Below are 56,070 nucleotides of genomic sequence, written 5' to 3'. Positions count from 1 at the left end.
CCGCCATGCCGGCATTTTATCACGGACCCCAAACGCTCGACGATCTCGTCGGCTTTCTGGTCGGCAAAGTGATGGACAACATGGGGATCGCCCACAACTTGTACAACAGATGGGGAGAATGACATGACAGACGGTCTGGCACGGCCGCTCCGTATCGGGCGGATCGATTACACGAACGTGTGGCCCGTATTCCACCATTTTCGACCGGAGAGCCTCCGGTTTCCTGCCGAGCAGGTATCGGAAATGCCCGCGGCGCTGAACCGGAAGCTGAAAGAGGGGGACATCGACGCGGCGGCGATTTCGTCGTTCGCGTACGGGGCGTCCTCCGATTCTTATTATTTGCTTCCGAACTTGTCGGTCAGCGCTCTCGGCAAGGTGCAATCGATATTATTGTTCCTGAAATCCCCGCTGGAGAAAGTGATCCATGGCAAAATCGCGCTCACGACAACGTCGGCGACCTCCGTCAACCTGCTCAAGATCATCATGACGAAATTTTACGGGGGAGATCCCGTTTACGAGGACGCGGAACCGTCCTTGGAAAGGATGATGCGGGACGCGGACGCCGCGCTTCTGATCGGAGACCATGCGATCCGGGCTTCCTGGCAAAACCACGGGTATCGGGTGCTTGATCTTGGTGAAGTATGGAATTTATGGACCGGGCATTGGATGACGTTCGCCTTGTGGGCCGTCCGGCGCGAAGCCGCGGACCGGCAGCCCGAGGCCGTCCGAAGCATCTACGAGGGCTTGATGGAAAGCAAACGCCGGGCATCCCGCGACCTGGGACCGATCGTGTCCAAGGCGCTCCGCCAAATCGGCGGAACCCCGTCCTATTGGCGCGGATATTTCTCCCGCCTGCATCACGATTTCGGCCCCGAACAGCAGGCCGGTCTGATGCTGTATTTCCGGTATGCCCGCGAGCTTGGCCTGATGGAGGGCAAAGTGAGCCTGACCGAATGGCCGGCCGTCGCCCTTGCCGGCAACCTATCCCAGCCGCAGGTGAAATCATGAAATTGATCCAGCTGTACGCAGCCATGAAATCCGAATTGCAAGCGATCGAAGAGGAAATGACACGCGAGGTCACGACCGATTTGCCGCTGCTCAGCGAAACATCCCTCCACCTGCTTAAAGCAGGGGGCAAGCGGATCCGCCCCGTGCTCGTGCTGCTTTCGGGCAAATTCGGAAACTATTCTCTCGAAACCTTGAAAAAAGTAGCCGTTTCGCTCGAGTTGATCCACATGGCGAGCCTCGTCCATGACGACGTAATCGACGACGCCGAAACGAGACGGGGCCAATTGACCGTGAAGTCCAAATGGGACAACCGCATCGCCATGTATACGGGGGATTTTATTTACGCCAAGGCGCTGACCGTCATCACGCGGCTGGAAAACCCCCGGATCCACCAGATTTTGTCAGGCGCAATGGTGCAAATGTGCATCGGCGAAATGGAGCAAATCCGCGATTTCTTCAACGTGGACCAGAACGTCCGGCGTTATCTTCTCCGCATCCGCCGCAAAACGGCGCTGCTCATCGCGATCAGCTGCCAGCTGGGCGCGCTGGCCACGAAGGCGCATCCCGCCGCGAGCGCCGCGCTGTACCGGTTTGGCTACAACGTCGGGATGGCGTACCAAATCACGGATGACCTGCTCGACTTATGCGGAACGGAGAAAGTGATCGGCAAACCGCCGGGCAGCGACCTGCGGCAAGGCAATATCACGCTTCCGGTCCTGTACGCCCTGGAGGATGAAATGATTCGCGAACCTTTGCTTCGCGAAATCGAGGCCATCCGCAGGAGCGACGGGAACGGGGATTCTTCCGCTGCCGTGAGGCTGGTGCGTTCGAGCCGCGGCATCGCGGCCGCGGAAAGGCTGGCGAACCGGTATTTCGCCAAGGCGCTGCAGGCGTTGGACGGATTGCCCGAGTTGCCCGCGAAGAAGAATTTGGCGGATATTACGCGTTTTTTGGCGCAGCGGAGTTATTAAGCACGACGAAGTCGTTTTTACTTGTGGTAAAATGTTGAAAGCAGCTTGTGCATGCCGAATCCCATTTTACCGCCCGCTAAAGCGGAGAGAGGAGAGAGATGATGGAACGGACCTATTTGATGATCAAACCAGACGGCGTTCAGCGGGGCCTGATCGGAGAAATCGTCGGCCGATTCGAACGCAAGGGCTTGAAGCTGATCGGCGCCAAGCTCATGAACGTGACCCTGGAGACGGCGGAGCGCCATTACGCGGAACATAAGGGCAAAGATTTCTACGAGCCGCTGCTCAAATTCATCACGTCCTCCCCGGTGTTCGCCATGGTCTGGGAAGGCGATAACGCGGTGGCCCAGGCTCGCCTGCTCATCGGAAAGACGAATTCCCTCGAAGCGGATCCGGGGACGATCCGCAGCGACTTCGCCATACATACGAATTTCAACCTGATTCACGGTTCGGATTCGATCCAGAACGCCGAACGGGAAATCGCCATTTTCTTCAAGGAAGAAGAGTTGGTATCCTACGACAAAGCGATCCAGGCCTGGATCTGAACAAGGGGAACGGGAGACATGGGAGACCCGGGGACGATGCTTTCGGGAAACAGGGCGGAGGACGAGGATTTCGCGCGATTCGTCGCGAACATCAAGAAATCCACTTCCATCGATCTGTCGCAGTACAAGGAAAACCAAATGCGCAGGAGGCTGACCACGCTTCGCCTGAAGCACGGATACAGCTCATTTTCCGCTTATTACGCGGCTTTGATGGCGGACGCGAAGCTCCTGAACGAGTTTCTGGACCGGATGACGATCAACGTGTCCGAATTTTGGCGGAATCCGAACCGTTGGCAGGTGCTCCGGGAGCGTTTCCTCTTGCCGCTGGCGCAGAAGCAGCAGAGGATGCACGTATGGAGCGCGGCCTGCTCGACCGGGGAAGAGCCGTATACGCTGGCGATGCTGCTCGACTCGCTGGGCGCCCTTGAGCGCACGTCCATTCTGGCGTCCGACATCGACGATCTCGTGCTGGCGAAAGCCAAGGAAGGGCTGTATTCGGATCGCTCCCTGCGGGAAGTCCCCCCGGATTACAAGCAGCGTTACTTCCACCCGGAAGACGGAAGTTTCCGCGTCGCGGACAAGCTGAAGAAAGCCGTGAAGTTCCAGAAGCAGAACCTGCTTTTGGATCCTTTCCCGAGTGAGCAATACGATCTCATCGTTTGCCGTAACGTCATGATTTATTTCACGGAAGAAGCGAAAGCCGGCCTGTACCGCAAATTCTCCCAGGCTCTGAAGCCAAGCGGCATTCTGTTCGTGGGCAGCACGGAGCAGATTTTCAATCCGGGGCAACACGGGCTGGAGACGGCGGACACGTTTTTTTACCGGCGTTCGGACGGAGGCGTATGAGACGGCGGTTCCCCCGCGATACTAGGGATAACCATTCCAAGCGGAGGGAACCATGGATAAGCGCAAAGTGATCGCTGCGTACCGGAACGGTTTGATTTCCGTGCAGGAATGCGCGCAAATTTTGGGAATCGACAACGTCGGGCTCATCGGAATGATCCGGGAGAGCGGCGATGGGAGCCGAAGAATCGCGGCCAAGCAGTCCGTCCGATCGTGACGGGCTGTTTTCTTGTCAAACGCTTTAACGCTGTACTATAATGAACAAAACGCGTTTACGGGTTTTGGACAGGACATGGGGGAGGAACCGGAGTGAGTTTACGGTATTTGACAGCGGGGGAGACGCACGGACCGCAGCTGACGGCCATCATCGAAGGGTTGCCCAGCAATTTGGAGCTGGATTTCGAAGCTTTGAACTTCCAGCTCCAGCGGAGGCAGAAGGGCCACGGACGCGGCCGTCGTATGCAGATCGAGACCGACACCGCCCAGATCGTCGGGGGCGTTCGCCACGGCCGCACGACGGGAGCTCCGGTGGCGCTGGTCGTGGAGAACAAGGACTGGAAACATTGGACGACCGTGATGAACGTAGAGCCGATCGAGGGCGGCGACGAAGCCAAGAGACGCGTTCACCGTCCCCGCCCCGGACATGCGGACTTGAACGGCGGACTGAAATACAACCTGAAGGATCTGCGAAACGTCCTCGAGCGCTCCAGCGCCCGGGAAACGGCTGCCCGCGTGGCTGTCGGGGCGATCGCGCGGCAGTTCCTCGAGAAGTTCGGCATCAAGGTTGCGGGTCACGTCGTGTCGATTTGCGACGTCGTCGCGGAGAAGCCGGATTTGCCGATCGACGAATTGATCCGCGTCACCGAGGAATCGCCGGTACGGGTCGCGGACAAAACGGCCGAACAGCAAATGATCGAATTGATCGACCGCACCAAGGCGGAAGGCGATACGATCGGAGGCGTCGTGGAATGCATCGTGGAGGGCGCCCCGGTCGGTTTGGGCAGCCATGTCCAATGGGACCGCAAGCTGGACGGACGGATCGCCCAGGCGGTCATGTCGATCAACGCGTTCAAAGGAGTGGAGATCGGAATCGGCTTCGAAGCCGGACGGCGTCCGGGCTCGCAAGTCCACGATCCGATTCTCTACAGCGAAGAGAAAGGGTACCACAGGGCCTCGAATAACGCAGGAGGATTCGAGGGGGGCATGACGAACGGCGAGCCGATCGTCGTGCGCGGCGTCATGAAGCCGATTCCGACGTTGTACAAGCCGTTAGCCAGCGTTGATATCGACACGAAGGAGCCGTTCACCGCCCAGGTGGAACGCTCCGACGCGTGCGCGGTGCCGGCGGCCAGCGTCGTGCTTGAGCACGTGGTGGCCTGGGAAGTGGCCCGAGCGTTCCTGGAGAAGTTCGGCGGAGATTCGATGGAAGAAATCCGGGCGAACCTGGACCATTATCTCCGGCAGGTGGCGGAATACTGATGGCGGGCGCGAAGAGAGAGCTGACGGTTGAGCTCGGCGAGCGGTCGTACCCGATCCTCATCGGGACGGATCTGCTCGCCGGCGTCGGCGGTTTGTTTGCCGAACGGGGATTTCCCGTGAAATCGCCGATTTTGCTCGTGACGGACGCTTCCGTCGAGGAGCTGTACGCGCCGAAGGTCGAGCGGTCGCTGCGGGATGCCGGTTATTCGGTCAGCCGTGCGGTCGTTCCTTCCGGGGAGTCGTCCAAATCGCTTGCGGTATTCGACGATCTGATTACGGCCGCCCTCGAAGCAGGTTTGGACCGCAAGTCGACGATTATCGCGCTGGGCGGAGGGGTCGTCGGCGATTTGGCCGGATTCGCGGCCGCGAGTTACATGCGCGGCGTCCGCTTCGTGCAGATGCCGACTACGATTCTCGCCCATGACAGCAGCGTCGGGGGCAAGGTCGCCGTCAATCACCGGCTGGCCAAAAACATCATCGGCGCTTTCTACCAACCCGAATTCGTGCTATATGACTTGGATACGCTGCAGACCCTCCCTATCCGGGAAGTGAGATCGGGCATGTCGGAAGTGATCAAGCATGGGTTGATTTGGAATGCGGATTTCGTGCGGTGGTATGACGAGAACGCGGAACGGCTGCTCGCGCTGGATCCCGACGCTCTTGGGCATGCGCTTTACGAAGGCTGCAAAGTCAAAGCGGCCGTCGTCGCGAAGGACGAGCGGGAGAACGATCTCCGCGCCATCCTGAATCTGGGCCACACGATCGGTCACGCCCTGGAAGCGGTGGCCGGTTACGGAGAGCTGCTTCACGGGGAAGCCATCGCCATCGGCATGGTCGGTGCCGCGCGGTTGGCCGCCCGATTCGGCTACGATCCGGGCATCGCGAAGGAGACGGAACGGATTTTCCGCAAATTCGGGCTGCCGGTCCGGATTCCGTCCGGCATCGATCCGGACGCGGTCATGAAAGCGATGCAGCATGACAAGAAATTCACCGAAGGCCATATGGTGTTCGTCGTGCCGACTTCGATCGGCAGCGTGGAAATCCGCAAAGACGTGCCGGCCGTTTGGGTGAGGGAGATCGTGGAGCAACTGCGGGAGGAGAACGGGGAAGCATGAGCACGAGAGGAATCCGCGGCGCCATTACGGTGGATGCCAACGAAGAGAAGCAGATTTTGGACGCGACGGTCGTCTTGTTGAACGAAATCGTCGCGGCCAACCGGTTTCATCCTGAAGATATTGCTTGCGTATGGGTGACCGTCACGCAGGATTTGGACGCTACGTTTCCGGCGCGGGCCATCCGCCAAATGGCGGGCTGGGAGCTCGTGCCGCTCATGTGCTCGCTGGAAATCCCGGTCAAGGGAAGCCTGGAGCGATGCATTCGCTTGATGGTGCTCGTCAACACCGACAAATCGCAAGCCGAGATTCGCCATGTCTACCTGGGCGGAGCCCAGACGCTGCGTCCGGACTTGTCGGCGAAATAAGTTGACGCGGCGGTTTGTAATATCACTTGCATGAAGCGCAAAATAGCGGAACCTAGGTCCGCTATTTTGCGTATAGGGGCGGAAGCAAGCGGAATAGCGGGAGCTGAGTTCCGTTATTTTGTACGCTTGAGTGGAAATTGCGAGAATAACGGAACCGAGTTTCGTTACGATATGCGGAACAGAAAAGCAGCGGTTGACGATTCCAAAGCCGAATGCTATAGTTAATGCATTACGCAGCGCGGAACGGTCGGCCGGAGGGACGATCACTTACGCGAGAGGCGAGCAGAGCCAAGTCGAGTGGAGTAGAGATTCCGCATCCGGACGGTTGGATTCGTTCTGGACAGGCGGCGTTGTTCCGGATTGCCGCTACGGGCTCCGGTATGCGAACTCTATCGTAACCACGGCATCTCTGCCTCGCAGAGGTGCTTTTTTATTTGGCGATGATCGAAAAAATCGAATAACTCCCTGCGAAAGGCCCCTTAGAGGCAGAGTAAATCGAAAAGATCGAGCAGCTCCGCGCACGAGCTTGTCCGCTTGAATCGAAATTTCTTGAGGCAACGATGAAAAGGAGTGGGATCAATGGAGCAGCAGGAGCTTCAGCAAATCATCCGGCTGGCGGGTACTTACAACGTGATTCCGATCGTGCGGAGGCTGATGGCCGATACGGAAACCCCGATCCGCGTATTCCGGCAATTCAGCCGAGACCAAAGGGCGTTCCTGCTGGAAAGCGTCGAAGGCGGGGTCAAATGGGCGCGTTATTCGTTCATCGGCACGGATCCGTTTCTGGTCATGCGGCTGAAGCGAGGCGAAGTAACGTTCGACCAAGAAGGCAAAGTCGTAACGCTGAGGACCGACGATCCGCTCCAGCTCATCCGGGAGAAGCTTCGCGCGTACCGCAGTCCTGCCTTGCCGGAGCTTCCGCCCTTTACCGGGGGAGCGATCGGGTTTTTCGGCTACGATCTGCTCCGCTATTACGAGAGGAAGCTGCCGGCGCACCGCACGGACGATCTGAACATGGACGACATGCACTTCATGTTCTGCGACAAGGTCATCGTGTTCGACCATCTGAAGCAGCAGGTGCTTGTCATCGGCAATGTTCACGTCCCGGACGGCGCTTCGGACCGCGAGATCGAATCGGCATACCGGGCGGCGGTCCAAGGGATCGACGGCACGATCGCCCGTCTCCGGCAGCCGGTTCCGCAAGACATTTCCCGGGGCGCGCCGCCGCAGGATCCCGAGCTCGGAACGATCCGCTCCAACCTGACGAAGGAGCAATTCATCGCGAACGTAGAGCAGGCGAAGGAATATATCCGCGCCGGCGACATTTTCCAGGTCGTGCTGTCCCAACGGTTCCACGTCGAAACCGACGTGGATCCGCTTCAGGTGTACCGCGTTCTCCGGACGATGAATCCGTCGCCGTACATGTATTGCCTGAAGCTCGGTGACGAGATGATCGTCGGCACCTCCCCGGAAGCGCTGGTGAAGGTGAACGGCGGCAAGCTGGAAACGCGGCCGATCGCCGGGACGCGACCCCGAGGCGCGACGCCGGAAGAAGACGAGTCGCTGGAGCGGGAGCTGCTCGCGGACGAGAAGGAGCGCGCCGAGCACGTGATGCTGGTGGACCTGGGGCGCAACGATCTCGGCAGGGTTTCGGAATTCGGTTCCGTCAAATGCGACAGCTACATGCAGATCGAGCGGTATTCGCATGTCATGCACATCGTCTCGAACGTGACGGGCGTTCTCCGGAAGGACAAGGACTTCTTCGACGCCTTCCTCTCTTGCCTGCCGGCCGGAACGGTGTCCGGAGCCCCGAAGCTGAGGGCGATGGAGATCATCGCCGAACTGGAAAACGAGGCGAGGGGCGCGTACGCCGGTGCGATCGGGTATTTGGGCTTCTCGGGCAGCCTCGACACGTGCATCACGATCCGGACGATCATTTTCAAAAACGGCAAAGCTTACGTGCAGGCGGGGGCGGGCATCGTTTGGGATTCCGTCCCGGAGAAGGAGTACGAGGAAACGGTTAACAAAGCCAAAGCGATGCTCAAGGCGATCCGCGCGGCGGAGGCCGCGTTTCCCCCGCTCGCGGCGGCGGGAGAACGGCGCACGAATCTGGATTACGATTAAGAATCGGAACGGAGGAGAAGCGAGATGGATTTGACGGCAGGACGGGAAACCGCCTCGTTCGGCGTGCCGCAAGGACTGGCCGCGATTACCGGCGGCCGGGATTTAACGAGGGATGAAGCGTACGGCATCATGACCTCCATCATGCGGGGGGAAGCGACGTCCGCCCAAATCGGCGCGATTCTGATCGCGCTTCGGATGAAAGGCGAGACGGTGGACGAAATCACCGGTTTCGCGGAAGCGATGCGTTCGTTCTCCGGCCGCGTGCGCACGGAAAACGAAGACTTGCTCGACACATGCGGCACCGGCGGTTCCGGCATCCATAAATTCAATATCTCCACCGCTTCGGCGATCATCGCCGCGGCGGCGGGAGCCCGTGTGGCCAAACACGGCAACCGGGCAATGTCCGGCAAGGCCGGCAGCGCGGACGTGCTTGAGGCGCTCGGAATCAATATCCAGCTGACCGCGGAGCAAGCGGCGGAGTGCCTGTTACGCGAAAACATCTGCTTCATGTTCGCCCAGCTGTACCATCCCGCGCTGAAGCACGCGGCAGCGCCGAGGAAAGAGCTAGGCGTACGCACGGTCTTCAACTTGCTCGGACCGCTCGCGAATCCCGCGAACGCCGACCGCCAGCTGCTCGGCTTGTACGACCGCACTCGGACGTCAACCGTCGCAGCCGTGCTCGCGCGGCTTGGACTGAAGCGGGCCATGGTCGTGGGCAGCCACGACGGATTGGACGAAATCAGCCTGTCCGCCCCGACGCAAGTCTCGGAACTCATCGATGGAGACGTACGGACTTACGACATTACGCCGGAAGAGCTCGGCCTTGCCACGATGCCGCTGAACGCCGTGCAGGGAGGGGACGCGTCCGCGAACGCCGTGATCATCCGCCGAGTGCTCGGCGGGGAGAGAAGCGCTTACCGCGACGTCGTGCTGGCGAATGCAGGGGCCTGCATCTACGTCGCCGGTCGCGCCGCGACGCTGCGCGAAGGCGTTGAGCTTGCCGCCGAAACGATCGATTCCGGCAAAGCGGAGCGCAAATTGAGGCAATGGATCGCCACGACAGGAGAGTTGAGCCATGTTTCTTGACCGGATCGTCGCCACCAAGCGTCTGGAGGTAACGGAACTGCACCTTCGGTTGTCCGTCGCCGAAGCCGAGAAGCGGATCTCCGCGCTGCCGGCATGCCGGGGATTCGAGAATGCCCTCAGTCGGCGCCGCCGTCCGGTGGGCCTGATCGCGGAAGTGAAGAAGGCCAGCCCGTCGAAAGGGCTGATCCGTCCGGACTTCCATCCCGTGACGCTCGCCAAGTCCTATGAAGCGGCGGGAACGGATTGCATCTCCGTCTTGACGGACACGGACTATTTCCAAGGCAGCAACGAGTATTTGACGCAAATCCGAGAGGCCGTATCGGTACCGCTGCTCCGCAAAGATTTCACGATCGACGAGCGCCAGATTTATGAAGCCAGGCTGATCGGAGCGGACGCGATCCTGCTCATCGCCGCCATCCTGACGCCTTCGCAGCTCGCCTCGTTTCACGATCTCGCGCGGGATCTCGGACTGGACGTACTCGTCGAAGTGCATGACCGGGCCGAGCTCGAAACGGTACTGGATTTCGGCAAAGCGACTTTGATCGGCGTGAACAACCGCAATCTGAGCACGTTCGAGACGGATTTGCGGGTGACGGAGCAGCTCATCGGGCTCATGCCCGCCGGGGTCGTCGCGGTCAGCGAAAGCGCCATCTCTACCCCGGACGACATCGCCTTCGTTCGCGCGGCGGGGGCACAGGCCGTGCTGGTAGGCGAGCATTTCATGCGCCAGCCCGACCCGGGCGCGGCGGTGAACGACCTGCTGGGCCCGGTTGCGGACAGGGAAGAAGGCGTGCCGCGATGACGGAAAGCACTTCCAAACCGATGGTGAAAATATGCGGTCTTCGCCAGGAGAGCACGCTTCAAGGCATGGACGGGCTGCCCGTCGATTACGTCGGTTATGTGTTCGCGCCGAGCAAACGCCAGGTGACGGCGGAACAGGCGGCCAACCTGCGCGCGGCGGCATCTGGCGTTCGCATGCGGGAGGGCAAACCTCCGCGTTCGGTCGGCGTTTTCGTCAATCCGACGATGGAACGTTTGACGGAAGTGCTGGATGTCGTGCCGCTGGACGTCATCCAGCTCCACGGTCAGGAAACGCCGGCGTTCTGCCGCGAAGTCGCAGGCAGGTTCGGCGTCGAAGTATGGCGCGCCCTCTCCGCCGGCGATGGCGAAGACAACGATCCGGCCTTGACAGGCGCGGACCGATTGGCCGATTATGGAGGAGCCGTCTCGACGGTCTTGATCGACACGGCAGGCGGAGGAACGGGGCGAACGTTCCGTTGGGAAACGATTCCCGCCTACCTGGAACAGGCCCGGCGTCACGGCTTGCGGTTATTCGTCGCCGGAGGGCTTTCGCCGGACAACGTGACGGAACTGCTGGCCGCCTACCGGCCGGACGGCGTCGACATCTCCAGCGGGGTGGAGACCGAAGGGGTTAAAGATATCCGCAAAATCGCGGCATTCGCGGAAAGGGTGAACCGATCATGATCCAAGTGCCGGACCAGCACGGGCGTTTCGGCCCGTTCGGCGGAAAGTACGTGCCGGAAACGCTGATGAACGCGCTTATCGAACTGGAAGAAGCCTACAACCGGTATAAGGACGATCCGGATTTTGTCGCCGAGGTCCGCTATTTGCTCGCGCAATACTCGGGCCGTCCGACGCCGTTGTACTATGCAGAGAGGCTGACCCGGCATGCCGGAGGCGCCAAGATTTACCTGAAACGCGAAGACCTGAACCATACGGGCGCGCACAAAATCAACAACACGATCGGGCAAGCCGTACTGGCCAAGCGGATGGGCAAAAAGAAGGTCATCGCCGAAACGGGAGCCGGGCAGCACGGCGTCGCGTCGGCGACGGTCGCGGCCCTGATGGGGCTCGAGTGCAAGGTGTTCATGGGCGAGGAGGACACGAAGCGCCAGCAGCTGAACGTCTTCCGGATGAAGCTGCTCGGCGCCGAGGTGATCCCGGTCATGTCCGGCACCCGGACGCTGAAGGACGCCTGCAACGAGACGCTCCGGTATTGGGTCAGCAACGTGAACGATACTTACTACATTCTCGGATCGGCGACGGGACCGCACCCGTACCCGATGATGGTCCGCGACTTCCAGCGGGTCATCGGACTGGAGACGCGGGACCAGATCTTGGAGGCGGAAGGGCGTCTGCCGGACGCGGTCGTCGCGGCGGTCGGGGGCGGCAGCAACGCCATCGGCATGTTCCATCCGTTCGTCGGCGATGAGGGCGTCCGGTTAATCGGCGTCGAAGCGGCGGGACGCGGCATCGATACCGAGGAGCACGCGGCGACGATGACCAAAGGCCGGCCCGGCGTGTTCCAAGGCTCCATGAGCTACGTCCTGCAGGACGAGGGCGGCCAGGTGCTGCCGGCCCATTCGATCTCGGCCGGCCTCGATTATCCCGGCATCGGGCCCGAGCATTCGTATCTGAAGGACGTCAAACGTGCCGAATACGTGCCGATCACCGACGCCGAAGCGCTCGAAGCGCTGAAGCTGCTGTCGCGCACCGAAGGCATCATCCCGGCCCTCGAATCGGCGCATGCGGTCGCGCAAGCGCTCAAGACGGCGAAAGCGATGAAGCCGGACGAGATTCTGGTCATCAATCTATCCGGACGGGGCGACAAAGACGTCGAATCGATCATGAAATACGAAGCGGAAGGAGGCGCGCACGCATGAGTACCGTTGCCCAAACGAATGCCATCGATGCGGTTTTCGCCCGGCTTAAGGAATCGGGGGAAACGGCGCTTATCCCGTTCTTGACGATGGGCGATCCCGATTTGGAAACGTCGGTCGCGCTCGTGCAAGCCGCCGAACAGGCAGGCGCTCATATGATCGAGCTGGGCGTGCCGTATTCCGACCCGCTCGCCGACGGCCCCGTCATTCAGCGCGCATCCGAGCGGGCGCTTCGAAATCGCGTTTCGCTGCTGGACTGCATCGAGGTTGCGTCTAAAGCGCGCAGCAGAGGCGTCCGAATGCCGTTCATCCTTTTCACGTATTTCAATCCCGCCCTTCAGCTTGGTTTGGATCGGTTTTTCGGTTTGCTGAAGGAGCACGGATTCAGCGGAGTCATCATTCCGGATTTGCCGATGGAAGAGGACGGGGAAACGAGGGAGATCGCCGGGAAAGCCGGGATCCATCTCATTCCCCTCGTGGCGCCGACATCCGAAGCCAGGGTGGAGCGGATCGCCTCCCGCGCGAGCGGATTCGTCTATTGCGTATCTTCGCTCGGGGTGACGGGCGTGCGCACGTCCTTCCACGAAGGGATCGAGGAATTCCTCGCGACCGTCCGCAAGGCTGCCCGGGTTCCGATCTGCGTCGGCTTCGGCATCTCCTCCCGCGAGCAGGCGGAGAAATTCGCCGGATCCTGCGACGGGGTCATCGTCGGCAGCGCCATCGTGCGCAAAATCGAGGAAACGCTGCCGCTTTTGTCGTCCGCAGAGCAGGACCGAATGGATGAAGGGATCGCGGCGGTGCGCTCGTTTATCGCGGAGTTGAAGCCCCGCGTTCGCGGATGAGCCGACATTTTCATCTGTACATGGCTATACGGTTATGTCAAAATTATAAAGTCATGATCCATACGGAGCCGTTGCGCTCCGTTTTCCATTGATGCTACAGGAGGTCCGCCATGCAACCGAAACCGAATGTCGTCCACTTGCCGGTGTATCAGCCGGGCAAACCCGTCGAAGACGTGAAGCGGGAATTGGGACTTGCCGAAGTCATCAAGCTCGCGTCCAACGAAAATCCGTTCGGAGCCTCGCCGAAAGCGAAGGAAGCGATCGCACGCGAGGTTCAGAACATCAGCATTTATCCGGACGGGGCCGCCGTCGAGCTGACTGCGGCCGTCGCCCGCCGCTATGGGGTAAACCCGGATCAGATTATTTTCGGCGCCGGTTCGGACGAAATCATCCTCATGATCGCGCGCGCTTACCTGCGTCCGGGAGACGAAACCGTGATGGCCGCTTCGACTTTCCCGCAGTACAAGCACAACGCGGAAATCGAGAACGCCGTCATCATCGAAGTGCCGCTCAAGGAAGGCACGCACGATTTGTACGGCATGCTTGCCAAGGTCACGGACAAGACGAGAATCGTCTGGGTATGCAACCCGAACAATCCGACCGGCACGATCGTGACCAAGGACGAGCTGGAATGGTTCCTCTCCAAGGTGCCATCCTCCGTCATGGTTGTTCTCGACGAGGCTTACTGCGAATACATCGACGACCCTGCCTACCCGGATGGTCTGGAGGTTCTGAATAAATATCCGAACGTCGTCGTTCTGCGCACGTTCTCGAAGATTTACGGACTCGCGTCCCTGCGCATCGGCTACGGCATCGGCCGGGCGGACGTCATCCGCGCGATCAATCAGGTGCGGGAGCCGTTCAACACGTCGCGGTTCGGCCAGGCTGCCGCTTTGGCCGCGCTGGAGGATCAGGCTTTCGTGGAGGAATGCCGCAGAATCAACCGGGAAGGGCTGCTTACGCTGAAGGCGGCGTTCGACCGGCTCGGTTTGGACGCTTTCCCGGCTTACGGCAACTTCATCATGGTGGACGTGGGCCGTCCCGGGGCCGAAGTGTTCGACGCGATGCTCCGCAAAGGCATCATCGTCAGAGCCGGCCATAAAGGCTATCCGAATCATATTCGCATTACGGTCGGCAGCCCGGAGCAGAATCTCAAAGTGATCGCCGCGCTGGAAGCCGTTCTGCAGGAAGCCAAGGTGTAAAAGCATGCAGGATGAATTTGGCGGCTTTCCCCAAGGCGGAACGATCCGGATCGCGATTTACGGCGTCGGCCTGATCGGCGGATCGCTCGCGCTGTGCTTCAAAGGCAAGCCGGGCATCACGGTGGTCGGACACTCCGTGAACGCGGCTTCGGTGAAGAAATACGTGGACCGGGGGGTTGTCGACGAAGCGACGGTATCGATCGCGGACGCTGCCGCGGGTGCCGATTACTTGTTTCTCTGCGTGCCGGTCGGCCGACTGGAGGAATACGTGGACGAGCTGGCCCGGCTGCCGCTTAAGCCGGGCTGCATCGTGACGGACGTCGGCAGCACCAAATCTTCCGTCGTTCGCCACGCGGACAAGCTGAACCGAAGCGGCGCCGTATTCATCGGCGGCCACCCGATGGCGGGCTCGGAGCGTTCCGGCGTCGAAGCGGCCAGCTCGCATCTGTTCGAGAACGCGTATTACGTGCTCACGCCGACGATCGAGACGCCGCCGGACGCGCTGGAGCGCCTGGAAGGGCTGCTGCGCTGGACCAAGGCGCACATCGTCCGGACGGATGCCGTGCTGCACGACGACATCGTCGGGGCGATCAGCCATTTGCCCCACATGATCGCGGTCGGCCTGGTCAATCAGATCGCCGGTTACAACGAAACGAACGGGCTTTATGCCAGTCTGGCCGCAGGCGGGTTCCGGGACATTACCCGCATCGCGAGCGGAGATCCGCTCATTTGGCGTGACATCCTGTTGAACAACCGCTTTGTCCTCCTCAAGCTTCTGGATGATTGGCAGGCGGAGATGGACAAGTTCCGCCGCTTGCTCGAAACCGATGATGGGGAAGGGGTCGCGGAGGCGTTCCGGCGCGCCGGGAAATTCCGCGGTTCGCTGCCCGAACGGCGCAAAGGCATGATCACTTCGATCTACGAATGCTACGTCGACGTGCCCGACCATCCGGGCATCATCGGGAAAATCGCGACGGAGCTCGGACAGGCCCGCATCAATCTCAGCAACCTGCAAATCATCGAAAGCAGGGAAGACGTGCCCGGCGTCCTTCGGCTCTCTTTCCGCGAGGAAGCCGACCGGGACCGCGCGGTGGCGCTTCTCAAAGCGCTTGAATACGCGGTGCAGCTATAAGCAGGAGCGGGATCGGTTCACGCCGGTCCCCGTTTCCGAATAAAAATGTAAACGCTTATTGACAAAATGAAAACGGATACATATAATAAAAGTACAGTATGGTTTCTCTCCACTCCTATCCAATACTGGCACTCTGTGCAACCACCCCTAGCGGGTGGATTTTTTTTTGCTTTTCAGTCCATAAGGCGCCAAGCGGTGCTTTATGAGAAAGATTCCACTATTTTTCTCGATCTCCAGCATGTAAAATAGGGCATGATCCCCTGCAATTTGAGAAAGATTTAAGGTCCATCCCGCCGCAGTTGTGTTACAATAACAGGTGGGTTCTGTAAATATCTGGTTTCCACTGAAGCAACTGTGCGCGCGGAGCGCAACTTTTTCGTTTTTGGCCGGTATAATGGTGAGAAAGCCGGCTGCGAACGTTCACCCTGAATGGGGGGAGGGTCGCGGGGATGATGACCGATTCCCAGTTAATCCGGGAAATCAAGGACGGCAACGTCGAGATGTATTCCGTCTTGATGAGCCGGTACCAGAAGAAAATATTGGCTTTCATTTATCATATGTTGAAGAGCGCGAAGCTCGAATTGATGGCGGAGGACCTCTGTTCCGAGTCCTTCTACAAAGCCTACCGGAGCCTGCATTCGTTCCGGGAGGTCGACGCTTCCTTCTCTACGTGGCTATATACGATCGCTAGGAATACGGTGCTCAGCGAGCTGCGGAAGCAGAAGTCGGCCTACGTTTCTTTGGACGATTCCACTTACATACCGGCGGCGCCTGCCGAAGCGGGACCTGAAATGAGTCTGCTTCGCAGCGAGAAAACGCTGAAGGTCCGCGAAGCGATCAACAGCCTGCCGGAGAAGCAGCGCTCCGCGTTGATCCTCCGGGAATACGAAGGGTTGGATTACCAGGAAATCGCGAATATCCTGGATCAGACGGTCAGCTCCGTCAAATCGTTGTTGTTTCGGGCCAGAGCCAGCGTGAAGGCGCAGTTGGAATCGTACTTCAACGAACCGGCCATGATGAAGGAGTACGAGGAGATGAAACTTCGATGAATTGTGAAGAAATCTCGGAATGGTTTGGCATTTACCGCGACTTCCCGGAATTCGCCCCGGAACGGCTGGCGGTCGACAGCCATGTGGCGGGTTGCCCGGATTGCGCCGAGCAATTCCGCCTGTGGCAAGAGAGCGCGGAGCTGATCCGGGAGCTGCCTTTCGCGGAAGAAGCGGAAGAGAGCATCTGGGTCTCTGACGGCCTGAACCGGCAAGTGATGGACCGAATTTACGCCGAGCAGGCCTGGTATATGCCCGCGGTACGCAAGACGTACGCCTTCACGAACGGGTTCCGAAAGAAAGTCGCCGTCCTGATGGCCGCTTTGCTGGCCGTGTTCGGATGCGCGTTTCTGTATACGGCATGGAACCGGCTCTCGGGAGAGGAAGGCCGTCCGACGGGCGTCATGGAAACGGCCAGCGTCATGTCGTCCGGCGTCGGCGACGGGATTCAGACCGTTGACGTTCCCGTTGCGAGCCTGAGCGATCCGATCGTGCTGCACGTCTCGCCGGTGATGCCGGAATACTGGGTCGCACTTTCGCTGCTCGGCATGATCATGATGCTGCTGATCCTGAACTGGTTTTCCCGCGTTCGTTCATGACCTCTGCCCTTACGCGGATCGGATGGATCCGGCATGGCGTGACCGAATGGAACCGGCAAGGCAAGATCCAGGGCGTGACGGATATCCCCCTCAGCCTGGAGGGCACCCGGCAGGCGCGGAAGCTTGCCGACCGGTTGGAACGCGAACAGGGAGGCTGGCAGGGCATCGCGTGCAGCGATCTGGCGAGGGCTTCGAAAACGGCGGAGATCATCGCGGAGCGGCTCGGCATCCCCGTCGTCCGCGACAGCCGCTTGAGAGAACGGTCCTTCGGCGAGGCGGAAGGCACGACGCACGAGGAGCGGATCGCGCGCTGGGGACAAGACTGGCGGCGGCTCGTGCCGGATCAGGAAAGCGACGAGCGGGTAACGGCCAGGGGGCTCTCGTTCCTGGAGGAATTCGTGAAGCGGCACCCCGGAGAGGCGTGGCTCGTCGTCACGCACGGCAGTTTCCTCGCGCGGATGCTGCATGCGTTGTGCCGGGATTTGGAAGACGCTCATTTGCTTAACGTATCGCTCACCGTCATGGAGAAGCGCGGAGACGGCTGGGTTTCCCTTTTGCATAACTGCACCGCGCATTTGAACGACGATACGCCATGACGCCACCTGATCGCCAACCGAGCCGCCGCAGGCACCTGCGGCGGTTTTTTATGCGTTCCGCCGGACCGGGAAGGAGCACCGCGTTTGATGGACGGACAAGCATCGATAGGTTTAAACCGCCGGGGAGGGGCCGATACTGGAAAGTAAATCCTCCCGAAGCGGGGAATGCCGATGAATTTGGCGGATATGCTGTGCTACGCCGACATTGACCAATTGACCCGGATTGCCCAAACCTACGATTGCGATTGCGGAAGCCATTCGAAGAACGAGCTGATCCAGTCGATTTTGAGCGTCATCCATCGCCGGGAATCGCTCGAGAGACAAGTGGAGCAAATGAGCGGGGACGATTTGCGCTTCCTGAATTCCTTGCTGTTCGAAAACCGGATGGCGTACAGCTTGGAAGAGCTGAAAGCCCGTGCTCTGGGAACCGCGGCAGCCTCTCTGACCGGTCGTTCGGAACCGTCCGCCGAACCGGTCGCCGCCGCAGGGACGCCGGATCAGCCGGGAAAACGGAGCGCGGCCAAAAGCTCGCGATCCCGGAAGAAAGCCGCGGAATCGGCGCCCGAACCCGCAAGTCCGGACGAAACGGCAAGGCAGACGATCACCCGGTTCAAAAGGAACGGTTGGCTGTTCAACGGTTTTTCCCAGCAAACCCGGTATCTCTACCAGGTCCCGGACGACGTCAAGCAGAATTTGAGCGACGCGTTGGAGCGCAAATTCCGGCTTCTGCTGGAAGTGCGGGAGGAACCGCCGGTATACCGCGACGAGAGAAGCCTGATGGCCGAAGATTTGGTCGTCTTCCTCCGTTACGTGCGGGACAACGACGTCCCGCTCACGACCGACGGGGTGCTCTACAAGCGGCAGCTCGGCCAAGTGCTGGAGCTGATGGCGGTTTACGAGGAGATCCCGGGAAGGGCCGGCTGGCGGTTCGGCTACGGGAGAAAATTCCGCGACTATCCGGATAGGTTTTCCCTCCTCTACGATTATGCGTATTACGAGGGCTTGATATCGGAAAACCCGGACCGGCTGATCGCGACCGAAGAAGGGTTGAACGCGGCGGACGGGCAGACGCGGATCGACCCGGCCCGTCTCTATCGATTCTGGCTGCGGCTGTACAAAGGGCCGATCGCGAATTTGACGGCTCTCGTGCAATGGGTATCCCGGCTCGCCGACGCTTGGACGACAACCTCTTCCTTGTTCGGGATTTTAAAGCCGTTCATCCGTTCCTATTATTACGATCAAGAAAAAGACGTGATGGACCGCCGGGTATTGGCCATGATGATGCATCTTGGGCTGCTTCGGTGGGGGGAAACGGCGGCGGGCGAGGCGGTCGTCAGGATGACGCCGCAGGGAAAGGCGGTCGTCTCCGGGCTCGCGCTCCCTTTCGAAGATACGCTGAGGCTGGAAGGCAAACCGATTCGTTAGCGGGAAGGTAGGCAAACGTACATTGATCGGCATGGGGGCCATAGTACGGGGCGGCTTCAGCACAGGTGAATATGCTTTTATAGAGAAGAAGCGGCGGACTGTCAGGCTTTAGAAGGATACGGAAGGCGGAAACGGAATCCCCAATCGCCGGAATTTCGGAGGTGCAACGAATGGACAATATGAAAGTCGCCTACGAGACGATGCTGGGCTTGGCGGCCGAAATGGTCCTGGACGAAGCGCTGCGCAAATACCGGACAGAATATATCTACAAAGCCATTGACGAAGCGCTCGCCCAGGGGGACGCAAGCAAGTTCAAGCAATTGACCGACGAGCTCAAATCGTTCGGTGCTTGACCGATGGAACGAACGCGTTCCGGATATCGGTGACAGCGGCATCGCCGTCCGTTCAAGCGGACGGCTCTTTTGTTTTTACCGGGGGCTCCCCCAAAAGTAATCGGAATACGCTACAGAGCTTTGCGTCACTTTTGGGGGAACTTTTTACCGGGGGCTCCCCCTGACTCTATCCCCAAAAAGTGAAGATAAGCTCCGATGCGTATGCCGAATACTTTTTGGGGACCCCGCGAAGAAGCTGCGTCACTTTTGGGGGATTCTTTTCCTTTTCATGGCCGTTGAATTGAAGTAGGATGGAGGAGGATAAAACGATAATCGGGCACGAAAGGAAAAGGGACTGTCATGAAATTCAGCGAATTGGACGAAGCGGGATGGCCGAATCTGCAACCGTACCTCGACACTTGCCTGCTTCCCGTCTCGGGGCTGACGGGGAGCGAAGCCCCGCATGAGATGGCCGACCGAGCGGCGGACGCCGGCGCTTGGCTCGCCCCGCTGGAGCAAGCGTTCAGAGGCCGGACCGTGACGCTTCCGGCGCTTCATTATTACGACGGAGGCGCGGAAGCAGCAGAGAAGCTGAATGCGCTGTGCCGTTCTTTCCGAGCGGCCGGGTTCCGCCATGTCGTCCTGGTCGGGGGCCGGCCCGGTCTGATCGGCGAGGACGCCGGAGCCGATCTGGTCTTGGAGCCGCAGGCGGAAGGCGGCGTTCCCGATCCGGATGCGGTACGTCAGGCGTTGGTCGAGCTGTGGCGGAACGCGGACAAGGCCCGGATGACGGCCGATCCGGCCGGACGAGCTTGACCGCGAATAGGTAAGGCGGGTTAGGGAGAACAATAGGCAGAACGGGCCCGGTCAAATGTGACAATTTGTGAACATTTTAGCTTCCGCCTTCGCGGCAAGCGAGGAAACGGGACTTGCCCATTCTTGACGCTCCCAAGGGCGTGGGCTATTATAGTTATGTCCTTGTAAACAGAGGGAAAAGTCCGTGTGGGACGCGAGTTTGGTTGGCGAAGGGGGTTGAAGAATGGGACACAACGAGCAGCAAGAAACCGTGCACAAGCCGGTCAAGCGCAAAGAGATGACGCGCCGTCAATTTTTATCGTACACCCTCGGGGGAGCCGGTGCCTTCATGGCCGGCGGAGCCATCCTGCCGATGATCCGCTTTGCCGTCGATCCTCTTTTGCAGCCGAAACAAACGGGAAGCTTCGTGAAAGTCATCGAAGAAAGCAAAGTGACGAGCGAACCGCAGCAGGTCGACTTCAAAGTCCATCAGGTTGACGGCTGGTACGAGAGCGATCCGAAAATGCAGGCTTGGATTGCCAAAGACGACAACAACAGGGTTTTCGCCTTGTCTCCGGTCTGCAAGCACTTGGGCTGCACGATCGGCAAATTCGGCAAGGAAATTCCGAATCACTATCTCTGCCCCTGCCACGGCGCGGAGTACGACAAATTCGGCAAAAACCTGAAGGTCGCGCCGAAACCGCTCGACGAATACGAAGTCAAGGTCGAGAACGGCTGGGTATATCTCGGACCGCTTGGAGCGAACCAGCACGTGAAGTAGAAGGAGGGCGTTTCGTCTCATGTTAAAAAACATGTATAACTGGATCGACGAGCGTCTGGACATTACGCCAATGTGGAGGGATATCGCCGACCATGAAGTGCCCGAGCACGTCAACCCGGCGCACCATTTCTCCGCGTTCGTATATTGTTTCGGCGGGTTGACGTTCTTCATCACCGTCATCCAGATTTTGTCGGGGATGTTCTTGACGATGTACTATGTTCCCGACATCATTAACGCTTACTACAGCGTAGACTACCTGCAGCACCAGGTCGCGTTCGGCGCGATCGTCCGCGGGATGCACCACTGGGGCGCGAGCCTCGTCATCGTGATGATGTTCCTACATACCCTGCGGGTTTTCTTCACCGGCTCGTACAAAGCGCCGCGCGAAATGAACTGGGTAGTCGGAATGCTGATTTTCTTCGTGATGCTCGGTCTCGGCTTTACGGGATACTTGCTTCCGTGGGACAACAAAGCTTATTTTGCCACGAAGGTCGGTCTTGAAATTGCCGGCTCCGTGCCTTATCTGGGCGAATACATCAAGATGCTCATGAACGGCGGAACGATCGTCGGAGCGCAGACGCTGACCCGGTTCTTCGCGATCCACGTGTTCTTCCTGCCGGGCGCGCTGCTGACGCTGCTCGCCGCCCACTTCTTCATGATTCGCAAGCAGGGCATTTCGGGGCCGCTTTAAGAGAGAGGAGTGGCAAATTCCACCGATGGCACATAAACACGATCCGAATGAAAAGATCGTCTTCGTCGGCGATTCGCGCATTCGCAAACGCGAGCGCACGCCGACCGCTCCGCCGGACTATACGGCGTACCCGGGCAAATCCGAGGCGTTTATCCCGAACTTCCTGCTCAAGGAATGGATGGTCGGCGTCGTCGTATTGGTCGGATTCCTGGTTCTCGTCATGTCCGAACCGGCACCGCTGGGTTATCCGGCGGATCCGCTGAACAGCTCGTTCATTCCGATGCCGGACTGGTACTTCCTGTTCCTGTACCAGCTGCTGAAATACCCGTACACTTCCGGATCTTACGTCGCTTTCGGCGTCGTCTGCATGTCCGGGCTCCCGTTTATCGCGCTCTTCCTGGCACCGTTCCTGGACACGGGCAAAGAACGTCGTTTCTACCGCCGTCCGATCGCGTCTTCCTTGATGCTTTTGTCCCTCGTTGCCGCGAGCTACTTAACGTGGTTCTCCTGGCACCATTACCAGCACGAGCTCGAGGTGACCGGCACGATTCCCGAGCATATCGAACGGGAGATCAAAGCGCGCGAAGCGGTGGAGAAGGGTCTGCCCCGTCCGGTTCCGGGCAAGGAGAAAATCCCGGCCATGGTGGCCGCGGACGATCCCGCGTTCAAGACGATGCAGGAAGCGCAATGCATCGCCTGCCACGGCGGCGAGCTCGAAGGAGGCGCCGGGCCCGCGCTTCGCGGCGTCGGCGACCTGATGAACAAAGAGCAGATCGTCGAAACGATCACGAACGGCAGAGCGAACGGCGCGATGCCGGCATTCAAGGATCAGCTCTCGGCCGAGCAGATCGATCAAATCGCGACTTGGCTCGAGAAGCAGAAGGCAGGCTCGTAAGATTACGTTTCTCCGATAGCGGCACTCCGGTGCCGCTATTAAACTTTTTCCCCAAAAAGTGGCATGCCTCGAACAGGCGGCCCCGATGAAGAACATGAGGGAGAGACGAAGATGGGACTGAGATTCCTCTGGTCCCGGGCGCTGCTCATGCATCCGTCCCTGCTGTGGCCGATGATGATCATCTATATCCCGGGAACGGTTTACGGCTATTATTGGTACAAAGACCAGTTGAACTCGACTTGGAACAACCACCCGCACTGGCAAATCGTGTTCGTGCCCGACAGCCCGACCGCATCCTTATGGTTCGCGCTGGCGGTGCTGTGGCTCTGGATATCGCCGGAGCCGACGCGACACGGCTGGATTCGAGGCATCCGGGGCGTGCTGGAAGCGCTCGGCGTCGTTACGTCCGTCAAATACGGCGTTTGGGCGACCGCCATCATCCTGGCCGGATATGCGCAAGGCACGCCGCTCGACGGGGCATCCTGGATGCTGATGATCGGCCATACGGCGATGGCGGTTTGCGCCTTGCTGTACGCCCGTTTTTTCCGGTTCGGTGCGGTTGCGCTGCTCGTCGCGGCCGCATGGACGTTCCTGAACGATACGGTCGATTACGCATTCGGCGTGTTTCCGTATTTGCCGGATACGCTTGACGACGATATCGCCGCCGTGTGCGTGTTCACCGTGGCGCTAACGGCGTTCAGCGTCGCCGCCGCAGGGGCCGCCCGCTATCTGTCCGCGGAGGGTCGGACCGGCTGACGTTCGAGGGTTCTAAACATGGACATCCCCTCATACCTTTAGGGCAGGAGGGGATGTCCATGTTATGGAGGACTTGCGCGGCGGTATGGCTGGCCGCGGCTCTCTGGTTCGGCTTGCCGGGGGCTGCCGCCTCGGTGCCGGTACCGGAATCGTCGTCGGCAGGGAAGGTCCCGGAGGAAACGGCGGCGTTCCTGAAATCGGCCGAGGCGTTATATCAAGCTTCCGTCCAGGGGAGCGTCCCCGAAATCCGGAAACGCGTGTTGGAAACGGAACGGCGCCTTCGCTCGCTGTCGATGCAAGGGATCGCGTCCGCGGAAGGGATCGAAGCGCTTGCTCGCAGCGTCGCGCGCATGAAGCGGGTCGTCGCCTCCGCTTCGGGCAGCTCCGGGGACTTGAGGACGCCGGCCGCGGAAATCCGTCTGGCCGCGGATGCCCTCGCGCGTCCCGGCGCCCCCATGTGGCACGAGTACCGGACCGTCCTGCTCGATGACATCCATCGGCTCGAGGAAGCGATGAGCGAGGAGGGCAGTCCTGCTGCCGCCAAAGAACGGCTTGATTCGCTGAAGGCGCATTACGGTTTGATTCGGACCGCGGTTCTTCTTCGTTCCTCTCCCTTCGTAGCGGAAAGGGCGGATTCCGTTATACGGTATGCGGAGCGGGTGCTGCACGCGAATCAACCGGACCCGGGGTTGTACGATGGTTTGATTCCTTCTTTGCGCGAGTCGATGGAAGGGCTGTTCCCGGCGCAGCGCGAATCGCAGGCGGCGGCCATCGTCCCGGTGGCGGGCCCACCCTGGGGGTGGTCGGCGTTCATGGGCACCTTCATCGTGACCGTTCTGTCCTGGGTCGGTTGGCTGCGTTACCGACGGGCTGATCCCGTCAATCCTCGCGGAACCCTTCCCCCAGAACGTCGTGAACATCGTTAATGACGATAAAAGCCCGTTTGTCGTGTAGACGGACGAGGCTTTTTAATTTGCCGATTTCGAATCGGCTGACGACGCAGTAAACGACAGTCTTCGCTTGTTTGGAGTAGGCTCCGACCGCCGGCATCAGCGTCACGCCGCGCTCCAGCTCTTTCGTGATCGCCGCCGCCAGCTTCTCCGGTTCCTCGCAGATGATCGTGAACGCTTTGGCGGCATAGGCCCCCTCCTGGATGAAATCAATGATCTTGGAGGCGAGGAAGACGCTGACAAGCGTGTAGAGCACTTTCTCCTTGGGAATGAAAAGGAGCGAGCTGCCGAGAATGATCACGTCGAGGACGAGGATGATCTGCCCCATGCTCCATCCCTTCGCCCGGTGAAGGATGCGGGCGACGATGTCGACGCCGCCCGTCGTGCCGCCCGCGCGAAAGACGAGACCGAGTCCGGCGCCGAGCGTCAATCCGGCATAGAGCACGACGAGGATGAAATCGTGCTCCGTCTTGAACGGAACGATCCAGCCGGCGGCGACGGCCTCCTCGAGGATCCATAGAAACAGGGAGAGAAACACCGTGCCTCCGATCGTCAGTATCATCGCTTCCCGGCCAAGCTGGCGCCACCCGAGCAGGAACAGGGGCAGGTTGATGGCGAGGGTCGATATCGAGACCGGAATGCCGGCCGCGTAATTCAAGAGAACCGAGATGCCCGTCACTCCGCCTTCCATGAGCAAATTCGGCAAAATGAAATATTGAAGCCCGAAAGCGTACAAGGCGGTCCCCAAGGCGAGCAAGCCCCAGGTGCGTGCCGCGTTCCAGAAAGCAAGGTTCTTCATGCGGTAATCTCCTTCGGTTGTCGAATGCGACGGGAAAAATGGATTTGTCATCGGAAACGTCTTAGGCTAACATACAAGTATAAACGGAAATCGCCGACTAAGAACGGCGGGTACGTTTATATCGAAGGTGATTCAGTGAAGTACGGCAAGCAGGATACTTTCTGAATCACGGATGAAATCTTATGGAAAGGAAGCCGAGCATGGGAGAATCCCGCATCGCAAACCTTGCGCCCCAGAGCAAGCCGCTCTCGGAAATCCAACGCGAGGTGGACGCCTACATATCCCAATTCAAGGAAGGCTATTTCTCCCCGCTGTCCATGCTGGCCCGCATGACGGAAGAAGTCGGCGAGCTGGCGCGGGAAGTTAATCATCATTTTGGCGAGAAGCCCAAGAAGAAGGACGAGGATGAAAGCTCTATCGAGATGGAGCTGGGCGACGTATTCTTCATCGTCCTCTGCTTCGCGAACGCGCTCGGGATCGATTTGACCGAAGCGCACCGCAAGGTGATGCACAAGTTCAATACCCGCGACGCCAACCGGTGGACGAAGAAGGACACCGATACGCCGTAAAACTCATATGCTGTACCATCCCCGCACGTGGAAGAAAGGAGGATGGCCGGCATGGAAAGCATGGATATTGAAGAACGCAAAGACGGCATGGAGAACATGGATGGCATGGACGGGGACACTTGTCTCCGCCATGCGTATGACGCCATTTTGCACGGGGATTTCGAAGCGGCGGTCCATTGGTTCGGTCAGGCCATCGAATGGGAACCGGACAACGCATCCTACTATTATAAAGCTTCGATTACCTGCGCGAGAAGCGGAAAATCGGCTTTGGCCGAAATGTACGCCAAACGGGCGGTCGAGCTTGCTCCGGGCGACCCCGATTACGCGCTGAATCTTCGAACGATCGAGGCCAGACGCCTGCTGCTGGAATCCCGGATGATGCTGGAAAGGTCCATCCCGGATGCGGCCCAAGCGAAGCAGCTACTGCTGGAAGCCGAGAAATTGGATCCTCTTCTTGCGGAGGCCAAGCTGTTGCTCGGAATCGCCAGCCGGATGCTGGGCGATCTTCGGACGGCAATCGCCTATATACGGGATACGCTGAGCCTGGATCCGCAGCACGCGGAGGCATGCCGCCTGCTTCGGGAATACCGGGCGGAACGGCGCCGCAAGCTCCGGTCGCAACTGAAACCTCCCAAATCCTACAGAAACAGGTGAACCTCATCGATGAACGAACGCATCTCCGTCGCCGTGGCCGGAGCCACGGGACGAATGGGCCGCGAAGTGGTCCGCATGATCCTGGAAGACGAACAGCTCGTGCTTGCCGCCGCCGTTGCACGGTCCTCCGGCCCGGTCGACGCCGGCAGTCTCGCGGGCAAACCGGATACCGGCATCCGCGTCACGGCGGATTTGGCATCCGCGCTCGAATCGGCGCGGCCGGACGTGCTTGTCGACTTCACGAGCCCGAAGTCGGCCCTGCCGAATGCCGAAATCGCGATCGCGCACGGCGTACGGCCCGTAATCGGAACGACGGGTTTCACGCCGGAGCAAATTTCCGAACTGGACAAGCAGTGCCGGGAGAGAGGCATCGGCGGCCTGATCGCCCCCAACTTCTCGATCGGGGCGATCCTCATGATGAAGTTCTCGGCGATGGCTGCCAAATATTTTCCCCATGTGGAAATCATCGAATACCATGGAGACCAGAAGCTGGACGCGCCTTCCGGAACGTCGATCAAAACGGCGGAATGGATCGCCGAAACGCGTCAGGAGCTAAGGCAAGGCAACCCGCTCGAAGAAGAAGTGATCGAAGGAGCGCGCGGCGGTTATTATAACGGTTTCCGCATCCACAGCGTCCGGCTTCCCGGCGTTTTCGCGCAGCAGGAAGTCGTGTTCGGGGCTTTCGGGCAAACGCTCAAGATCCGCCACGACTCGTACGATCGGGCGGGGTACATGCCCGGCGTCAATACGGCGATCAAGAAGATCATGTCCGTAACCGGCTTGATTTATGGATTCGAACACCTGATGGACTGACGGAGAGGAGCTTCCGCACATATGTTGGATATCGCGCTTATCGCGCATGACCGCAAAAAGGACGAGATGGTCAATTTCGTCATCGCTTACGAACACGTACTGATGCCTCACCGGTTGTACGCGACCGGTACGACGGGCGGCCGGATCATGGAGGCGACCGATCTCACGGTCCACCGCTTCATGTCCGGACCGCTGGGCGGAGACCAACAGATCGGGGCCCGGGTGGCGGAGAATACGATGGACCTCATTATCTTCTTGAGGGATCCGCTCATGGCCCAGCCCCATGAACCGGACATTACGGCGCTGCTGCGGCTTTGCGACGTGCAGGGCATCCCGGTCGCGACGAACATCGCCACGGCGGAGATATTGGTCAAAGCGGTCGAGCGGGGAGATTTCGCCTGGCGCGAACTTGTCCATAAGTACAAACCGGGGATCGACGCATGAATGGCGATTCCGGAATCGGCCTCGATCTGCTCATTTTCGCCGCGCATCCGGACGATGCCGAAATCGGCATGGGCGGGACGATCGTCAAACACGTTCAAGCGGGGCAGACGGTCGGCATCATCGATCTCACCTATGCCGAAATGTCGTCCAACGGGGACGTGGAAACCCGGCAGCGCGAAGCCGCGGAGGCAAGCCGCGTGCTTGGGCTGACCGTCCGCGAGAATCTCGGGCTGCCGGATCGGCGCCTTGCTTCCGTACCGGAACAAGTGGACAAGTTGGTGTCCGCCATTCGCCGCCACCGTCCGCGACGGGTATTCGCCCCATACTTCATCGACCGCCATCCGGATCACGCCGCTTGCGGCCGAATGGCCGAGGAAGCGGTATTTAGCGCCAAGCTGCGCCGTTATTTGCCGGACGAACCCGCCTGGACGGTCGACAACCTGTTCTACTATTTCATTAACGACATGCATGCTCCCGCAATTATCGTGGACATTACCGACGTCCAGGAACGGAAAATGGCCGCCCTCCGGGCATACCGGTCGCAGTTCGAACCTTCGGGCTTGCAGCCGGATTGGGTGGAAACGCCGCTTACTCGCGGTTATTTGGACAACGTCGCGGCCCGGGACCGGCTGTTCGGACAACCCCATCGGCTCGCCTATGCGGAAGGTTTCATCGCCAAAGGCCCGGTCCGGTTCGACCTCTTCTGAGCAAGCAGGCAAGCCGGTTCGGAATAGAATAGACAGAAGCATAAATCGGATGACGCAAGGAGGAAACCCGATGAACCGGCCTCTAAAAATCGGCATTACCTGTTATCCGTCGCTCGGGGGCTCCGGCGTCGTCGCTACGGAACTCGGCAAAATTTTGGCGGAGAAGGGCCACGAAATTCATTTTATCGCCCACAGCATGCCGTTCCGCCTGGGCAGATTTCAGCGCAATATCTACTACCACGAGGTCGAAGTGACCGATTATTACGTCTTCCGTTATCCTCCTTACGATTTGTCGTTGGCCAGCAAAATGAACCAGGTCGCCCGCAACGTCGGCCTCGATGTCCTGCATGTCCACTATGCGGTTCCGCATGCCATTTGCGCTTATTTGGCGAAGCAAATGTCCGGCGACAAGCTGAAGGTGGTCACGACGCTGCACGGCACGGACATCACCGTCCTCGCGCAGGACGAAGCGCTCAAGGACATCATCCGGCTAGGCATCCGGAAGAGCGATGCCGTGACCGCGGTCAGCCGGGATTTGATCAAGGAAACCCGCGATCTGCTCGACATTTCGGAGACGATCGATCTCACCTACAACTTCGTGGACAAAAGGATCTACTATCCGAGGGAGTGCTCCGACCTTCGCCGCGATTACGCGGAACCGCATGAGAAGGTGCTCATGCATATCTCCAATTTCCGGCCGGTCAAGCGGACGCCGGATGTCGTGGACATTTTCGCGAAAGTGAACGCCGAAATCCCGTCCAAGTTGATTCTCGTGGGAGAAGGTCCCGATTTGCCGAAGCTGCAGTCCAAGATTTCGGCCATGGGGCTGACGGACCGCGTCGTGTTCCTCGGCAAGCAGGACGACGTGGCGCAGGTCGTTTCCATCGCCGATCTCATGCTGCTGCCTTCGGAGAAGGAAAGCTTCGGCCTCGTGGCGCTCGAAGCGATGGCTTGCGGCGTGCCGACGATCGGTTCGCTGGCCGGCGGGATTCCCGAGCTCGTGCAGCACGGCATCACGGGATATTTGGCTCCGGTCGGCCATACGGAGGAAATGGGCGCGTATGCGGTTGAACTGCTGCGTGACGAGAAGCGGTACGCGGATTTCCGGGAAGCTTGCTTGCAACGGGCGCACCGCGAATTTTGCGATCAGAAGATCAGCTCCCAATACGAGCAAATCTATTACCGCGTGCTCGGCCTTCCCGCGCCGCAGCCGTTCACGGCTTGCCAGGCGTAATGCTCTCGGGCGACCCGCTCGTCCTTGTGCGGACAAGACATCGCAGGAGGGTGGAATAACCGCGATGACGGAAAGCGATGAGGAGCTCTGGTCAGCCGGCATGGAGGTCGTCCAAAGGCTCGGAGAACACGGACACGAAGCTTATTTGGTCGGGGGCTGCGTCCGGGACCGCTTGCTCGGCCGTCCCCTCCATGACGTCGATATCGCGACGTCGGCCCTTCCGGAAGAGGTTATGGCGGCGTTCGACCGCACGATCCCGACCGGGCTTCAGCACGGCACCGTGACCGTCATGTTCGGCGGCAGGCCGTTCGAAGTGACCACGTACCGCACGGAGTCCGGGTACACGGATGCGCGAAGGCCGGACAAGGTGGCGTTCGTGCGCGATATCCGCGAGGATCTGGCCCGTCGCGATTTCACGTTCAACGCGATGGCGGCCGGCTTAAACGGAGAATGGATCGATCCCTTCGGCGGGCGTAATGATCTGGCGGAGGGAATCGTCCGTTGCGTCGGGGAAGCCCGGGAACGATTCGGCGAGGACGCGCTGCGAATGGTGCGGGCGATCCGTTTCGCGGCCGGGTTCGGCTTCCGGGTCGCGTTGTCGGTCTGGCGCGGCATACGTTCTCAAGGGCCGCGTCTGCGCCAAGTCGCGATGGAGCGGATCGGTTCGGAATGGGACAAAATGATGGAAGGCGCCGATCCGGCGCGGGCTTGCTCGCTGTTTGGGCGAAGCGGGCTGCTGCTGCATTTGAAGGAACCGCTGCCCCCCGCCGTCATGGCAGGATTGCAGGTTTCCGGTCCGGCGGCAGGGATCCGGCCGCTCCTCGAAATCGCGGACACCGACGTAAGGTGGATCGCCTGGCTGGCGGGAACGGGAGCCCATCCCGAGGATGCCGCGCGTTTCTGCAAAGCTTTGAAGTTCAGCGGCAAACGGGAAACGAGAATCGCCAAATCCCTGTCGTTCCATCGCGCCATGCCGGAACGGGGAGCGGATGTGCGAAGGGCGTTCCTGACGGCGACGCTCGATTTCGGACGGGCTGCCGCACTCGATTGGCTTTCGATGAAGGTGGAGGGCGCAAAGTACCAAAAATGGCTGGACGAGCTGCCGGCCGCTAAGGCCGCGCAATTGGCGGTCAGAGGGGACGAGCTTGTCCGGCATGCAGGCATGCCCGCCGGGCCGTGGGTCTCCCATTTACTGCGGCACCTGCTCGAGGAGACCGCGTTCGGACGGCTCGCGAACGAGAAGAACGCGCTGCTTCGGGCTGCCGAGACATACATCGTTCAAACGAAGAAGTAACGGATGGAGGGGGCCGCTTGAGCCGACAAACGCTGCTATCGCTGCTGGAGGCGGAATCCGGCGCTTACGTCTCCGGAGAAGAGATCAGCCGCAAGCTGAACGTTAGCCGAACCGCGATATGGAAGCAAATCCGGAAGCTTGAAGCCGAGGGCTATGAAATCGAAGCGGTGCCGAGGCTCGGATACCGGCTGATCGGAAAGCCGTCGCGCCTGTCTCTGCACGAACTGCTTCCGAAGCTCGCGACGCGCGAGTTCGGGCGCAACGTCAAGCTGTTCGAAGAGGTCGGGTCCACGAACGACGAGGTCCGCAAGCTGGCGGAAGACGGCGCGCCGCAAGGCACGCTGGTCATCGCGGAACGGCAGACGCGGGGCAGGGGCCGCATGGGCCGCTCGTGGCACTCTCCGGCAGGTAAAGGCGTGTGGATGAGCTTGCTGCTGCGCCCGCAGTTGCCGCTTCCGCTGACGCCGCAGCTCACGCTGCTCGCGGCGGTCGCGCTGAGCCGCGCCATCGCGCGGGTGGTTCCGCTGCCGATCGGCATTAAATGGCCGAATGATCTGCTGGTGAACGGAAGAAAAATAAGCGGGATCCTGCTCGAATCCGCCGCCGAGGACGAACGGCTCAAATACGTCGTCGTCGGAATGGGCATCTCGGCCAATTTGGACGAGGAAGATTATCCGGAGGAACTGCGGGAGAAGGCGGTTTCGCTCAAGATGGCTACCGGCCTTACGGTCGACCGAGCGGAGCTGATCGCGGCGGTGCTGGACGAGTTCGAACGGCTGTACGCGTTGTTTGAAGAACGGGGTTTCGCTCCGATCCGCGCGCTGTGGGAAGCCCATTCGATCACGCTGCATCGGCCCGCCGTGCTCCATACGCCGCAGGGACCGGTGGAAGGCGTGCCGGAAAGCTTGGAAGATTCGGGCGGCTTGCGCGTCCGGCTGCCGGACGGATCCGAGCGGACCGTGTATTCCGCCGAGGTGGGCGAAACGGCGAACCCGTAAAGCGGTTTTGGCCGTCTATTGGACGGTGGCCGCGGTCCGTGTTATACTGAACGTGCGCAAGGTGGTATCGGCCGGAAGCGGCGAACCGCACTTGCCAAGCAAGCAACCGCAAGCGAACCGAATACCGTCATGAGATTCGCGGCGGATTCTGCTCAGAGCCGAAGGGACCGAGACAGAAGGACGTGATTGGCGTTCTATGCCCGGAAACCTTTCTGCGACGAGCAAAAGGTTTTTTTGCTGTTTGCACCAGGTGTCCCCGAAAAGGAATCGGAAAACGCTGCGAAGCTCCGCGTCACTTTTTGGGGAAGGATTACGGAGGACCATCCCAAGAAAGAGGAGGACCATCCCATGAAACAAGCGTTAACCGTACCTAAAATCAAAGCCATGAAGCAAGCGGGGAAACCGATCGCCATGTTGACCGCCTACGACTATCCTTCCGCGATGCTGGCGGAGGAAGCGGGCGTCGACATCATCCTGGTCGGCGATTCCTTGGGCAACGTCGTGCTTGGCTACGATACGACCGTTCCCGTCACGCTGGAAGACATGATTTACCATACCCGCGCGGTCGTCCGCGGGGCGCCGGGCACGATGGTCGTGACCGACATGCCTTTCGCGACGTACCGCCTCGGGCCGGAAGAGACGCTGCGCAACGCGGCCCGTCTCATGCGGGAGGGCGGAGCGCACGCCGTGAAGATGGAAGGCGGCGCAGACCTGGCGGACGAGATCCGCAGGCTGACATTGTCCGGCATTCCCGTCATCGGCCATTTGGGCCTGACGCCGCAGTCGGTCCATCAGATCGGCGGCTACCGCGTGCAAGGCAAGGACCGCAAAGACGCGGAAAAGCTGCTCGAAGACGCCAAAGCGCTGGAGCAAGCAGGCGTTTTCGGCATCGTCCTGGAGCTGGTCACGGAACCGGTTGCGGCGGCGGTCACCAAATCGGTGAACGTGCCGACGATCGGGATCGGGGCCGGAAGGAGCTGCGACGGGCAAGTGCTCGTGTACCATGATTTGCTTCGTTACGGTTCCGGCATCCGGGACAAACGATTCGTGAAAACCTACGCCGATGTCGGCGCCACGATACGCCAAGCGATTTCGGAGTACGTGACCGAGGTCAAATCGCAGGCATTTCCGGAGGAGAAACACGGCTTCCCGCTGGACGAGGCTTCGGCCAAGGAACCCGTCACATCCGTCCGGCTGTATGGAGGAGAAGCCCCATGACCCCCTTAATCGTCCGGCGAGTCGCCGAGCTTCGGGAAGAAATCGAGGCGTTCCGCCGGCGTCAGCCCGGTAAGCAGGAAGTGGGCTTCGTGCCTACGATGGGTTATTTGCACGAAGGCCATGCCAGTTTGATCCGGCGCTCGGTCTCGGAGAACGGATTGACGGTGCTCAGCATTTTCGTCAACCCGCTCCAGTTCGGCCCGAACGAGGATTTCGAGCGTTATCCCCGCGACGAACGGCGGGATGTCGAGCTCGCGGAAGCCTCCGGAGCGGATATCGTGTTCATTCCTTCCGTCGAAGAGATGTACCCGGAGCCGATGCGGACGAAGGTCACCGTATCCGAATTGACCGACCGCTTGTGCGGCGCGAGCCGTCCCGGCCATTTCGACGGCGTGGCGACGGTCGTTTCCAAGCTGTTCCACATCGTGCAGCCGGATAGGGCTTATTTCGGCTTGAAGGATGCCCAGCAGGTGGCGGTGATCGCCCGGATGACGCGCGATTTGCATATCCCGGTCGATATCGTTCCTTGTCCCACGGTCCGGGAGGCGGACGGTCTGGCGCTCAGCTCGCGGAACGTTTACTTAAGCCCGGAAGAACGCAAACAAGCGCTCGTCTTGTCCCAATCGCTTGCGCAAGTGCCCGGATGGATCGAGGACGGCATGACCGAGGCCGAGCTGGCCGTACGCATCAGGGGCCGCATCCGATCCCAGCCGCTCGCCGATATCGATTACGTGGAAATCGCCACGTATCCGGATCTGACGCAACCGCCGGCCGAACGTCCGCTGCGGGAGTCCGAGGTGCCGCTGCTCGTGGCGCTGGCCGTCCGTTTCGGCAAAACCCGGCTCATCGACAACGTGCTCTTGTTTCCTTCGGAGGTGAAATGACATGTTCCGTCAAATGATGAAATCCAAAATCCACCGCGCGACCGTCACCGAAGCCAACTTGAACTACGTCGGCAGCGTGACGATCGACCAAGACTTGATGGAGCTCGTGGACATTCTCCCGGACGAGAAGGTCCAAATCGTCAACAACAATAACGGCGCCCGATTCGAGACTTACGCCATCCCGGGTCCGCGCGGGTCCGGCGTCGTTTGCCTGAACGGCGCGGCCGCCCGGCTCGTGCATCCGGGCGACAAGGTCATCATCATTTCCTACGGGTTCGCGACGGACGAAGAGGCTCGCTCGCACCAGCCGAAAATCGCCATCATGGACGATTCGAACCGCCCTGTCAAATTGATGGCCGAGGAGCCTCATTCGACCGTTTGGCAAAGCGTATGAAAGCATCCCCCGGAACGCAGAATGAGCAGTACAGCCACTGCGACAAGGGGGAACAGGCATGTCCATCATCCGGCATTGGTTCGCAACTCTTCACGAAACGCTCGACGATCTGATCATCCGTTATCCGAACGCAGCCGATGAGGAACGGGGCCGATTGTTGGAACAATGGAACGGGCTCAAGGCGCTGAGCGACGACATCGTGGAAAATTGGCTCCAGTTCGAAGACAAGCTGGCCGCGTTTCGGGAAATGGAGCAGCATGGGGCATTCGCCCCCCAGACCGAGTTGCTTCTGGGAGCATTTCAGAAGGGGCAGGGCTATTTCAAACTGCAAATGTTCGTCCAGGCGGCCGCTCAGCTCGAGGAAACGGTCAAGTCGTATCCCGATATGCTGACGGCGCGCCTGTACTTGGCCATGACCCGCATGCACCTCAAGGAGTGGGGAGAAGCGCAGCGGCATTTTCGCTTGATCGCGGCTTTGGCGGACGAGCCGAAACTGCGGGCGATCGCGTATAATGCATTAGGCTGTATCCAGGCCGTGTTCGCGCAGCTGGAGCAAGCCCAGCAATTTTTCCGCAAAGCGATCGAGGCCGACCCCTCCTTCGCGGATCCCCGGCGAAATCTGGAAAGCTGCCGGAAGGGCGGGGGAGAGCTGCACCTTCAGTTCGGAAGCGCAGAGCTGCAAGCCATGGTTTGATGCCGGGTTTGCCGCCCTCTTGAAGAAAGGAAGTCGTTCATGAAATTCGCCGTGCTCGATTTCGAGACGACGGGCATGTCAGAAATCCGGGACGAAATCATCCAGGCGGGACTCGCGGTCATTGACGAAGCGGGTACCGTCTGTTCCGCGTTTGCCAGCTTCGTGCGGCCGGAGAAGCCGGTTCCGGCGGAGATTACGAAGCTCACCGGCATCCGCGACGAGGACGTGCGGGAGGCCCCGGAGATCGAAGAAGTGCTGGCCCGTATGGTGCCTTATTTGCAGGATGCCGTGCTCGTCGGGCATAACGTGGAATTCGATGCCCGATTCCTCCAAGCGGCTCTGGACCGAAGCGGCTATTTGCCGTTTACGGGCAGAATGCTGGACACGGTCGAACTGACCCGGCTCACGTTTCCAACGCTTCCGTCCTATCAATTGTCTTCCTTGACGCAGACGTTCGGGATCGGGCACGACAGACCCCACCAAGCGGACAGCGACGCCCTGGCGACCGCCGAGCTGTTCACGATCGGCTTGAACAAGCTTCGCTCGCTTCCGATGCTGACGCTGCAGCGGTTAAACTCGCTGTTCGATCCCGAGCGCAGCGATCTCGGATGGCTGATTTCCCTCACGCTGCAAGACCGGGAAATCCGTCCGGCTGCGGACGAGCAAGGTTACCATTATCACCGCCAATTCGCGATGAAGGTCGGCGATTGGAGCGATGACGCCGCGGCCGCAGCGGATGATGCCGCAAGCGCTTTGGCCGGCATGACGTTCGAAGCGTTCGTGGAGAACGTCCGCCGAAACCTGAAAGAGCTTCTCCCCGCCTATGAGGAGAGAGAGGGGCAGGACATCATGTTCGGCGAAGTGCTGCAGTCCCTCGAGCAGGATTCGCATCTGCTCGTGGAAGCGGGCACCGGAACGGGCAAATCGTTGGGATACTTGCTTCCCTCTCTCTATTATGGTCTGAGGGAATCGAAAAAAATCGTCGTCACGACGCATACGATCCAGCTTCAGGAACAGCTCCGCCAGCGTGATCTTCCCCTGCTCCAGCAGGTGTTGCCGGTACCTTTCCGCGCTTCCGTGTTCAAGGGCCGCGGCAATTACCTGTGCCTGCGCAAGTTCGAAAATCGCGTGTCGGTCCCGGATTTCTCGCTCGGCGCGGACGATGCGGTCACACGCGGGGCGATGGTCGTCTGGCTCTCGGAAACGGCTACGGGAGAAGGCGAGGAGCTCAACCTGGGACGGGGCAGGGACGAATGGGACGCCGTAGCGAGCGACGCCGCGTCGTGCCTGAACCGGTCGTGTCCGTGGTTCCACAAATGTTTCTATCACCGGGCGCGCAACGATACCGGCAAGGCGGATCTGGTGATCACGAACCATGCGCTCGTGTTCACCGATATGCGGGCCGAACATCGCCTTCTGCCTTCGTACGACCGGCTGATCGTGGACGAAGCCCATCACCTCGAAGAGGTGGCGGGACAGCATCTGGGCCAGAAAACCGGCTATAACTCCTTGGCGATGCCGCTTGGGCGGTTATGGAGGGATGCCCGGAACGGCCTGATCCCGCAATTGGCCGGTGCTTTGACCTCCGTCGCACATGAACAAGCACCGGCATGGCTCGAGAAGGTGGAGCTGATGCGGGCCAAGCTGAGCGAAATCCGCGAGGCATGGGAGCGCTGGACGGAAGCGCTGTTCGGCCTGCTCGCGAGTCAGGCGGCGGCGGACGAAACGGGCAACCTGACGTTGCGTCTCAAGCCGGATGCCTTGCCGAATGGCTGGGAGACGATCCGGGTGGATGCGGAAAACGCGATCCAGCTCATGTCCGATTTCGTCCGGCCGATGGAGAAGCTGGCGGCGGAGATCCGGGACGAGACCGACGAGTATTCGCTGCAGGGCCTGCTGACCGATCTGAGCGGGGTCCTGAAGGATGTAGCGGAGGTTCGCGCGGAGACCGCGTCGTTCGTTTCCCTCGCGGAACCCGATTACGTCTATTGGGCGGAGGCGCATTACCAATACCGCGGCCGGTCGGTGTGGATGTACGGGGTTCCGGCCGACGTGAGCGGCTTGCTGAAGGAAGGCTTGTTCGACCGCAAGGCGAGCGTGGTCATGACGTCCGCGACTTTGACGGTCGATAAATCGTTCCAATACGTGACGGAGCAGCTCGGGCTGACGGAATCGGAGAAAGCAGGCCGTCTCCGCACCGCGGTGCTTCCTTCCCCGTTCCGGTATCGCGAGCAAGCGCTCGTGCTGATTCCGCGGGATTTTCCGGGCATTCGCGGCAAAGACGGCGATACCGCGTTTGTGAACGCGCTGGCGGATTCCTTGCGGGACGTCGCGCAAACCGTAGGCGGCCGCATGCTCGTTCTGTTCACGTCCCACCGCATGCTCAAGACGGTGTACGGACCGCTGAAGGAGAGCCTCGAGCCTGCCGGGATCCAGGTGCTCGGCCAGGGGATCGACGGCTCCAGCCGCAGCCGCTTGACGAAGCAATTCCGGGAACAGCCGGCTTCGGTGTTGCTCGGTACGAGCAGCTTCTGGGAAGGCGTCGACTTGCCGGGGGACGCGCTCACCTGCCTCGCGATCGTGAGGCTGCCGTTTCAGCCGCCCAACCATCCGGTCGTGGAGGCGAAGTCGGAGAAGCTGCAGGCGGAGAAAAAGAATCCGTTCATGAAGCTGTCCCTGCCGCAAGCCGTTATCCGCTTCAAGCAAGGGTTCGGCCGTCTGGTCCGAACCGCCACCGACCGCGGCATCGTCATTCTGTACGACACCCGCGTGCTCGATACGAGCTACGGAAAATACTTTCTGTATTCGCTGCCGGGACCGAAAATGGAGCATTTGCCGACAGCGGGCATGGCCGCCCGAATAAAGCAATGGCTGGACGCGGAACAAACGGACGAGGGAGGAGAAGCGGGATGAAGCAGGAGAAAATTTCGGAGGCGGTCGTTCGGCGGCTGCCGGTCTACTTACGTTTCCTTAACGAGCTCAGCCATTCGGACGTGCAAACCGTATCCTCGCAGGACCTGGGGGAGAAGTTGGACCTGAATCCGGCCCAAATCCGCAAGGACCTCGCCTATTTCGGGGAATTCGGGCGCAAGGGCGTCGGGTATAACGTGGCGTATCTGATCGAGAAAATCCGGCATATCCTGAAACTCGACAAACCTCTAAACGTCGGGCTCGTCGGCACCGGCAACTTGGGGCGGGCATTGTGCAACTATAATATGTATACCAAGGACAACATGAAAATCGTGGCTGTGTTCGACGCGGATCCGGGCAAGACGGGTACCCAAATCAACAACATGACGGTGCAGCCGATGTCGGAGCTGAAGGAGACGGTGAGCCGGCTCGGCATCGCGATCGGGATCATCACCGTTCCCGCGGTCGAAGCGCAGAACGTGGCCGATCAATTCGTGTCGGCAGGCATGAAGGGCATCCTGAATTTCGCTCCGTCCGTGCTGAAGGTGCCGGGCGACGTCCGGATTCATTACGCGGATTTTACCGCGGAGCTTCTCAGCTTGGCGTATTACATGGATTATGAAAAGCGTAAAGGACAAGGGGACGCAGACGATGAATAGATGGCTGGTTCGAAACGGGATTTTCGCCACGGCGGACGAGAACCGCCCGTTGATCCAAGGATGGATGGCGGTCGAAGGAACGCGCATCGCGAAGATCGGCGAGGGGGAACCGCCCGCCGAATGGCTGGAGTCCGTTTCCGAAACGCTCGACGGCCGGGATTTGCTGTTCCTGCCGGGACTCGTCAACACGCACGGCCATGCCGCGATGTCCTTGCTGCGCGGATACGCGGACGATCTCGCGCTTCAGGATTGGCTGCAAAACCATATGTGGCCGATGGAAGCGAAATTCAACGGAGACGACGTTTACTGGGGAAGCGCCCTTGCGGCCGCGGAAATGATCAAAAGTGGGACGACGACGTTCCTGGACATGTACGACCATATGAACCGGGTCGGGGAAGTGGTCGAAGCGTCAGGGATGCGCGCCGTGCTGACCCGCGGCATGATCGGCATGGTGCCCGAAGACGTGCAGAAGGCCAAGCTGAACGATGCCGTTACCTTCGCGAAGGAATGGCACGGCGCGGCGGACGGGCGGATTACCGTCATGATGTGCCCGCACGCCCCTTACACCTGTCCTCCGGATTTTATCGTCAAAGTCGTGGAAGCGGCGCACGAGCTGGACTTGCCGCTCCATACGCACATGTCGGAAACGCGCTTCGAAGTCGAGCAGAACGTACGTGATTACGGCGTCCGCCCGCCGGAGCATCTGGACCGGCTCGGCTTTTTCAGCCGGCCCGCGCTCGTGGCGCACGCCGTACACCTCACGGACGAGGAGATCGCCCTCCTCGCCGAGCGCAAGGTCGCCGTTTCGCACAACCCGGTCAGCAACCTGAAGCTGGCCAGCGGCGTCGCCCGCGTGCCGCAGCTGCTGGCGGCGGGCGTAACCGTGGGACTCGGCACGGACAGCGTCGCCAGCAACAACAACTTGGACCTGTTCGAGGAAATCCGGCTGGCGGCCTTGCTGCATAAAGGAGTAACCGGCGATCCGACGGTCATTCCGGCTGCCGAAGCGCTGCGCCTCGGAACCGTTAACGGCGCTCGTGCGCTCGGTTTGGACGGGGTCGCCGGCGTTCTTCGCCCGGGCATGAAGGCGGATTTCATCGCGGTATCGACCTCGAACACCCGATTCGTGCCGCGGACCGACATGATCTCCCACTTGGTCTACGCGGCTTCGGGCGCCGATGTGAAACACGTGTGGGCCGACGGCCGGCAGCTGCTCCGAAACGGCGAATTGCTCACGCTGGACGAGGAACGCATCCGACATGAGGCGCAGGCGCGCTTCGAGAGGCTTCGCGGATGAGCCTGAGCCGAACCGAAAGCCATCGCCGGCTGCCCGCCCTGTCGATGGGACGGATTCTTTTTGCGGGAGTGTCGTTCTTTGTCTTGCTGGCAGTTGCGGCCGTTCTGCACGTCCGTTCCGCCGATGCCGGATACCGCGCAGACGAGAACCGCGCGATCCAGGCGGCCATAACCGAAGGCGGACTCGCTCAGGTTGACCGGGCCGTATGGCATATTTGGGACGAGTCCGTCTGGGTGGTCATGGGCAAAGACAAGGACGGCCAGGAATGGATCTTGTGGGAGCGGAAAGACGGCATCGTGAAGGAGAAGCTGTCGGACGGCTTCTCGGAGTCCCGGATCCGGGAGCATTTCGCGTCCGAACGTCCTTCCGCGGTGCCGATCCGCGTGCTGCCGGGCTGGTTCGCGAACCGGCCGGTGTGGGAAATCCGCTACCGAAAGACGCCCCGAACCGCTCAGCAGGGCATCGATTTCTATTCGTTCAAAGACGGCACGTTGATCAAGAGCTACGACTTGCCGGGGCAGTAGCGGAAACGGAACCGCCGCGTTCATCCTCCAGCCGAGGGCGAGCGGGGCGGTTTTTTCGCCATGGTAGAATGTATACGTTTCCGGGGAGCGGTGATGGGGAAACGAGAGGAGAACCGATTACGGTTCTGGTGCTCCCGTTCATGTAGTGACTTCCGGAGACGTTATTTCTGCGAAACCCCCGACTACGAACGCTGTAGTGACTTCCGGAGACGTTATTTCTGCGAAACCCCCCGATTACGAACGCTGTAGTGACTTCCGGAGACGTTATTTCTGCGAAACCCCCGACTACGAACGCTGTAGTGACTTCCGAAGACGTTATTCGCATGCTCCTCGGCGAATCCGTGAAAATAGCGGCTCACAACTGCTATATGCCGCCAAAATGGTTGCCTATCATCCGTTGCCGCTCGGGTCGCCAGCCGGGGCGGTTTTTTACTTGGTCCGGTTACCAGTGTTTTTATGACCACGAGTCTATCAATATTTGATATACTTATTGCTACACGCGTATTGAAATGTTTACGTTTCATCCTATATCCGTTTACGATTCACCCGTTAAAGGAGGGGATACGAGATGAAAATCAAAATGATGCCGCTGACGTTGACCGCGGCCGTATCCGCGGCAATTTTGTTCGGCGGATGGACCGCGTACCGCCATTATGCCGTCGAACAACCGCTCGACCGCGTCGCGGCTTCCTTGCCGGGCGTGCAGTCCGCTTCGGCTTCCATGACATCCGGCGAAGTCGTCGTGGACGTAAAGCTCAAGCCCGATGCGGATTTGGCTGACGTGTACCGGAGGGTCAAGCTGGAAGGAGCCGATCAGATCGGCGGCAGAAAGCTTACGCTGAACGTGGAATCCGACACGTCTTCCAAGCTGGAGAAAGCCTGGAACGACTCGCTGTTCGACGTCGCGGAGGCGATGGAAACCCATCGTTACTCGGGCATTCGGACCGCGATGGACAAGCTTTCCCGGCATTATCCCGGCGTGACCGCCGCGACGGGCATGGACGACGATAACGTGTATATCCGGTTGACGGACGGAAAGTCGGCGAAATTCATCGTGCTGCCCCGCCAACCAGCAACCTTGGGGGTATGGCAGAATGCGTAATTGGAGAACGTACGGCAAAGAGATCGCGATCGGCTTCGTTTTCGTTCTCCTGCTGTTCCTGATCTATATCGGGGTTCCCGCGATGCCGATCGTCACGTTCGCGATGGTCGCGGCCGCGCTCTTCTTCCTCACGAAAGCCAGAGGGGGAATGGCCGTCGGCTCCGTGGGCAGGAAAGGCCCGGCCAAAGCGCCGCAATTCCTTTCCTTCGAGGACATCGGGGGGCAGGAGCAGGCGAAGAAGGAATTGGTCGAAGCGCTCGAGTTCATGGTCAAACGCGAGGAAATCCGGAAATTGGGCATTCGCCCGTTGAAAGGGATTTTGCTGACGGGACCTCCCGGGACGGGCAAAACGCTGCTGGCCAAAGCGGCCGCGCATTATACGCAATCGGCGTTCGTGGCCGCTTCCGGCAGCGAATTCGTCGAAATGTACGTCGGCGTAGGCGCCAGCCGGATCCGGGATTTGTTCAAGGAGGCACGCAGCCAAGCCGCGAAGCTGAAACGCCATTCCGCCGTCGTGTTCATCGATGAGATCGACGGCATCGGCGGCAAGCGCGACGGCGGCGGCCAGCACCGGGAATACGACCAAACGCTGAACCAGCTGCTGACCGAGATGGACGGCATTCAGGGCGACGAATCGATCCGCATCCTGCTCATTGCGGCGACCAACCGCAAGGAGCTGCTGGATCCTGCCCTGCTTCGCCCCGGCCGGTTCGACCGCCATATTCAGGTCGACTTGCCGGACAAGAAAGGGCGCGAGCATATTCTGCGGCTGCACGCCCGGAATAAACCGCTGGAGGAGGACGTTTCCCTGGTACGCGTGGCCGAGGAAACGTTCGGCTTCTCGGGGGCGCAGCTCGAGAGCGTCATGAACGAGGCCGCGATTTACGCGCTTCGCGAGGACCGCGATCGACTGAGCCAATCCGACCTGACGCAAGCGGTCGATAAAGTGATGATGGGCGAGCGGACCGACCGCGAGACGACGCGCGAAGAGCGCGAACGGGTGGCCATGCACGAGCTCGGCCACGCGATCATGGCGGAGACCCTTCGCCCCGGCAGCGTGGCGCAGGTGTCGTTGACGCCGCGCGGCCAAGCGCTTGGCTATGTACGCCATCATCCCCGTGCGGACAGTTACCTGTACACGAAGCAGACGCTGGAGGACCAGATCATGATCGCGCTCGGCGGAGCCGCGGCGGAGGAATTGATTTACGGCGGGCGAAGCACGGGGTCGCGAGGCGATTTCGAGCAGGCTACGGACATCGTCCGAACGCTGATCGAGTCCGGCATGTCTGAGCTTGGGATCATCCATCCGCAGGCGCTGACCAAGGAAGAATGGGCGAGGGAAAACGCCAGCATTTTGGACGGCTTGATGGAACGTACCCGCGAATATCTTAGCGCGAGCCGGGACAAGTTCGATCAGCTGCTGTCGATCCTTGTCCAAGAAGAGACGTTGTCGGGCGACCGATTGCGGGAATGCCTCGGGAAGACTTCTCCCGATTCGGCCGCATCATGATTTCCGAGGAAGCTGCAACGGCATTTAACGCCGGTGCAGCTTCTTCGCTCTCCAAGAGAAGTCTTGCCAATTCCTTGGGCGGTATGTCAAAATTCAAGAGGAAGCCGGTGACCGATGACACGGGATACACAACGAGTGTGGATGAGGCCTCTAACCATTTCACCGTGGGCGAAGCCTTCCCCATCACTCGTTTTTTGTTTCGGAAAATCGTTGTCGGACGGGCGGATGCCGCGAACGTAGTGATTATACATAGCTGCCGTTCGATCAATTTCAGCGATTCTCGACTTCCGCTTTGCCCGTCCGAGCATCGGGCTGCTGATTCATTTCAAGCGGCGTGATCATGCAAAGAAACTTTATCGGCCTGGCTGGCGTCCGAATCATTGAACCGGATCCGGGTTCGGATCGTCTAAGAATCGAGGTGCAAGGTTTTGAACTCCGAGACGAATTTGGATTACTTGAAATACATGGTCGAGACCGACGATCCGAAGGCGCTGCTGGACGAATTGATGACGGCCTACGGCAAGGAAGTCTGGAATTACGCCTACAGCATTACCCGCAAATGGGACATGGCCGACGACATCACCCAGGAAGTGTTCATCAAGGTGTACCGCCACCTCCATTCGTTCCGCCGGGATGCCTCCGTCAAAACCTGGCTGCTCACGATCACGCGCAACACGGCCATCGACTTTCAGCGTTCGGCATTCTTCCGCAAGGTGACTTTGTCCGACTGGATGGAGGAGCGGGGGGTTAACCGGTCGGTCGAACAGGAAACGATGGAAAAATGGGCCGTGAACGACATGTGGGCCCTGGTGCTCAAGCTGCCTGCGAAGTACCGGGAAGCCATCATCCTGTTCGCCCATCATCAGCTATCGATGAAAGAAATGGCGGACGTGCTCGGCGTGACCGAAGGAACCGTGAAATCGCGGCTGTTCCACGCCCGCCAGAAACTTGCGAAAATGAAGGAGATGAGCGAACATGGATCCGTTTGACAAGGAAATCAAGGAGCAGCTGGGTCAGGGTCCGTTCGCCCGAGGAGGGTTCGACCAGCGGCTGAGGCAGCGGATCAAGGACCGGATCGCGGAGGAGCGGGAGGGCGGACAACGCCGGCCGCGGACCGCCTCTTGGCGGATGCCGGCCGTGACGCTCGCGGCATTCGCGGCCATCCTTCTCGGCGTATGGCTGTGGCATGCGCTGAAGAATCCGGCGACGCTTCCGGACCGCGCGGCTGCTCCGTCCGTGCAAGCCGTCACCGCTTCGCCTTCGCCGCAGGAAACCGTTCAGCCGACGAAGAAATACGCGCTTCTCATCGGCTTGAGAGCCGATCGGAACGAGCGTAAGGCGTTTACGACCAGCACGTACCGGACCGCGCTCGTCGCTCCGGAGGGTTCGGATCCCGATAAGCTCAAGCTTTGGGCGGAAAACGAAGGGCTGTATGTGCCGTTCGGGCAAAATTTCTGGAAAATTTCCACCGTCTCGACCCAGGATGGGAGGCAGGCTCTGCAGGCGGTCCAGGTGACGAACCGGAATCGCCAGTCAAGCGAAGCCTCCGTTCAGATCCCCGACCGTCTCTTGTCGGAAAGGGTCATGTACGCGGGGAACACCTACCTTTCCATCGAATCGACGGTCCTTGACGGGAAAGGCAACTCGCAAGCTTATGCCTGGGTCAAGAACATCAATCAAATCAATTCGAAGGGGAAAGTTCCGGAGGCGGAACCGCACATTCCGCTCGTCAAGCTGTTCGAGAATGCGGAGCCGGAGCTTGCGGGAACCGAACAATGGGGCATTAGCCGCAACCCCGGCCAGTGGGTGGCGACTTCGCGGGAAGGCGATATTCTGGCGACCGCTCTGCCGGATACGATCGTGAAACATGACCGGCTGGCGCTGAGCTGGGAGGAGATCCAGAAAATCGAACCCGGAGCGAAGGACGCCTTCATGTATGGGACCGTCCTCGGGGTGGTGACGGGAACGGAGATCCGCGTTTACTCGATACGTGACGGGGCCCCGTTATCCGAGGCGGTTACCGTGAAGCTGGCCGGCCGGGAGTCCGTGGTCATGATCCAGTGGGCCCAGAACGACAAAATCGATTACGTGGAAAAATGGATCAACGACATGCGGGAGTTGTCCCGCGAACAACCCTAACTTGACGCGAGTCGTCGTCCGGGGCCGAGAAGCCGCCGGACGATTTTTTTTCTTTACCGGGGATTTGTAAGGGAACCGTCACGACACTCATTACCGCGCCGCGCGCGGTTGTGATAAGATGGAACTGTTCCGGTTTCGGAACCGTTCAACATCGCAGGGAGGAAATGCAGCATGTTTCGCACAATCGGAGTCGTAGGTGCCGGCACGATGGGCCGCAGCATCGCGGAAATGCTCGCGGTGAAGGGGCTCGACGTGCTGCTCTTGGAGAAATCTCCGGAACAGCTCGAATCGGCCATGGGCCTGCTCGAAGCCAGCCTGGACCGCCAAATGGAACGCTGGGCGATCACGGCCGCAGAGAAAAAACTGATCCTTAACCGGATACATAAGCAGCAAACGCTTCAGGATCTCGGCGAGTGCGATCTGGTCATCGAGACCGTCAGCGAGGATCTGGAAATCAAAAAGCAAGTGTTCGAGGAATTGGACCGCTGCTTGCCGGAGAGCTCCGTGCTCGCAAGCAATACGTCCACGCTCAGCTTGACCGAGCTCGCGGGCCAGGCCGCGTTTCCGGAACGGGTCATCGGCATGCACTTCGTCTACCCGGCGTTCCGGGTCGACGTCGTGGAAATCATCCGGGGCCTGCAGACGTCGGACGACACTTTCCGTCGGACGAAGGACTTCATCGAAACGGTGCTCTCCAAAAAAGGCGTAATGGTATACGAATCGCCCGGTTTCGTCACGACGCGCCTCATCTGCCTGCTGATCAACGAGGCGCTCCATCTGTTGGAAGAAGGGGTCGCGTCACCGGAGGATATCGACACTGCCATGCGGATCGGATATCAATTCGAACGCGGCCCCCTCGAGATGGCCGACCGCTTCGGGCTCGATTCCGTGCTGGCCGCGCTCGAGCGGATGTTCCGCGAATACGGGGAGCTGAAATACCGGCCGTCCTTCCTCCTGAAGAAAAAAGTGCGGGCCGGCCAGCTCGGCGTCAAAACGGGCACCGGATTTTTCCAATACGGCAAGGACGGGGAGCGGACGTCATGAACGTGCTGGTGATCAATTCCGGAAGCTCGTCGCTCAAATACCAGCTGTACGATATGAGGGACGAGTCCATTCTCGCCAAAGGCCGAGTGGAGCGGATCGGCATGGATTCGTCGATCCTGTCGCACGAACCCGGCAACCGGCCGGAAGTCCGGGAAGTGAGCGAAATCCTGGACCATACGACCGCGGTGAGGAAGGTGCTGGACATGCTCACGCACCGGGAGTTCGGCGTGCTCCGTACGATCCATGACATCGAAGCGGTCGGGCACCGGGTCGTACACGGAGGGGAATCGTTCGGCGAATCGGTCCTCGTGACGCCCGAAGTCAAACTCGAAATCCGGCGGCTGTTCGATCTCGCGCCGCTGCACAATCCGGCCCATATGACCGGTATCTCCGCCGTGGAGTCGAACTTGCCGGATGTGCCTCAGGCGGTCGTGTTCGATACCGCCTTCCACCAAACGATGCCGCCAAGCTCGTATTTGTACGCGATTCCGACGGTCCTCTACCGGAAGCACAAAATCCGGCGGTACGGATTCCACGGCACGTCCGTGGATTACGTAAGCCGCAGCGCGGCGGAATTCCTCGGCCGACCGGTGTCCGGGCTGAAGCTGGTCGTCTGCCATATCGGCAACGGAGCCAGCTGCACGGCCGTCCTCCACGGCAAATCGTACGATACGAGCATGGGCATGACGCCGCTGGAAGGCCTCATGATGGGGACGCGCAGCGGCGATCTCGATCCGGCGATCGTTCCATACACGATCAACAAGGAAGAACTGACGCTGAACGAAGTGAATTCGATGCTGAACAAGCACAGCGGCCTGCTGGCCGTGTCCGGCATCAGCAGCGACATGCGGGAAGTCGTTCAGGCGATGGAGTCGGGCAACGAAAGCGCCCGTCTCGCGTTCGAGATGTACGCCTATCGCATCCGCAAATACATCGGGGCCTACGCGGCCGCCATGAACGGCTTGGACGCGGTGGTGTTCACCGCGGGCGTCGGGGAAAATTCGGACGTGCTCCGCAAACGGGTGTGCGAAGGGCTCACGTTCCTGGGCATCGAACTCGACGAAGCGCGCAACGCCGTCCGCTCCGGAGAACCCCGGCTGATCACCGCAGACGGTTCGCGGGTGGCTGCGCTTGTCGTTCCGACGAACGAAGAACTGCTTATCGCCCGGGATACGTACCGTCTTGTCGCGCAATCGCGGACGCCGGAATCGTCCGGTCCATCCGGGACAGGGAAGGGGACATGACAAGTGGAGAAGAAGATGACGATTTCCGAAGCCGGCGCGCATGTCGGGCAATCGGTCACGTTCGGTTGCTGGCTGACTCGCCGGCGTTCCAGCGGCAAAATCCAATTTCTGCAGCTGCGGGACGGAACAGGCTTCATTCAGGGCGTCCTGACGAAAGAGGAGGTATCGGAGGAGGTCTGGGACCACGCGGGGAGGCTGACGCAGGAAAGCTCCCTGTACGTGACGGGTATCGTCCGGGAAGACCCGCGCGGCAAATCCGGCTATGAGCTTGCAGTGACCGGCCTCGAAATCATCCAGATCACGCAGGATTACCCGATCACCCCCAAGGAGCACGGCGTCGATTTTCTGATGGACCATCGCCATCTCTGGCTGCGCGCGCCGCGACAGCGGGCGATCATGCGCATCCGGGCCCGCATCATCTCGGCCGTCCAGCAATTTTTCGACGAGAACGGGTTCACGCTCGTGGATCCGCCGATATTGACGCCTTCCTCCGCGGAAGGAACAACCGAGCTGTTCCATATCAAGTATTTCGACGAGGACGCCTACTTGACGCAGAGCGGTCAGCTCTACATGGAAGCGGCCGCCATGGCGCTCGGCAAAGTGTACTCCTTCGGTCCGACGTTCCGGGCGGAGAAGTCCAAGACCCGCCGGCACCTGATCGAGTTCTGGATGATCGAGCCGGAGATGGCTTTCGTGGATCACGAGGAGAACCTGAGGATTCAAGAGCGGTTCGTTTCGCACGTGGTCAGTCAGGTGCTGGAGCATTGCCGACCCGAGCTGGAGACGCTCGAGAGGGACATCGCCGCGCTGGAGCGGGTAAAGCCGCCTTTCCCGCGCATAACGTACGATGAAGCCATCCGGATGCTGCAGGAGCTCGGCATGGAGCTGCCTTGGGGAGAAGATTTCGGCGCTCCCCACGAGACCGCGCTTGCCGGCAAGTTCGACCGCCCGATCTTCATCACGCATTATCCGAAGGGAATCAAGGCCTTCTATATGAAGCCGGACCCGAAGCGCCCGGAAGTCGTGCTTTGCGCCGACATGATCGCTCCGGAAGGTTATGGCGAAATCATCGGCGGCTCGCAGCGGATCGACGATCCGGAGCTGATGGCGGAACGCTTCAAGGAGCATCACCTGTCGCCGGAAGCGTACCAGTGGTATTTGGATTTGCGCCGTTACGGCACCGTGCCGCACTCCGGCTTCGGACTCGGGCTGGAGCGGACCGTATCCTGGATTTGCGGATTGGACCACGTCCGGGAGACGATCGCGTTCCCGCGCATGCTGTATCGTTTATATCCCTAACCCGGTCCCCCCAAAAGCGACGCGATGCTTCGAAGCGTATTGCGATTCCTTTTGGAGGAGCCCCCAGCAAAAAAAAGGAGGCGGACGAATGGACGATCGGGGAGGCATTGCCCGCGGATTGGCGGAAGCGTATCAGGACGGCGCGGTCAGCATTCCTTATGCGTTGCTTCGAACGTACCGGGCGCTCAAGCTCACCGATACGGAAGTAATGCTGCTGATCCAGCTGCTTGCGTTCCGGCAGCTGGAGCAGATCGAGTTTCCGACGATGGAGCAGCTGCAGGAACGGCTCGGATCGTCGCCTTCCGTCGTCGGACAGGCGATGCAGAAGCTCGTGAAGCAAGGGCTGGTCGGCATCGACGAGGTGGTCGATCCGGTGACGGGGGTGTTGTCCGACCGCTACAACCTGTCCGGCCTGTTCCACAAAATCGGGGCGCTGCTCGCGGCCGGCGAGCTCCCTCTCCGCACGGGCGGCGGAGAAGCGCCGGCTGCCCCACTGGACGTTTCGGACCCGCGAAGCCCCGCGAGGACGTCCGTTTCCAAAACTGCGGTGTTCGGCGGCGCCACGAACCTGTTCGCGGTGTTCGAACAGGAATTCGGCCGCCCGCTGTCGCCCATGGAGATCGAAACGATCAACGGCTGGCTGGACAAGGACGGCTATGACGAGGATTTGGTGCTGTTCGCGCTCAAAGAATCGGTTTTCGCCGGCAAGCTCCATTTCCGCTATATGGACAGGATTTTGCTCGAGTGGAGCCGCAACCGGGTGACGAACGTCGAGGAAGCCCGCGTCCATACGCAGAAATTCCGGACCGGCAGATAGGCGTTTCCTCCATCCGTTCCGAAAGGTCGAGTAATACCCGCCGCGCATACGTGCAGGCGGTTTTTTTTTCGGCATGCGGGGGTAGAACGGAATGGCGTACAAACGAACAAATGTGCATCAATCAGGCATTGTCATTAGAACCCTATCGCGCCCCTTCTCATAAACATGCAATATAGACAACCTCTCGTGACGAATGTTCGGGGAAGGTTGGGAAAGGAGGCGAAGTTCCTTGGAATGGCTACTGCTGATTCCCATGACCATGTCCGCGGTTCTGCTGTACGTCTTGCTCAGACCTCCCGTTCATTCCGCCCCTCTAGATAACGTGGAAGAAACGGAAGCCGCATCCGTTCCCGTCCTGAAGGAGGAGAACGTGCCGACTGTGGCGGCCGTCCATTCGGCTTCGATATTTGCCGGGTATGCGGGCAAAGAGTAAGGGAGATCGGCAACGCCGACAGAAGAGGTGACGATCCGTGCACGAGCCCGCCGTCGTCTCCCTTACGATTTTCTCGTTTCTGCTCACGGTCATGCTCATCATGTGGCGCCCCAAGGGGTTGAACGAAGCGATCCCCGCGACCGGCGGCGCCTTGCTCGTCCTCATGTCCGGGAGCGTCGTCTGGCCGGATCTGGTCAAGATCGGAGAGACCGTGAGCGGAGCGGCGATCACGATCATCGCCACCATCGTCATCGCCATGGTGCTGGAAAGCATCGGATTTTTCCACTGGGCGGCAGAGGGGCTGGCGGCACGGGCGCGAGGCTCGGGTTATCGTCTGTTCGTTTACGTGAATCTGGTCTGTTTCCTGATGACGCTCTTCTTCAACAATGACGGAAGCATCCTCATCACGACGCCGATGTTGATCATCCTGCTGAACCGGCTCGGGCTCAAAAACCACCAGAAAATTCCTTATCTGCTGTCCGGCGCCTTGATTGCCACCGCGTCCAGCGCCCCGATCGGCGTCAGCAACATCGTCAACCTCATCTCGCTCAAAATCGTCGGCATGGACTTGTACATGTACACTTTGCTTATGTTCGTGCCCGCCATGCTCGGTCTTCTGTTTCTGTTCGCGATGCTTTTTGCCGTCACCGCGCGGGACATTCCCCGTCGCCTGAACGGTTCCGCCCGAAAGCCGGGACATGCTCCCGGCGTCCCGATCCGCCATCCGCTGATGGAGAAGCCTTTGCCCGTCTACGAGAAAAGAAGGAATCGGCTCATGTTCCGGATTTTCCTGTTCGTATTCCTGCTGCGGATGGCCTTGTTCGTTGCTTCTTACTTCGGGATACCGATCGAGATCGTCGCCGTGACCGGTTCGGTCCTGCTTCTCGGCTGGAGATGGTGGAAGCTGCGGATCCCGCCGACGGACATGCTGAAAAAAACGCCGTGGCATATCCTCTTGTTTGCTTTCGGCATGTACGTGATCATTTACGGATTGAACAACATCGGGCTGACCGAGCTGCTGGTAGAACACCTGAAGCCCGCGGTATCGGGCAGCCTCCTGAACGCGAGCCTCCTTATGGGCGGACTCGTCTCGCTCATGTCTACGCTGTTCAACAACCATCCGGCGCTCATGATCGGTACGCTGGCCTTGACGCAGATGAACCTGGATCCGATTTCGCTCAAAATCGCCTATTTGGCCAATGTCGTGGGCAGCGACATCGGTTCCCTGCTGCTGCCGGTCGGCACGCTCGCTTCGCTGATTTGGCTGCATATTCTCCGGACGTACAAAGTCAAAGTGGGCTGGAAGGAGTACGTCCGCGTTACGGTGCTGGTCATTCCGACGTCTCTCGCTTTCACTCTGATCACGTTGTACTATTGGGTGGAGTGGATGGCTCCCTTGGCGGGTTTGTCCCACGCAGCCGGCACGCCGTGACTTCCCGCGACCTCCCTTTGCTTGCCGAGACCGAGGGGATTTTTTTTGTCCGGGTGAGTAACTTTTGGACAATCGCGTCGTATGTATCAGATAGGAGAATTTCAGCAAATTCGTGTGCGGAGGACAGGTGGAGGCATGTTCGGGAACGATCCGGGATTCGGCGTGTTCGGTAGTGAGTTCGGCGCATTGGGAACGATCGTACCGTTGATTTTTGCAGCCGTATTGGGGATTATCGCCTTCAGCGCGATCAGGGGTTTCGCGCAATGGAACCGCAACAACGGGCAACCGCTGTTATCCGTGGAGGCCCGCCTCGTGAGCAAACGGACGCACGTGTCGCATCATCACCACGACGATGGGGACTCCAACCACACGTCCTTCCATTCCAGCACGTCTTACTACGTCACGTTCGAAGTGGAAAGCGGGGACCGGATGGAGTTCCGGGTGGACGGCAGGGAATTCGGCATGCTGGCCGAAGGCGACATGGGCAAGCTGTCGTTCCAGGGTACGCGTTATCACGGCTTCAGCCGGTCGCAGGGGACCGCTGCTTATTGAACAGGCGAAAGAACGTGCAAGAGACCTTCGAAAAAGCGTACAAAACGAAAAATGAACCCGCTCCGAGACCTTGCGGTTTCGGGCGGGTTTTCATTTGCGTTATTTTTTTCCGGCCTTAAGGAGCTCCCAGCGATACGCGTACTCGAACAGGAATTCGAACGCCTCGAGATGCCGTTTGGCCGCGAACGCGTCCTCGCCCCAGGCGTAGATGCCGTGTTTGCGCAGCAGGATGCCGGGAATCCGGGGATTCAGCCGCTCGGTCACTTCCGGAACGATCCGGGGCACGTCGGCGAAATTGGAGACGATGGGCACATCGATCACGGCTTCTTCGTCCCAGATGTTGAACGCCTTGATCAGCTCGACGCCTTCGATCGGGACGCTGCGGCGCTCCCAGAACCACTCGGAGATCAGGTTGTTGAACACGGTATGGGTGTGGAAAATGGCGCCGCAGCCCGTAAGCCGGTAGATTTCGCAATGGATGACGGTTTCCGCGGACGGCTTCATCCGAGTCGTCTCGCAGGCTTTGCCCGTCTGGTCGACGAACAGGAAGTCCTCGGGCGTCGATTTGGATTTGTCTTTGCCGCTCGCGGTCACCGCGAAATGGAACGCATCGGGGCGGTAATCGCCGATGCGCATCGACAGGTTGCCGCTCGTGCCGGCGAACCAGCCGCGGGAAGCGAAATCGGCTTTGATCGCCGACAACTCGCCGATTACGCGCTGCTTCTCTTCGAGCGGAATAAGGGCGAAGCTCATGAAGACGGGCCTCCTTGGTCCAGGTGACGGATGATGTCGTGGAACGTCTCGAACGGGATATGCGGCAGGCCGAGCTCCCGGCATTTGTCCGTGAGATGGGAACGCGAGAATACGAGATCGGCAAGCTTGGCGCCGGCGAAATCGGTGACGCTGTCGCCGATCAGGATGCGGTAGTGCCGGTCGCGCGGGAAACGGCGGATGATCGTCGCTTTGCACATCCCGCAATCATTGGAGCATTCGTCATCGCACGCGTGCGGCCACGTGATCCGGATCCTCTCGCCTTCGAAGTCGCTGCCGTTGCAATAAATATGGTCCGCCGGAATGCCGAACGGCTCGAGGAGCGGATACACGAAGAAATCGATGCCTCCGCTCGTGACGTAGAAGGGAACTTCGTGCTCTTTGCACCAGGCCAGCAGCTCGGGAAAGCCCGGCCGGATGCCTGCCGTCTCCAGGACGAAAGAGCGGATTTCCTCGTTCTCGGAAGAAGGGAGCAAGCCGAACATTTCCCCGACGCCCTCGCGGATCGACTTCGTTCCGCCGACGATCCCGTCGATGATCTCCTTCACGCCGGGCGGATCGAACTTCTTCATGATGGCGACGATGTTGTCGCTTAACGTGATCGTCCCGTCGAAATCGCAAAACAGCACGGGCGGCCGGGGAAAACGGGTGTTTGCGCAAGATGGGCTCAAGCGGTCCGTACCCCCCAGCGATCGATGGCGGTTTTCAGCTCGGCATGGTTGACCGCGTATTCCTCGAGCGGGATTCCGCCGAGAACCGCGTCAACGGCTTGGCGGAACGCCCGTCCGCCCGCTGCCGCCCCGCCGGGGTGACCGTGCACGCCGCCGCCCGCGTTCACGACGACCTCCGGACCGAAATCGCGCAGAATGAGCGGGACCAGTCCCGGATGGATGCCCGCGGACGGAACCGGAAGCACCGGTTTCTGCGGCAATTTGGCGTCCAGCAGGACGTCCCGGACGGCCAGATTCTCTTCCTTCGGCATGACGACGGAGCCGTAGGGCGAAGGGAAGAGGGACAGGTCCGCGCCCGCGAGCCGCATCAGCTTGCCGAGCAGCAAGGGGGCGGCGATGCCGTAATGCGGGGAAGGGTACAAGGCGCCCGCCATGGCCGGATGGGCGGCGATCGGGACCGCGATGTCCGGATCGGCAGCCAGACCGGCCAGCGCGTCGAAACCGTAGGCAAGCACGTTGAACAGCAGACCGTTCGCACCCGCTTCGATCGCCCTCAGGGCGTTGTCCCGAAGCTTGAAGGTGGGGCCGGTCAAATTGGTGAAGTAAATCAGCTTCTGACCGGTTTGCTGCTGGGCTTCCCGGGCCGCCGCGATACACGCGGGAACGCGTTTTTCCAGCGGGCTGAGCGGGTTCTCGAACAGGATCTCGTCATCCTTGATCAGGTCGACGCCGCCGAGCGCCTGTTGCAGGAATTGCTCCCGCAGGTTGTCCAAATCGAAGCCGACAACGGACTTGAAGATGCTCATGACAAGCGGTCGGTCGCGGACGCCGAGCAGGTCCCGGACGCCGGCTGCGCCGAATTTCGGTCCAGGCAGCGCCGAGAGGAATTCGGAGGACGGCTGTAGGTCCAGCAGCTTGATCCTGCCGTCCATCGAGAGCTTTCCGAACACCGTGACGAGCAGGGCGGGGAGGTCGCGGCTGAAGTTCAGGTCGGGATACGCGATGGTGATATCGGCGAACCGCTTGTCCCGTTCGCCAGTATCCGGTTCATGGACGTCCACCGAGACAACCTTGCCCAAATATTTCTCCATCTGCTGCTTCGCCACTTCCGGCAATTCGGTCCAGCTTCCGACGGTCAGCCCGACCGCGATGCCGAGCGCTTTCTTGTCGAAATCGGCCTTATCGTCATACAGCCTGTAGGTGGCCGTGCTGTACGATTGACTCATGGAAATCCCTTCCTTCCTATTCGCTTCTCGCGAGCGAAGGCACTTCCGCTTCCGCTCGGATCGCTTCGCCCATCTCCCGCGCCCTCTCCGCACAGCGGAGGATGGCCGCGTTCATGCCTTCCTGGAACCGATAACGTTCCAGCGTCTCGATGGCGGCTTGCGTCGTGCCTCCCGGCGAGGTCACTTTCCTGCGAAGCTCGGCGGGGTTCTCGCCGGTTTGCCGAACCATCTCGGCTGCGCCGAGCACCGTCTGCACCGTCAGCTCGCGGGCGGCTTCCGGGGACAAGCCGAGGTTCATGCCCGCATCGATCATCGCTTCCATCAGATAATAGACGTACGCGGGGCCGCTGCCGGAAACGCCGTTCACGGCTTCGATGAGCGGCTCTTCGACGACGGCGTTGATGCCGACCGCGCCGAACATCGCGAGCGCCAGTTCGCGCTGGGCGGGGGATACCTCGGACGAGAAGCTGATGCCGGTCGCGCCGAGACCGATCGTGCTCGAGGTGTTCGGCATCGTTCGCACGATGGCGCGGCCATCGCCGAGCAGCGTTCCGATCGTACCGATCGAGAGCCCGGCGATGGCGGACACGATCAGCTGTCCCGGTCTCAGTAACGGCGCAAGGGCGCGCAAAGCGCCGGCGGAATCCTTCGGCTTCATGCCCAGCACGATGACGTCCGCATTCCGCAGGGCCTCTTGCTTCGCGTGGTCCTGGACAGCCGGAACGACGCCGTAGCGGCGCTGCAGCTCAACCAGCCGGTCGCCGTTCTGACGGTTCATGACCGTGATCCGTTCCGGGCTCGCGAGCCTGGCTTCTGTCAAGCCGCGGAGGATCGCTTCGGCCATCGCGCCTGCGCCGTAGAAGCATAAGTTAATATTCTCCAGAGGGGAGGAAGAAGTTCCGTTCAATGTCCTGATCTCCTTAACCGCGGATCTGGCCGGAGCCGACGATCCGGTACTTGGTGGAAGTGAGCGCCGGCAAGCCCATCGGGCCGCGGACGTGAAGCTTCTGCGTGCTGATGCCGATCTCTGCGCCGAATCCGAATTCGAAGCCGTCGGTGAAACGGGTCGAGACGTTGTGGTAAACCGCCGCGGCGTCGACCTCCTGCAGGAACCGGCCGGCGTTCTCTCCGGTTTCGGTTACGATGCATTCCGAATGCTTCGTTCCGAAACGGCGGATATGGGCCAGCGCCTCGTCCAAGCCGTCCACGATCTTGACGTTGAGGATGTAGTCGTTGTACTCCGTGGCGTAATCTTGATCGGTCGCGGCGGCCATTTCCGGCACGAGAGCGCGGGCTCGTACGCAGCCTTTGAGCTCGGCGCCGGCCTCCCGGAATTTCGCGGCCAGCGCGGGGAGATGCCGCCCGGCGTACCCCTGGTGGACCAGAAGCGTCTCCATGGAGTTGCAGACGGAAGGGCGCTGCATCTTGGCGTTCAGGGCGATCGCTTCCGCCATGCCCGGGTCGGCGGTATCGTCCAAG

General features: G+C 60.1%; 62 protein-coding genes (2 of these 62 running past the window's edge). 56 read left to right on the top strand and 6 right to left on the bottom strand.

The genetic code is table 11. The features are described 5' to 3' along the window. The 28 genes from GE107_RS11330 to GE107_RS11195 all read left to right on the top strand — a co-directional run. A protein-coding gene (locus GE107_RS11330; protein ID WP_255570404.1) for a UbiX family flavin prenyltransferase crosses the window boundary here: on the top strand, nt 1–122 show its 3' portion. It extends 514 nt beyond the left edge of the window; only the last 122 of its 636 coding nucleotides appear in the window; its start codon lies off the left edge, out of view; the stop codon is at nt 120–122. Nucleotide 123: 1 nt separating this feature from the next. Next, entirely contained in the window at nt 124–1,008 is an 885-nt protein-coding gene (locus tag GE107_RS11325; protein ID WP_219639986.1) for a menaquinone biosynthetic enzyme MqnA/MqnD family protein, read from the top strand. Further along, nucleotides 1,005–1,979, top strand: coding sequence for a polyprenyl synthetase family protein (locus GE107_RS11320; protein WP_219639984.1), 975 nt, complete (start codon nt 1,005–1,007; stop codon nt 1,977–1,979). Before GE107_RS11325 ends, GE107_RS11320 begins: the two co-directional genes overlap by 4 nt. Nucleotides 1,980–2,080: 101 nt before the next feature. Beyond that, nucleotides 2,081–2,524 (top strand): nucleoside-diphosphate kinase, encoded by a 444-nt coding sequence (gene ndk / locus GE107_RS11315; protein ID WP_219640222.1) that lies wholly within the window; start codon nt 2,081–2,083, stop codon nt 2,522–2,524. Nucleotides 2,525–2,542: 18 nt separating this feature from the next. After that, nucleotides 2,543–3,370 (top strand): CheR family methyltransferase, encoded by an 828-nt coding sequence (locus tag GE107_RS11310; RefSeq protein WP_304516963.1) that lies wholly within the window; start codon nt 2,543–2,545, stop codon nt 3,368–3,370. A gap of 52 nt (nt 3,371–3,422) precedes the next feature. Next, entirely contained in the window at nt 3,423–3,584 is a 162-nt protein-coding gene (locus GE107_RS11305) for a hypothetical protein (protein ID WP_219639982.1), read from the top strand. A 92-nt stretch (nt 3,585–3,676) separates the two neighbouring features. Continuing rightward, complete coding sequence (gene aroC, locus GE107_RS11300; protein WP_219639981.1) at nt 3,677–4,846, top strand: chorismate synthase; 1,170 nt, start codon at nt 3,677–3,679, stop codon at nt 4,844–4,846. Continuing rightward, entirely contained in the window at nt 4,846–5,961 is a 1,116-nt protein-coding gene (gene aroB, locus GE107_RS11295; protein ID WP_219639978.1) for a 3-dehydroquinate synthase, read from the top strand. Before aroC ends, aroB begins: the two co-directional genes overlap by 1 nt. Then, the gene (aroH, locus tag GE107_RS11290) at nt 5,958–6,326 is read left to right on the top strand and encodes a chorismate mutase (RefSeq protein WP_219639976.1); all 369 of its coding nucleotides are present in this window, start codon (nt 5,958–5,960) and stop codon (nt 6,324–6,326) included. Before aroB ends, aroH begins: the two co-directional genes overlap by 4 nt. 579 nt (nt 6,327–6,905) lie before the next feature. Then, the gene (trpE, locus tag GE107_RS11285) at nt 6,906–8,450 is read left to right on the top strand and encodes an anthranilate synthase component I (RefSeq protein WP_219639975.1); all 1,545 of its coding nucleotides are present in this window, start codon (nt 6,906–6,908) and stop codon (nt 8,448–8,450) included. Nucleotides 8,451–8,474: 24 nt separating this feature from the next. Further along, on the top strand, nt 8,475–9,536 hold the full coding sequence (gene trpD, locus GE107_RS11280; protein ID WP_219639973.1) for an anthranilate phosphoribosyltransferase: 1,062 nt from the start codon (nt 8,475–8,477) through the stop codon (nt 9,534–9,536). Then, nucleotides 9,526–10,338 (top strand): indole-3-glycerol phosphate synthase TrpC, encoded by an 813-nt coding sequence (gene trpC / locus GE107_RS11275; protein ID WP_219639972.1) that lies wholly within the window; start codon nt 9,526–9,528, stop codon nt 10,336–10,338. Before trpD ends, trpC begins: the two co-directional genes overlap by 11 nt. Then, a complete protein-coding gene (locus GE107_RS11270) occupies nt 10,335–11,021 on the top strand; it encodes a phosphoribosylanthranilate isomerase (RefSeq protein WP_219639971.1) in 687 nt (228 codons plus the stop codon). Before trpC ends, GE107_RS11270 begins: the two co-directional genes overlap by 4 nt. After that, nucleotides 11,018–12,220 carry a tryptophan synthase subunit beta gene (trpB, locus tag GE107_RS11265; protein ID WP_219639969.1) on the top strand — a complete coding sequence of 401 codons (1,203 nt, stop codon included), beginning with the start codon at nt 11,018–11,020 and terminating at the stop codon, nt 12,218–12,220. The genes GE107_RS11270 and trpB overlap by 4 nt, the downstream gene beginning before the upstream one ends. Beyond that, nucleotides 12,217–13,059, top strand: coding sequence for a tryptophan synthase subunit alpha (trpA, locus tag GE107_RS11260; protein WP_219639968.1), 843 nt, complete (start codon nt 12,217–12,219; stop codon nt 13,057–13,059). The genes trpB and trpA overlap by 4 nt, the downstream gene beginning before the upstream one ends. Nucleotides 13,060–13,169: 110 nt before the next feature. After that, nucleotides 13,170–14,261: a histidinol-phosphate transaminase gene (hisC, locus tag GE107_RS11255; RefSeq protein WP_219639966.1), complete on the top strand. Its 1,092-nt coding sequence runs from the start codon at nt 13,170–13,172 to the stop codon at nt 14,259–14,261. A 4-nt stretch (nt 14,262–14,265) separates the two neighbouring features. Further along, complete coding sequence (locus tag GE107_RS11250; RefSeq protein ID WP_219639964.1) at nt 14,266–15,393, top strand: prephenate dehydrogenase; 1,128 nt, start codon at nt 14,266–14,268, stop codon at nt 15,391–15,393. Nucleotides 15,394–15,845: 452 nt separating this feature from the next. Then, complete coding sequence (locus tag GE107_RS11245) at nt 15,846–16,442, top strand: RNA polymerase sigma factor (RefSeq protein ID WP_219640220.1); 597 nt, start codon at nt 15,846–15,848, stop codon at nt 16,440–16,442. After that, complete coding sequence (locus GE107_RS11240; protein WP_219639962.1) at nt 16,439–17,038, top strand: anti-sigma factor family protein; 600 nt, start codon at nt 16,439–16,441, stop codon at nt 17,036–17,038. The genes GE107_RS11245 and GE107_RS11240 overlap by 4 nt, the downstream gene beginning before the upstream one ends. Continuing rightward, a complete protein-coding gene (locus GE107_RS11235) occupies nt 17,035–17,634 on the top strand; it encodes a histidine phosphatase family protein (protein WP_219639960.1) in 600 nt (199 codons plus the stop codon). The genes GE107_RS11240 and GE107_RS11235 overlap by 4 nt, the downstream gene beginning before the upstream one ends. 171 nt (nt 17,635–17,805) lie before the next feature. After that, entirely contained in the window at nt 17,806–19,059 is a 1,254-nt protein-coding gene (locus tag GE107_RS11230; RefSeq protein WP_219639958.1) for a hypothetical protein, read from the top strand. A gap of 170 nt (nt 19,060–19,229) precedes the next feature. Continuing rightward, a complete protein-coding gene (locus tag GE107_RS11225) occupies nt 19,230–19,412 on the top strand; it encodes an IDEAL domain-containing protein (RefSeq protein WP_219639957.1) in 183 nt (60 codons plus the stop codon). Nucleotides 19,413–19,751: 339 nt separating this feature from the next. Further along, nucleotides 19,752–20,207, top strand: coding sequence for a DUF2487 family protein (locus GE107_RS11220; RefSeq protein WP_219639955.1), 456 nt, complete (start codon nt 19,752–19,754; stop codon nt 20,205–20,207). A gap of 223 nt (nt 20,208–20,430) precedes the next feature. After that, complete coding sequence (locus tag GE107_RS11215; RefSeq protein WP_219639953.1) at nt 20,431–20,967, top strand: QcrA and Rieske domain-containing protein; 537 nt, start codon at nt 20,431–20,433, stop codon at nt 20,965–20,967. Nucleotides 20,968–20,986: 19 nt separating this feature from the next. Next, nucleotides 20,987–21,658: a menaquinol-cytochrome c reductase cytochrome b subunit gene (qcrB, locus tag GE107_RS11210; RefSeq protein WP_219639951.1), complete on the top strand. Its 672-nt coding sequence runs from the start codon at nt 20,987–20,989 to the stop codon at nt 21,656–21,658. A 25-nt stretch (nt 21,659–21,683) separates the two neighbouring features. After that, a complete protein-coding gene (locus GE107_RS11205; protein WP_219639949.1) occupies nt 21,684–22,553 on the top strand; it encodes a c-type cytochrome in 870 nt (289 codons plus the stop codon). Nucleotides 22,554–22,664: 111 nt separating this feature from the next. Then, the gene (locus tag GE107_RS11200; RefSeq protein ID WP_219639947.1) at nt 22,665–23,309 is read left to right on the top strand and encodes a DUF1405 domain-containing protein; all 645 of its coding nucleotides are present in this window, start codon (nt 22,665–22,667) and stop codon (nt 23,307–23,309) included. A gap of 59 nt (nt 23,310–23,368) precedes the next feature. Next, the gene (locus tag GE107_RS11195; protein WP_219639946.1) at nt 23,369–24,235 is read left to right on the top strand and encodes a sporulation protein YpjB; all 867 of its coding nucleotides are present in this window, start codon (nt 23,369–23,371) and stop codon (nt 24,233–24,235) included. Here the strand turns inward: GE107_RS11195 and GE107_RS11190 are convergent. After that, a complete protein-coding gene (locus tag GE107_RS11190) occupies nt 24,189–25,058 on the bottom strand; it encodes a YitT family protein (protein WP_219639945.1) in 870 nt (289 codons plus the stop codon). The genes GE107_RS11195 and GE107_RS11190 overlap by 47 nt on opposite strands. Nucleotides 25,059–25,258: 200 nt before the next feature. On the opposite strand from GE107_RS11190, the gene GE107_RS11185 reads away from it, so the two are divergent. The 28 genes from GE107_RS11185 (at nt 25,259) to GE107_RS11050 (ending at nt 51,923) form a co-directional block, all read left to right on the top strand. Further along, a complete protein-coding gene (locus GE107_RS11185; protein WP_219639944.1) occupies nt 25,259–25,627 on the top strand; it encodes a nucleotide pyrophosphohydrolase in 369 nt (122 codons plus the stop codon). 51 nt (nt 25,628–25,678) lie between these two features. Further along, nucleotides 25,679–26,281: a tetratricopeptide repeat protein gene (locus tag GE107_RS11180; RefSeq protein ID WP_219639943.1), complete on the top strand. Its 603-nt coding sequence runs from the start codon at nt 25,679–25,681 to the stop codon at nt 26,279–26,281. A gap of 9 nt (nt 26,282–26,290) precedes the next feature. Then, complete coding sequence (dapB, locus tag GE107_RS11175) at nt 26,291–27,094, top strand: 4-hydroxy-tetrahydrodipicolinate reductase (protein ID WP_219639941.1); 804 nt, start codon at nt 26,291–26,293, stop codon at nt 27,092–27,094. A 21-nt stretch (nt 27,095–27,115) separates the two neighbouring features. Then, nucleotides 27,116–27,538, top strand: a complete 423-nt coding sequence (gene mgsA, locus GE107_RS11170; RefSeq protein WP_219639939.1) for a methylglyoxal synthase — start codon at nt 27,116–27,118, stop codon at nt 27,536–27,538. After that, nucleotides 27,535–28,245 carry a bacillithiol biosynthesis deacetylase BshB1 gene (gene bshB1, locus GE107_RS11165; RefSeq protein WP_219639938.1) on the top strand — a complete coding sequence of 237 codons (711 nt, stop codon included), beginning with the start codon at nt 27,535–27,537 and terminating at the stop codon, nt 28,243–28,245. The genes mgsA and bshB1 overlap by 4 nt, the downstream gene beginning before the upstream one ends. Before the next feature lie 70 nt (nt 28,246–28,315). Beyond that, nucleotides 28,316–29,479 carry an N-acetyl-alpha-D-glucosaminyl L-malate synthase BshA gene (gene bshA / locus GE107_RS11160; protein WP_219639936.1) on the top strand — a complete coding sequence of 388 codons (1,164 nt, stop codon included), beginning with the start codon at nt 28,316–28,318 and terminating at the stop codon, nt 29,477–29,479. A 64-nt stretch (nt 29,480–29,543) separates the two neighbouring features. Further along, nucleotides 29,544–30,773, top strand: coding sequence for a CCA tRNA nucleotidyltransferase (locus GE107_RS11155; RefSeq protein ID WP_219639934.1), 1,230 nt, complete (start codon nt 29,544–29,546; stop codon nt 30,771–30,773). A gap of 17 nt (nt 30,774–30,790) precedes the next feature. After that, complete coding sequence (locus GE107_RS11150) at nt 30,791–31,771, top strand: biotin--[acetyl-CoA-carboxylase] ligase (RefSeq protein ID WP_219639932.1); 981 nt, start codon at nt 30,791–30,793, stop codon at nt 31,769–31,771. 348 nt (nt 31,772–32,119) lie between these two features. Further along, entirely contained in the window at nt 32,120–32,989 is an 870-nt protein-coding gene (gene panB / locus GE107_RS11145) for a 3-methyl-2-oxobutanoate hydroxymethyltransferase (protein WP_219639930.1), read from the top strand. Then, entirely contained in the window at nt 32,986–33,873 is an 888-nt protein-coding gene (gene panC, locus GE107_RS11140) for a pantoate--beta-alanine ligase (protein WP_219639929.1), read from the top strand. The genes panB and panC overlap by 4 nt, the downstream gene beginning before the upstream one ends. A gap of 1 nt (nt 33,874) precedes the next feature. Then, complete coding sequence (gene panD, locus GE107_RS11135; protein WP_219639927.1) at nt 33,875–34,267, top strand: aspartate 1-decarboxylase; 393 nt, start codon at nt 33,875–33,877, stop codon at nt 34,265–34,267. Between the two features lie 58 nt (nt 34,268–34,325). After that, complete coding sequence (locus GE107_RS11130; protein WP_219639924.1) at nt 34,326–34,961, top strand: tetratricopeptide repeat protein; 636 nt, start codon at nt 34,326–34,328, stop codon at nt 34,959–34,961. A gap of 39 nt (nt 34,962–35,000) precedes the next feature. Beyond that, entirely contained in the window at nt 35,001–37,874 is a 2,874-nt protein-coding gene (gene dinG / locus GE107_RS11125) for an ATP-dependent DNA helicase DinG (protein ID WP_219639922.1), read from the top strand. Continuing rightward, on the top strand, nt 37,871–38,530 hold the full coding sequence (locus tag GE107_RS11120; RefSeq protein ID WP_219639920.1) for a redox-sensing transcriptional repressor Rex: 660 nt from the start codon (nt 37,871–37,873) through the stop codon (nt 38,528–38,530). Before dinG ends, GE107_RS11120 begins: the two co-directional genes overlap by 4 nt. Further along, nucleotides 38,523–39,827 (top strand): amidohydrolase, encoded by a 1,305-nt coding sequence (locus tag GE107_RS11115; protein WP_219639918.1) that lies wholly within the window; start codon nt 38,523–38,525, stop codon nt 39,825–39,827. Before GE107_RS11120 ends, GE107_RS11115 begins: the two co-directional genes overlap by 8 nt. Next, on the top strand, nt 39,824–40,351 hold the full coding sequence (locus GE107_RS11110; protein ID WP_219639916.1) for a cell wall elongation regulator TseB-like domain-containing protein: 528 nt from the start codon (nt 39,824–39,826) through the stop codon (nt 40,349–40,351). Before GE107_RS11115 ends, GE107_RS11110 begins: the two co-directional genes overlap by 4 nt. Nucleotides 40,352–40,919: 568 nt before the next feature. After that, on the top strand, nt 40,920–41,453 hold the full coding sequence (locus GE107_RS11105; protein WP_219639914.1) for a hypothetical protein: 534 nt from the start codon (nt 40,920–40,922) through the stop codon (nt 41,451–41,453). Next, nucleotides 41,446–42,963 carry an AAA family ATPase gene (locus GE107_RS11100; protein ID WP_219639912.1) on the top strand — a complete coding sequence of 506 codons (1,518 nt, stop codon included), beginning with the start codon at nt 41,446–41,448 and terminating at the stop codon, nt 42,961–42,963. The genes GE107_RS11105 and GE107_RS11100 overlap by 8 nt, the downstream gene beginning before the upstream one ends. Next, nucleotides 42,924–43,301 (top strand): hypothetical protein, encoded by a 378-nt coding sequence (locus tag GE107_RS11095; RefSeq protein WP_219640236.1) that lies wholly within the window; start codon nt 42,924–42,926, stop codon nt 43,299–43,301. The genes GE107_RS11100 and GE107_RS11095 overlap by 40 nt, the downstream gene beginning before the upstream one ends. Nucleotides 43,302–43,391: 90 nt before the next feature. Then, nucleotides 43,392–43,952 carry an RNA polymerase sigma factor gene (locus GE107_RS11090; RefSeq protein WP_255570403.1) on the top strand — a complete coding sequence of 187 codons (561 nt, stop codon included), beginning with the start codon at nt 43,392–43,394 and terminating at the stop codon, nt 43,950–43,952. Next, a complete protein-coding gene (locus GE107_RS11085) occupies nt 43,939–45,102 on the top strand; it encodes an anti-sigma factor (protein ID WP_219639910.1) in 1,164 nt (387 codons plus the stop codon). Before GE107_RS11090 ends, GE107_RS11085 begins: the two co-directional genes overlap by 14 nt. Before the next feature lie 171 nt (nt 45,103–45,273). Then, nucleotides 45,274–46,146 carry a 3-hydroxyacyl-CoA dehydrogenase family protein gene (locus GE107_RS11080; protein WP_219639908.1) on the top strand — a complete coding sequence of 291 codons (873 nt, stop codon included), beginning with the start codon at nt 45,274–45,276 and terminating at the stop codon, nt 46,144–46,146. Continuing rightward, nucleotides 46,143–47,390 (top strand): acetate/propionate family kinase, encoded by a 1,248-nt coding sequence (locus tag GE107_RS11075; protein WP_219639906.1) that lies wholly within the window; start codon nt 46,143–46,145, stop codon nt 47,388–47,390. The genes GE107_RS11080 and GE107_RS11075 overlap by 4 nt, the downstream gene beginning before the upstream one ends. 15 nt (nt 47,391–47,405) lie before the next feature. Further along, nucleotides 47,406–48,689, top strand: a complete 1,284-nt coding sequence (gene asnS / locus GE107_RS11070) for an asparagine--tRNA ligase (protein WP_219640218.1) — start codon at nt 47,406–47,408, stop codon at nt 48,687–48,689. Nucleotides 48,690–48,777: 88 nt separating this feature from the next. Then, nucleotides 48,778–49,506 (top strand): DnaD domain-containing protein, encoded by a 729-nt coding sequence (locus GE107_RS11065; RefSeq protein ID WP_219639904.1) that lies wholly within the window; start codon nt 48,778–48,780, stop codon nt 49,504–49,506. Between the two features lie 229 nt (nt 49,507–49,735). Continuing rightward, entirely contained in the window at nt 49,736–49,939 is a 204-nt protein-coding gene (locus tag GE107_RS11060; RefSeq protein ID WP_219639902.1) for a hypothetical protein, read from the top strand. 37 nt (nt 49,940–49,976) lie between these two features. After that, nucleotides 49,977–51,371 carry an arsenic transporter gene (locus GE107_RS11055; RefSeq protein WP_219639900.1) on the top strand — a complete coding sequence of 465 codons (1,395 nt, stop codon included), beginning with the start codon at nt 49,977–49,979 and terminating at the stop codon, nt 51,369–51,371. 135 nt (nt 51,372–51,506) lie between these two features. Then, nucleotides 51,507–51,923: a DUF2500 domain-containing protein gene (locus GE107_RS11050; RefSeq protein WP_219639898.1), complete on the top strand. Its 417-nt coding sequence runs from the start codon at nt 51,507–51,509 to the stop codon at nt 51,921–51,923. 99 nt (nt 51,924–52,022) lie between these two features. Here GE107_RS11050 and mtnB read toward each other — a convergent pair whose 3' ends face one another. The 5 genes in view from mtnB to GE107_RS11025 are tightly spaced (at most 16 nt apart) and all read right to left on the bottom strand, a layout consistent with a single transcriptional unit that may run on beyond the window. Next, nucleotides 52,023–52,676, bottom strand: coding sequence for a methylthioribulose 1-phosphate dehydratase (gene mtnB, locus GE107_RS11045; RefSeq protein WP_219639896.1), 654 nt, complete (start codon nt 52,674–52,676; stop codon nt 52,023–52,025). After that, entirely contained in the window at nt 52,673–53,365 is a 693-nt protein-coding gene (locus GE107_RS11040; RefSeq protein WP_255570402.1) for a 2-hydroxy-3-keto-5-methylthiopentenyl-1-phosphate phosphatase, read from the bottom strand. Before GE107_RS11040 ends, mtnB begins: the two co-directional genes overlap by 4 nt. Then, the gene (locus tag GE107_RS11035) at nt 53,362–54,591 is read right to left on the bottom strand and encodes a 2,3-diketo-5-methylthiopentyl-1-phosphate enolase (protein ID WP_219639895.1); all 1,230 of its coding nucleotides are present in this window, start codon (nt 54,589–54,591) and stop codon (nt 53,362–53,364) included. The genes GE107_RS11040 and GE107_RS11035 overlap by 4 nt, the downstream gene beginning before the upstream one ends. A 16-nt stretch (nt 54,592–54,607) precedes the next feature. Next, nucleotides 54,608–55,498, bottom strand: coding sequence for a pyrroline-5-carboxylate reductase (gene proC, locus GE107_RS11030; RefSeq protein ID WP_255570401.1), 891 nt, complete (start codon nt 55,496–55,498; stop codon nt 54,608–54,610). A gap of 13 nt (nt 55,499–55,511) precedes the next feature. Further along, nucleotides 55,512–56,070, bottom strand: the end of a protein-coding gene (locus GE107_RS11025; RefSeq protein WP_219639893.1) for a glutamate-5-semialdehyde dehydrogenase. The gene runs 689 nt beyond the window's last position; 559 of the gene's 1,248 nt are visible here — the last part of the coding sequence; the start codon falls outside the window, past its right edge; it ends in the stop codon at nt 55,512–55,514.

Source organism: Cohnella sp. CFH 77786, from assembly GCF_019400745.1.
Classification (GTDB): Bacteria; Bacillota; Bacilli; order Paenibacillales; family Paenibacillaceae; genus Cohnella.
This window is presented reverse-complemented; position numbering and strand designations above follow the sequence as displayed.

Coding starts and splice junctions, on each gene's coding strand:
- GE107_RS11080 (WP_219639908.1), top strand. CDS start 45,274: ATGTTTCGCACAATCGGAGTCGTAGGTGCCGGCACGATGGGCCGCAGC.
- trpA (WP_219639968.1), top strand. CDS start 12,217: ATGAGTACCGTTGCCCAAACGAATGCCATCGATGCGGTTTTCGCCCGG.
- mtnB (WP_219639896.1), bottom strand. CDS start 52,676: ATGAGCTTCGCCCTTATTCCGCTCGAAGAGAAGCAGCGCGTAATCGGC.
- GE107_RS11120 (WP_219639920.1), top strand. CDS start 37,871: ATGAAGCAGGAGAAAATTTCGGAGGCGGTCGTTCGGCGGCTGCCGGTC.
- GE107_RS11195 (WP_219639946.1), top strand. CDS start 23,369: ATGTTATGGAGGACTTGCGCGGCGGTATGGCTGGCCGCGGCTCTCTGG.
- GE107_RS11200 (WP_219639947.1), top strand. CDS start 22,665: ATGGGACTGAGATTCCTCTGGTCCCGGGCGCTGCTCATGCATCCGTCC.
- GE107_RS11220 (WP_219639955.1), top strand. CDS start 19,752: ATGAAATTCAGCGAATTGGACGAAGCGGGATGGCCGAATCTGCAACCG.
- aroB (WP_219639978.1), top strand. CDS start 4,846: ATGGCGGGCGCGAAGAGAGAGCTGACGGTTGAGCTCGGCGAGCGGTCG.
- GE107_RS11065 (WP_219639904.1), top strand. CDS start 48,778: ATGGACGATCGGGGAGGCATTGCCCGCGGATTGGCGGAAGCGTATCAG.
- trpE (WP_219639975.1), top strand. CDS start 6,906: ATGGAGCAGCAGGAGCTTCAGCAAATCATCCGGCTGGCGGGTACTTAC.
- GE107_RS11075 (WP_219639906.1), top strand. CDS start 46,143: ATGAACGTGCTGGTGATCAATTCCGGAAGCTCGTCGCTCAAATACCAG.
- dinG (WP_219639922.1), top strand. CDS start 35,001: ATGAAATTCGCCGTGCTCGATTTCGAGACGACGGGCATGTCAGAAATC.
- GE107_RS11155 (WP_219639934.1), top strand. CDS start 29,544: ATGACGGAAAGCGATGAGGAGCTCTGGTCAGCCGGCATGGAGGTCGTC.
- bshA (WP_219639936.1), top strand. CDS start 28,316: ATGAACCGGCCTCTAAAAATCGGCATTACCTGTTATCCGTCGCTCGGG.
- ndk (WP_219640222.1), top strand. CDS start 2,081: ATGGAACGGACCTATTTGATGATCAAACCAGACGGCGTTCAGCGGGGC.
- trpD (WP_219639973.1), top strand. CDS start 8,475: ATGGATTTGACGGCAGGACGGGAAACCGCCTCGTTCGGCGTGCCGCAA.
- dapB (WP_219639941.1), top strand. CDS start 26,291: ATGAACGAACGCATCTCCGTCGCCGTGGCCGGAGCCACGGGACGAATG.
- GE107_RS11250 (WP_219639964.1), top strand. CDS start 14,266: ATGCAGGATGAATTTGGCGGCTTTCCCCAAGGCGGAACGATCCGGATC.
- mgsA (WP_219639939.1), top strand. CDS start 27,116: ATGTTGGATATCGCGCTTATCGCGCATGACCGCAAAAAGGACGAGATG.
- qcrB (WP_219639951.1), top strand. CDS start 20,987: ATGTTAAAAAACATGTATAACTGGATCGACGAGCGTCTGGACATTACG.
- GE107_RS11115 (WP_219639918.1), top strand. CDS start 38,523: ATGAATAGATGGCTGGTTCGAAACGGGATTTTCGCCACGGCGGACGAG.
- GE107_RS11130 (WP_219639924.1), top strand. CDS start 34,326: ATGTCCATCATCCGGCATTGGTTCGCAACTCTTCACGAAACGCTCGAC.
- trpB (WP_219639969.1), top strand. CDS start 11,018: ATGATCCAAGTGCCGGACCAGCACGGGCGTTTCGGCCCGTTCGGCGGA.
- aroH (WP_219639976.1), top strand. CDS start 5,958: ATGAGCACGAGAGGAATCCGCGGCGCCATTACGGTGGATGCCAACGAA.
- bshB1 (WP_219639938.1), top strand. CDS start 27,535: ATGAATGGCGATTCCGGAATCGGCCTCGATCTGCTCATTTTCGCCGCG.
- GE107_RS11205 (WP_219639949.1), top strand. CDS start 21,684: ATGGCACATAAACACGATCCGAATGAAAAGATCGTCTTCGTCGGCGAT.
- GE107_RS11305 (WP_219639982.1), top strand. CDS start 3,423: ATGGATAAGCGCAAAGTGATCGCTGCGTACCGGAACGGTTTGATTTCC.
- GE107_RS11035 (WP_219639895.1), bottom strand. CDS start 54,591: ATGAGTCAATCGTACAGCACGGCCACCTACAGGCTGTATGACGATAAG.
- GE107_RS11085 (WP_219639910.1), top strand. CDS start 43,939: ATGGATCCGTTTGACAAGGAAATCAAGGAGCAGCTGGGTCAGGGTCCG.
- GE107_RS11100 (WP_219639912.1), top strand. CDS start 41,446: ATGCGTAATTGGAGAACGTACGGCAAAGAGATCGCGATCGGCTTCGTT.
- panD (WP_219639927.1), top strand. CDS start 33,875: ATGTTCCGTCAAATGATGAAATCCAAAATCCACCGCGCGACCGTCACC.
- GE107_RS11325 (WP_219639986.1), top strand. CDS start 124: ATGACAGACGGTCTGGCACGGCCGCTCCGTATCGGGCGGATCGATTAC.
- GE107_RS11235 (WP_219639960.1), top strand. CDS start 17,035: ATGACCTCTGCCCTTACGCGGATCGGATGGATCCGGCATGGCGTGACC.
- GE107_RS11225 (WP_219639957.1), top strand. CDS start 19,230: ATGGACAATATGAAAGTCGCCTACGAGACGATGCTGGGCTTGGCGGCC.
- GE107_RS11050 (WP_219639898.1), top strand. CDS start 51,507: ATGTTCGGGAACGATCCGGGATTCGGCGTGTTCGGTAGTGAGTTCGGC.
- GE107_RS11110 (WP_219639916.1), top strand. CDS start 39,824: ATGAGCCTGAGCCGAACCGAAAGCCATCGCCGGCTGCCCGCCCTGTCG.
- asnS (WP_219640218.1), top strand. CDS start 47,406: ATGACGATTTCCGAAGCCGGCGCGCATGTCGGGCAATCGGTCACGTTC.
- GE107_RS11245 (WP_219640220.1), top strand. CDS start 15,846: ATGACCGATTCCCAGTTAATCCGGGAAATCAAGGACGGCAACGTCGAG.
- GE107_RS11185 (WP_219639944.1), top strand. CDS start 25,259: ATGGGAGAATCCCGCATCGCAAACCTTGCGCCCCAGAGCAAGCCGCTC.
- GE107_RS11180 (WP_219639943.1), top strand. CDS start 25,679: ATGGAAAGCATGGATATTGAAGAACGCAAAGACGGCATGGAGAACATG.
- GE107_RS11190 (WP_219639945.1), bottom strand. CDS start 25,058: ATGAAGAACCTTGCTTTCTGGAACGCGGCACGCACCTGGGGCTTGCTC.
- panB (WP_219639930.1), top strand. CDS start 32,120: ATGAAACAAGCGTTAACCGTACCTAAAATCAAAGCCATGAAGCAAGCG.
- GE107_RS11310 (WP_304516963.1), top strand. CDS start 2,543: ATGGGAGACCCGGGGACGATGCTTTCGGGAAACAGGGCGGAGGACGAG.
- GE107_RS11320 (WP_219639984.1), top strand. CDS start 1,005: ATGAAATTGATCCAGCTGTACGCAGCCATGAAATCCGAATTGCAAGCG.
- panC (WP_219639929.1), top strand. CDS start 32,986: ATGACCCCCTTAATCGTCCGGCGAGTCGCCGAGCTTCGGGAAGAAATC.
- GE107_RS11270 (WP_219639971.1), top strand. CDS start 10,335: ATGACGGAAAGCACTTCCAAACCGATGGTGAAAATATGCGGTCTTCGC.
- GE107_RS11240 (WP_219639962.1), top strand. CDS start 16,439: ATGAATTGTGAAGAAATCTCGGAATGGTTTGGCATTTACCGCGACTTC.
- GE107_RS11105 (WP_219639914.1), top strand. CDS start 40,920: ATGAAAATCAAAATGATGCCGCTGACGTTGACCGCGGCCGTATCCGCG.
- trpC (WP_219639972.1), top strand. CDS start 9,526: ATGTTTCTTGACCGGATCGTCGCCACCAAGCGTCTGGAGGTAACGGAA.
- GE107_RS11095 (WP_219640236.1), top strand. CDS start 42,924: ATGCCTCGGGAAGACTTCTCCCGATTCGGCCGCATCATGATTTCCGAG.
- GE107_RS11215 (WP_219639953.1), top strand. CDS start 20,431: ATGGGACACAACGAGCAGCAAGAAACCGTGCACAAGCCGGTCAAGCGC.
- GE107_RS11230 (WP_219639958.1), top strand. CDS start 17,806: ATGAATTTGGCGGATATGCTGTGCTACGCCGACATTGACCAATTGACC.
- hisC (WP_219639966.1), top strand. CDS start 13,170: ATGCAACCGAAACCGAATGTCGTCCACTTGCCGGTGTATCAGCCGGGC.